At 69.3% G+C, this 57,671-nt stretch carries 46 protein-coding genes, 1 tRNA gene and 2 riboswitches (1 of these 49 running past the window's edge); of the genes, 21 read left to right on the forward strand and 26 right to left on the reverse strand.

The window, feature by feature from the left end:
- Positions 1 to 185: 185 nt before the first annotated feature.
- Entirely contained in the window at positions 186 to 2,300 is a 2,115-nt protein-coding gene (locus OMP43_RS20780; protein ID WP_280281460.1) for a TonB-dependent receptor, read from the reverse strand.
- Between the two features lie 238 nt (positions 2,301 to 2,538).
- Between OMP43_RS20780 and OMP43_RS20785 the strand changes: the two genes are divergently transcribed.
- The 7 genes from OMP43_RS20785 (at position 2,539) to OMP43_RS20815 (ending at position 10,587) form a co-directional block, all read left to right on the forward strand.
- Positions 2,539 to 3,069 (forward strand): hypothetical protein, encoded by a 531-nt coding sequence (locus tag OMP43_RS20785; protein WP_280281461.1) that lies wholly within the window; start codon positions 2,539 to 2,541, stop codon positions 3,067 to 3,069.
- Between the two features lie 126 nt (positions 3,070 to 3,195).
- A complete protein-coding gene (locus tag OMP43_RS20790; protein WP_280281462.1) occupies positions 3,196 to 4,575 on the forward strand; it encodes a polysaccharide lyase 6 family protein in 1,380 nt (459 codons plus the stop codon).
- On the forward strand, positions 4,575 to 6,770 hold the full coding sequence (locus tag OMP43_RS20795) for an alginate lyase family protein (RefSeq protein WP_280281463.1): 2,196 nt from the start codon (positions 4,575 to 4,577) through the stop codon (positions 6,768 to 6,770). The genes OMP43_RS20790 and OMP43_RS20795 overlap by 1 nt, the downstream gene beginning before the upstream one ends.
- Before the next feature lie 4 nt (positions 6,771 to 6,774).
- Positions 6,775 to 8,067, forward strand: a complete 1,293-nt coding sequence (locus OMP43_RS20800) for an MFS transporter (protein WP_280281464.1) — start codon at positions 6,775 to 6,777, stop codon at positions 8,065 to 8,067.
- On the forward strand, positions 8,064 to 8,816 hold the full coding sequence (locus OMP43_RS20805) for a 3-oxoacyl-ACP reductase family protein (RefSeq protein ID WP_280281465.1): 753 nt from the start codon (positions 8,064 to 8,066) through the stop codon (positions 8,814 to 8,816). The genes OMP43_RS20800 and OMP43_RS20805 overlap by 4 nt, the downstream gene beginning before the upstream one ends.
- Positions 8,817 to 8,850: 34 nt before the next feature.
- On the forward strand, positions 8,851 to 9,729 hold the full coding sequence (locus tag OMP43_RS20810) for a rhamnogalacturonan acetylesterase (protein WP_280281466.1): 879 nt from the start codon (positions 8,851 to 8,853) through the stop codon (positions 9,727 to 9,729).
- A gap of 84 nt (positions 9,730 to 9,813) precedes the next feature.
- Positions 9,814 to 10,587 carry a TSUP family transporter gene (locus tag OMP43_RS20815; RefSeq protein ID WP_280281468.1) on the forward strand — a complete coding sequence of 258 codons (774 nt, stop codon included), beginning with the start codon at positions 9,814 to 9,816 and terminating at the stop codon, positions 10,585 to 10,587.
- A 14-nt stretch (positions 10,588 to 10,601) separates the two neighbouring features.
- Here OMP43_RS20815 and OMP43_RS20820 read toward each other — a convergent pair whose 3' ends face one another.
- A complete protein-coding gene (locus OMP43_RS20820; protein WP_280281469.1) occupies positions 10,602 to 11,636 on the reverse strand; it encodes a sugar kinase in 1,035 nt (344 codons plus the stop codon).
- A gap of 129 nt (positions 11,637 to 11,765) precedes the next feature.
- Between OMP43_RS20820 and OMP43_RS20825 the strand changes: the two genes are divergently transcribed.
- The 4 genes from OMP43_RS20825 (at position 11,766) to OMP43_RS20840 (ending at position 22,660) form a co-directional block, all read left to right on the forward strand.
- Entirely contained in the window at positions 11,766 to 14,639 is a 2,874-nt protein-coding gene (locus OMP43_RS20825) for a TonB-dependent receptor (protein ID WP_280281470.1), read from the forward strand.
- Between the two features lie 97 nt (positions 14,640 to 14,736).
- The gene (locus tag OMP43_RS20830) at positions 14,737 to 15,483 is read left to right on the forward strand and encodes a FadR/GntR family transcriptional regulator (protein WP_280281471.1); all 747 of its coding nucleotides are present in this window, start codon (positions 14,737 to 14,739) and stop codon (positions 15,481 to 15,483) included.
- Between the two features lie 734 nt (positions 15,484 to 16,217).
- Positions 16,218 to 22,265, forward strand: a complete 6,048-nt coding sequence (locus tag OMP43_RS20835; protein ID WP_280281472.1) for an autotransporter-associated beta strand repeat-containing protein — start codon at positions 16,218 to 16,220, stop codon at positions 22,263 to 22,265.
- A gap of 32 nt (positions 22,266 to 22,297) precedes the next feature.
- Positions 22,298 to 22,660: an EF-hand domain-containing protein gene (locus OMP43_RS20840; protein WP_280281473.1), complete on the forward strand. Its 363-nt coding sequence runs from the start codon at positions 22,298 to 22,300 to the stop codon at positions 22,658 to 22,660.
- 45 nt (positions 22,661 to 22,705) lie between these two features.
- On the opposite strand, the gene OMP43_RS20845 is transcribed toward OMP43_RS20840, so the two are convergent.
- Positions 22,706 to 23,782 carry a serine hydrolase domain-containing protein gene (locus tag OMP43_RS20845; RefSeq protein WP_280281474.1) on the reverse strand — a complete coding sequence of 359 codons (1,077 nt, stop codon included), beginning with the start codon at positions 23,780 to 23,782 and terminating at the stop codon, positions 22,706 to 22,708.
- 124 nt (positions 23,783 to 23,906) lie between these two features.
- Between OMP43_RS20845 and OMP43_RS20850 the strand changes: the two genes are divergently transcribed.
- Positions 23,907 to 25,295: a LytTR family DNA-binding domain-containing protein gene (locus OMP43_RS20850; protein ID WP_280281475.1), complete on the forward strand. Its 1,389-nt coding sequence runs from the start codon at positions 23,907 to 23,909 to the stop codon at positions 25,293 to 25,295.
- Here OMP43_RS20850 and OMP43_RS20855 read toward each other — a convergent pair.
- From OMP43_RS20855 to OMP43_RS20945, 19 genes are all read right to left on the reverse strand, one after another.
- Positions 25,289 to 26,257, reverse strand: coding sequence for a hypothetical protein (locus OMP43_RS20855; protein WP_280281476.1), 969 nt, complete (start codon positions 26,255 to 26,257; stop codon positions 25,289 to 25,291). The two genes, OMP43_RS20850 and OMP43_RS20855, sit on opposite strands and share 7 nt — an antisense overlap.
- Before the next feature lie 67 nt (positions 26,258 to 26,324).
- The gene (gene cobU, locus OMP43_RS20860; RefSeq protein WP_280281477.1) at positions 26,325 to 26,831 is read right to left on the reverse strand and encodes a bifunctional adenosylcobinamide kinase/adenosylcobinamide-phosphate guanylyltransferase; all 507 of its coding nucleotides are present in this window, start codon (positions 26,829 to 26,831) and stop codon (positions 26,325 to 26,327) included.
- 1 nt (position 26,832) lies between these two features.
- Positions 26,833 to 28,290 (reverse strand): cobyric acid synthase, encoded by a 1,458-nt coding sequence (locus OMP43_RS20865; protein ID WP_280281478.1) that lies wholly within the window; start codon positions 28,288 to 28,290, stop codon positions 26,833 to 26,835.
- On the reverse strand, positions 28,278 to 29,216 hold the full coding sequence (gene cbiB, locus OMP43_RS20870) for an adenosylcobinamide-phosphate synthase CbiB (protein WP_280281479.1): 939 nt from the start codon (positions 29,214 to 29,216) through the stop codon (positions 28,278 to 28,280). The genes OMP43_RS20865 and cbiB overlap by 13 nt, the downstream gene beginning before the upstream one ends.
- Positions 29,209 to 30,174, reverse strand: coding sequence for an aminotransferase class I/II-fold pyridoxal phosphate-dependent enzyme (locus tag OMP43_RS20875; RefSeq protein ID WP_280281480.1), 966 nt, complete (start codon positions 30,172 to 30,174; stop codon positions 29,209 to 29,211). Before OMP43_RS20875 ends, cbiB begins: the two co-directional genes overlap by 8 nt.
- Positions 30,171 to 30,890 carry an adenosylcobinamide-GDP ribazoletransferase gene (locus OMP43_RS20880; RefSeq protein ID WP_280281481.1) on the reverse strand — a complete coding sequence of 240 codons (720 nt, stop codon included), beginning with the start codon at positions 30,888 to 30,890 and terminating at the stop codon, positions 30,171 to 30,173. The genes OMP43_RS20875 and OMP43_RS20880 overlap by 4 nt, the downstream gene beginning before the upstream one ends.
- Complete coding sequence (locus OMP43_RS20885) at positions 30,887 to 31,441, reverse strand: histidine phosphatase family protein (RefSeq protein ID WP_280281482.1); 555 nt, start codon at positions 31,439 to 31,441, stop codon at positions 30,887 to 30,889. Before OMP43_RS20885 ends, OMP43_RS20880 begins: the two co-directional genes overlap by 4 nt.
- Entirely contained in the window at positions 31,438 to 32,451 is a 1,014-nt protein-coding gene (gene cobT / locus OMP43_RS20890) for a nicotinate-nucleotide--dimethylbenzimidazole phosphoribosyltransferase (protein ID WP_280281483.1), read from the reverse strand. The genes OMP43_RS20885 and cobT overlap by 4 nt, the downstream gene beginning before the upstream one ends.
- Positions 32,448 to 32,855 (reverse strand): DUF1636 domain-containing protein, encoded by a 408-nt coding sequence (locus OMP43_RS20895; RefSeq protein ID WP_280281484.1) that lies wholly within the window; start codon positions 32,853 to 32,855, stop codon positions 32,448 to 32,450. The genes cobT and OMP43_RS20895 overlap by 4 nt, the downstream gene beginning before the upstream one ends.
- Positions 32,855 to 33,391 carry a hypothetical protein gene (locus OMP43_RS20900; protein WP_280281485.1) on the reverse strand — a complete coding sequence of 179 codons (537 nt, stop codon included), beginning with the start codon at positions 33,389 to 33,391 and terminating at the stop codon, positions 32,855 to 32,857. Before OMP43_RS20900 ends, OMP43_RS20895 begins: the two co-directional genes overlap by 1 nt.
- 14 nt (positions 33,392 to 33,405) lie before the next feature.
- Entirely contained in the window at positions 33,406 to 35,361 is a 1,956-nt protein-coding gene (locus tag OMP43_RS20905; protein WP_280281486.1) for a TonB-dependent receptor, read from the reverse strand.
- A 143-nt stretch (positions 35,362 to 35,504) separates the two neighbouring features.
- Positions 35,505 to 35,689, reverse strand: a riboswitch (cobalamin riboswitch).
- Positions 35,688 to 36,380 carry a phytanoyl-CoA dioxygenase family protein gene (locus OMP43_RS20910; RefSeq protein ID WP_280281487.1) on the reverse strand — a complete coding sequence of 231 codons (693 nt, stop codon included), beginning with the start codon at positions 36,378 to 36,380 and terminating at the stop codon, positions 35,688 to 35,690. It overlaps the preceding riboswitch by 2 nt.
- Entirely contained in the window at positions 36,377 to 37,150 is a 774-nt protein-coding gene (locus tag OMP43_RS20915) for an ABC transporter ATP-binding protein (protein WP_280281488.1), read from the reverse strand. The genes OMP43_RS20910 and OMP43_RS20915 overlap by 4 nt, the downstream gene beginning before the upstream one ends.
- Complete coding sequence (locus OMP43_RS20920) at positions 37,144 to 38,136, reverse strand: iron ABC transporter permease (protein WP_280281489.1); 993 nt, start codon at positions 38,134 to 38,136, stop codon at positions 37,144 to 37,146. The genes OMP43_RS20915 and OMP43_RS20920 overlap by 7 nt, the downstream gene beginning before the upstream one ends.
- Positions 38,133 to 38,990 carry an ABC transporter substrate-binding protein gene (locus OMP43_RS20925; protein ID WP_280281490.1) on the reverse strand — a complete coding sequence of 286 codons (858 nt, stop codon included), beginning with the start codon at positions 38,988 to 38,990 and terminating at the stop codon, positions 38,133 to 38,135. Before OMP43_RS20925 ends, OMP43_RS20920 begins: the two co-directional genes overlap by 4 nt.
- Positions 38,990 to 39,598: a cob(I)yrinic acid a,c-diamide adenosyltransferase gene (cobO, locus tag OMP43_RS20930; protein WP_280281491.1), complete on the reverse strand. Its 609-nt coding sequence runs from the start codon at positions 39,596 to 39,598 to the stop codon at positions 38,990 to 38,992. Before cobO ends, OMP43_RS20925 begins: the two co-directional genes overlap by 1 nt.
- Positions 39,599 to 39,618: 20 nt before the next feature.
- Positions 39,619 to 41,559, reverse strand: coding sequence for a TonB-dependent receptor (locus OMP43_RS20935; RefSeq protein ID WP_280281492.1), 1,941 nt, complete (start codon positions 41,557 to 41,559; stop codon positions 39,619 to 39,621).
- Positions 41,560 to 41,726: 167 nt separating this feature from the next.
- Positions 41,727 to 41,950, reverse strand: a riboswitch (cobalamin riboswitch).
- A 324-nt stretch (positions 41,951 to 42,274) separates the two neighbouring features.
- Positions 42,275 to 43,609 (reverse strand): ATP-binding protein, encoded by a 1,335-nt coding sequence (locus OMP43_RS20940; RefSeq protein ID WP_280281493.1) that lies wholly within the window; start codon positions 43,607 to 43,609, stop codon positions 42,275 to 42,277.
- Positions 43,610 to 43,613: 4 nt separating this feature from the next.
- Positions 43,614 to 44,288, reverse strand: a complete 675-nt coding sequence (locus tag OMP43_RS20945) for a response regulator transcription factor (protein WP_280281494.1) — start codon at positions 44,286 to 44,288, stop codon at positions 43,614 to 43,616.
- A gap of 215 nt (positions 44,289 to 44,503) precedes the next feature.
- On the opposite strand from OMP43_RS20945, the gene OMP43_RS20950 reads away from it, so the two are divergent.
- Together OMP43_RS20950 and OMP43_RS20955 are read left to right on the forward strand one after the other, a co-directional pair.
- On the forward strand, positions 44,504 to 47,293 hold the full coding sequence (locus OMP43_RS20950) for a TonB-dependent receptor (RefSeq protein ID WP_280281495.1): 2,790 nt from the start codon (positions 44,504 to 44,506) through the stop codon (positions 47,291 to 47,293).
- 84 nt (positions 47,294 to 47,377) lie between these two features.
- Complete coding sequence (locus OMP43_RS20955; RefSeq protein WP_280281496.1) at positions 47,378 to 48,793, forward strand: metallophosphoesterase family protein; 1,416 nt, start codon at positions 47,378 to 47,380, stop codon at positions 48,791 to 48,793.
- 198 nt (positions 48,794 to 48,991) lie between these two features.
- Here OMP43_RS20955 and OMP43_RS20960 read toward each other — a convergent pair.
- The 3 genes from OMP43_RS20960 to folK form a co-directional block, all read right to left on the reverse strand.
- Positions 48,992 to 49,067: transfer RNA gene (locus tag OMP43_RS20960), tRNA-Lys, on the reverse strand.
- 37 nt (positions 49,068 to 49,104) lie between these two features.
- The gene (locus OMP43_RS20965) at positions 49,105 to 49,509 is read right to left on the reverse strand and encodes a nuclear transport factor 2 family protein (protein WP_280281497.1); all 405 of its coding nucleotides are present in this window, start codon (positions 49,507 to 49,509) and stop codon (positions 49,105 to 49,107) included.
- A complete protein-coding gene (gene folK, locus OMP43_RS20970) occupies positions 49,509 to 49,973 on the reverse strand; it encodes a 2-amino-4-hydroxy-6-hydroxymethyldihydropteridine diphosphokinase (protein ID WP_280281498.1) in 465 nt (154 codons plus the stop codon). Before folK ends, OMP43_RS20965 begins: the two co-directional genes overlap by 1 nt.
- 23 nt (positions 49,974 to 49,996) lie before the next feature.
- Here folK and OMP43_RS20975 point away from each other — a divergent pair, with 23 nt between their 5' ends.
- Both OMP43_RS20975 and OMP43_RS20980 read left to right on the forward strand, forming a co-directional pair.
- Positions 49,997 to 50,599, forward strand: coding sequence for a uracil-DNA glycosylase (locus OMP43_RS20975; protein ID WP_280281499.1), 603 nt, complete (start codon positions 49,997 to 49,999; stop codon positions 50,597 to 50,599).
- Between the two features lie 2 nt (positions 50,600 to 50,601).
- A complete protein-coding gene (locus tag OMP43_RS20980; protein ID WP_348538621.1) occupies positions 50,602 to 51,297 on the forward strand; it encodes an aspartate/glutamate racemase family protein in 696 nt (231 codons plus the stop codon).
- A 288-nt stretch (positions 51,298 to 51,585) separates the two neighbouring features.
- Here OMP43_RS20980 and aguB read toward each other — a convergent pair whose 3' ends face one another.
- Positions 51,586 to 52,437 carry an N-carbamoylputrescine amidase gene (aguB, locus tag OMP43_RS20985; RefSeq protein WP_280281500.1) on the reverse strand — a complete coding sequence of 284 codons (852 nt, stop codon included), beginning with the start codon at positions 52,435 to 52,437 and terminating at the stop codon, positions 51,586 to 51,588.
- Between the two features lie 119 nt (positions 52,438 to 52,556).
- Between aguB and lnt the strand changes: the two genes are divergently transcribed.
- The 5 genes from lnt to OMP43_RS21010 form a co-directional block, all read left to right on the forward strand.
- Positions 52,557 to 54,095, forward strand: a complete 1,539-nt coding sequence (gene lnt, locus OMP43_RS20990; RefSeq protein ID WP_280281501.1) for an apolipoprotein N-acyltransferase — start codon at positions 52,557 to 52,559, stop codon at positions 54,093 to 54,095.
- A 72-nt stretch (positions 54,096 to 54,167) separates the two neighbouring features.
- Positions 54,168 to 55,382: a methionine adenosyltransferase gene (gene metK / locus OMP43_RS20995; RefSeq protein ID WP_280281502.1), complete on the forward strand. Its 1,215-nt coding sequence runs from the start codon at positions 54,168 to 54,170 to the stop codon at positions 55,380 to 55,382.
- Positions 55,383 to 55,560: 178 nt separating this feature from the next.
- Positions 55,561 to 56,304: an EAL domain-containing protein gene (locus OMP43_RS21000; protein ID WP_280281503.1), complete on the forward strand. Its 744-nt coding sequence runs from the start codon at positions 55,561 to 55,563 to the stop codon at positions 56,302 to 56,304.
- A gap of 255 nt (positions 56,305 to 56,559) precedes the next feature.
- Positions 56,560 to 57,390: an EAL domain-containing protein gene (locus tag OMP43_RS21005; RefSeq protein ID WP_280281504.1), complete on the forward strand. Its 831-nt coding sequence runs from the start codon at positions 56,560 to 56,562 to the stop codon at positions 57,388 to 57,390.
- A 38-nt stretch (positions 57,391 to 57,428) separates the two neighbouring features.
- Positions 57,429 to 57,671, forward strand: partial view of a tRNA (guanine(46)-N(7))-methyltransferase TrmB gene (locus tag OMP43_RS21010; RefSeq protein ID WP_280281505.1) — the 5' portion only. It continues 438 nt past the right edge of the window; 243 of the gene's 681 nt are visible here — the first part of the coding sequence; its start codon is at positions 57,429 to 57,431; the stop codon falls past the right edge of the window.

Below are 57,671 nucleotides of genomic sequence, written 5' to 3' on the forward strand. Positions count from 1 at the left end.
GGGCTTCGGGGGCGGGGTGCATCGGCATTGGATCGCGTAACGAGAGGCGCGATGCAATGATCCGGCCCAACCTCAATTCCGTCATCCCCGCAAAGGCGGGGACCCAGGGCAACAAAGCAATGCCCTTCGCGACTCTGGATCTCCGCCTGGGCGGGGATGACGATCATGGGTAGATGGGTGCCGGACTAGATCTGGATGCGCGCGGTCACGCGGATGTCGCGGCCGGGCAGCGGCGCATAGTCCTTCAGCACGCTCGCGGCCCGCCGGGCCTCGACGTTGAAGATGTTGTTGGCCGATAGCTGCAGGCTGGTGTTCGAGCCGGCGCCCCAGGGCTTCCACGAAATCGAGGCGTTGACCAGGGTGAAGCCGTCGGTCGGCGTCTCGAAGGCCGAGATGCGCGTCTGGTCGAATACATGCTCGACTTCGCCGCGGATCGAGAAGCGGTCCGAAGTCGCCTCGAGCCCGCCATTGACGCGCAGCGGCGGGATGCGCGGCGCCGGGCCGGTGCCGACGATCTCGGCATGGACATAATCGGCCAGCGCGGTGGCGTTGATCGAGAAGTCCTTTACCGTCGCGATGCGGAACGAGCCCTCGGCCTCGAACCCGTAATAACGGGCATTCGCCTGATTGTACTGGAACACCGGCAGATCGTCCCGCGTCGCGCCGGTCGGCGTGTCGTAGATATAGCCGGTGAACCAGTTGTAATAGGCCGCGGTCGAGAAGGCGAAGCCGTCGCCGGAGCCCTTGAAGGTCGCCTCGACGCCCCAGCTCTTCTCGGTGCCGAAGTTCGGATTGCCGATCTCGAACGCCTGGGTGCCGGCGTGTGGGCCGTTGGCGAACAGCTCTTCCGGGGTCGGTGCCCGCTCGGCGCGCGAGACGTTGACGCCGAAGCGCATGCCCTGGGCCACCGCATAGCTGGCACCGAGCGATGCGGAGAAGCTGTTGAAGGTGCGATTATAGGCCGGGTTGCCGATATCGGCATCGGCCTGGGCATCGACGATATTATGCTCGAAGCGCGCCGCGGCCTCCGCCTTGAACGCGCCCAGGTCGAGCGACTGGAGCGTGAACAGGCCGAATTGCTGCGCCGAGTTCTTGGGCAGGAACTTCTCGTCGCCCACCACATGCATGTCGCGCAGCGAGAACTGGCCGCCGACCATGCCTTCCCAGCCGCCGCGCGCGGCCTGGACCAGCTCGAGCCGGCCTTCATAGCCCTGATTGTAGAAGGTGGTGCCGACGGTGCCGTCTTCCGCGATCTCCGAATGCTTGTAGTCGGCCGCGGCCAGCCGGGTGCGGATCTGCTTGAAGATGCCGCCGCCGGTATCGACTTCGCCGCGAATATCGACGCGGGTCTGCTGCGCATGGAGGCGCACCTGCTCGGCCTCGATCGACGGATCGAGCGAATAGCGGATGGGCACGCCGTAGAAGGTGTCGAAATGGCTCACCGAGAAGCCGAGATTGTTGTTGCCGTCGATGATCGCGGCGCCGCCGGCGACGTCCCAGGTCTTGGCGGCAGTGTTGGGCACCCGGCCCTTGAGGTCGGCCAGGTCCTGGATCGCCGGATCGGCGCTCGCCGCCGCCTGGGCCCGGAGCGCGGGCGACAGGACATAGCCGCCGGTGCGCTGGTTGCCGGTCTGGGTGAAGCTGCCATCAGCGTGGAGGACGATCTTGCTTGTCACCGGCACGTCCGCCGCGCCCGAGGCCGAGCGCTCGTCGGCGGCGCTGCCATAGCTGGCGATGCCGTCGAAATGCACCGCCTCCTGGGGCATGTGACGCGGGATGCGGCTGTCGATGACGTTGACCACGCCGCCGATCGCCGAGGGGCCGAAGATCAGCGCGGTCGGCCCGCGCAGCACTTCGATGCGATCGGCGGTGAGCGGGTTGATGATCGGCGCGTGATCGGCCGAGGTGTTCGACACGTCGATGCTGCCGATGCCGTCGGTGAGCAGCGGCGCGCGGGCGCCGATGAAGCCGCGCAGCACCGGGCGCGAGGCATTGGGGCCGAAGGACGAGGCCGAGACACCGGGCTGCTGGGCCAGGGTCTCGCCGATCGTCGGGCGCAGGTCGCGCGTGAGTTCTTCCTTGGCGAGGACGGTAGTGCCGCCCAGCACGTCGGCGGTGTTGCGGGCGCGGGTGCCGGTGACGACGATCTGTGCGCCCGGCTGGTCATGGTCCTGCGGTGCCGCCGCCGGGCTGCCGCCGTCGCTCGCCGGCGCGGCGGCGACCGTGCCGTCCGCATCCGTCTGGGCATGGGCAGGCAGGGCGAGCAGGGCGGCGGAACCAAGCAGCAGCGAACGCAACATCGACGAATCTTTCCCGAACCATGAAACTTGCTGCATCGCGGTAATCGCGATGATATAAGGTATCAAGTTCTTTTGTCCCGCTTCCGGACCGACTGGGCGTCGCCGGGGCCTGCGGGCCGTGCGCCTCCGCTCCGTCCCGGGATCGTCGCATTTGCGGAAACCTTGCGATGCCGCGCGCGCGGCTAATCCCGGGCGGGCGCCGCACCTAGATAGCGCTCCGTCGAACAGGAGGATTGCAATGGCATATCTCGATAGCCGGGTCGCGATGCTGGAGGGCATGGCCGGCGCCGTGCCGGCCGAGGCCGTGCTGAGCCCGCTCGAGCTGCGCACGCTCCAGCTTTCCCAGGCGGATGGCCGTGCTTCGTTGCGCGCGCCGCGCCGGATCGAACGACTGGGGGCGATGCTGTTCGGCTCGCGCCGGGTATCCGGCCTCGCCAACCCACGGCTCGAGGCGCTTCGCCGCTTCGCCATCCAGTACCGGCTCGAAGGCGCGGCGATCGATGCGGGCGAGGCCATGCGTGCCGAGGCCGCGGGCTTTTCCGCCGCCGCGCTCGACCGGGTTCGCCGGATCGTCGACGGCTGGCCGCGCCGTGCCGGCCCGCTGCTGCGCGCGGCGTCGTTGCTGGCGGCCGCTGCCATTGTCGCAGCGGCGAGTGCGGTGGCCTATTTCTGGCTCGCCGACGAACTGGAGCCGGCAGTCGCCGCGATCCTGATCGGCGCCGGCGCGGTGACGCTCGCGCCGCTCTTCGCCGGCCGCCCCCGGGGCTGATCATCATGGTATAGAACCACTGTGCCAGTTTTGGTCCAGTAAATTGGTATTCAAATTGGCTTGCGCATAGCGATCCCAACTGATAGTCCACTCACATCGGCCATCAGAGCCGATGGGGAGGATCCGTTGCGACCCTGGGCGCTGTCGATGATGATGGTTGCGGTTTCCGCGCTTCCGGCGGCCGCGCGGGACATGCTTGTCCATGACCAGCAGGAGTATGCCGTCGCGGCGAAGATGCTGGCGCCGGGCGACCGCATCGTGCTCGCCAATGGCGAATGGCGCGATTTCGCGGTGCGCTTCTCGGCCATGGGCCAGGCGGACAAGCCGATCACGCTGACCGCGGAGACGCCGGGCAAGGTGATCCTCACTGGCAAGTCGAGCCTGCGCATGGCGGGGCGCTGGCTCATCGTGTCGAACCTCGTCTTCAAGGATGGGCATGGCGGCGACGAGGAGCTGATCGCGTTTCGCGACGGGACGAAGCGATGGGCGGAGAATTCGCGGCTCACCGGGGTGGTGGTGGACGGCTATGGCCCGCCCGATACGGCCAGGACCGATCACTGGGTCTCGCTCTACGGGCGCAACAACCGCGTCGATCACTCGCACTTTGTCGGCAAGATGCATGGCGGGGCGATGCTGGTCGTGGTGCGCGCCGCGAACCTGCCGCTCGATAACCATCACCGCATCGACCATAATTATTTCGGCCCGCGGCCTCCCCTCGGGGAAAATGGCGGCGAGACCATCCGCATCGGCACCAGCCAGGAATCGCAGAGCGACTCGTTCACGATCGTCGAGGACAATTATTTCGAGCGCTGCGACGGCGAAGCGGAGATCGTCTCGATCAAGTCGGGCGCGAACATCCTGCGGCGCAATGTCGTGGTCGAGAGCCAGGGCGCGTTCGTGATGCGCCACGGGCACGGCAATGTGATCGAGGACAATATGTTCTTCGGCAATGGCGTGAAGCGGACCGGCGGCATCCGCGTGATCAACCGCCGCCAGGTCGTGCGGAACAACTATCTGGAGGGGCTGGCGGGCGAGAGGCCGTACAGCGCGATCTCGCTGATGAACGGCGTGCCCAATTCGCCGCTCAACCGCTATGTCCAGGTCGCGGACGCACTGATCGCGCGCAACAGCGTGATCGACGCCGCGACGGTGACGCTGGGCAATGGCGCGAGCGCGGAACTGTCGCTGCCGCCGGTCTCGACCCGGTTCGAGGGCAATCTGTTCGTCAATGCGAAGCGCGGCGATCCCTTCGTCGCCAGGGCGGACATCGCCGGTATCGGCTTTGCCGGCAACGTCCTGTCCGCGCCCGGCCCCGCCGCCCTGCCCATTGCGATGGACCGTCGCCAGGTAGTGCTCGCGCGTGCCGCCAACGGCCTGCTCTATCCGACCGATCCGACCCTGGCGGAGACGGGTGCCGATCCTTCGCTCAAGCCCATCGCGCGCGAGGAGACGGGTGTCTCCTGGTACGCCAAGCCCGCGGCATCGCCGCTTCCGGGAAGCCATTGATGACTCGTTTCGCGTTTCTCCTCGCCGGTGCCGCCCTGCTCGCCACGCCTGCCATGGCGCAGACCGCGCCGGGCGATGAGCCGACCCTTTTCCGCGCGCCCGAAATGGCGGCGACGGCGAAGGAAGCCACGGCCTATCCGCTGTTCGCCGCCGAGCTGAAGCGGGCCCGCCGCGAAGTCGACAAGGCGATCAAGACGGGGGTGGTGGTGCCCCAGCCCAAGGATCCGGGCGGCGGCTACACCCATGAGCAGCACAAAAGGAACTACACCGCCATCTACGGCGCCGGGCTCCTGTTCCGCATCACCGGCGAGCAGCGTTATGCCGATTTCGCCAGGGCGGAACTGCTCGAATATGCCAGGCTCTACCCGACGCTCGGCAACCATCCGGCGGCGAGCGACCAGCGGCCGGGGCGCCTGTTCTGGCAGAGCCTCAACGACGCGGTGTGGGCGGTCTATGCCGTGCAGGGCTATGACGCGATCCGGGAGTCGCTGAGCGCCGCCGATCGCGCGACGATCGACGACAAGCTGTTCCGCCCGATGGCGAATTTCCTGTCGGCCGGCCAGGCCGAGGAGTTCGACCAGATCCACAACCATGCCACCTGGGCCTGCGCCGCGGTGGGCATGATCGGCTATACGCTTCGCGATCAGGGCTTTGTCGAAGTGGCGTTGAAGGGCCTCAAGCGCGACGGCAAGTTCGGCTTCCTGGCGCAGATCGACCAGCTCTTCTCGCCCGACGGCTATTATGTCGAAGGGCCCTATTACCAGCGCTACGCGATGCTGCCCTTCGTGCTGTTCGCGCGCTTCATCGCGGCGAACCAGCCCGGGCAGAAGATCTTCCAGCACCGCGACGGCGTGCTGCTGAAGGCGATCCGCACTTCGATCCAGACGACCTATGACGGCTATTTCTTCCCGTTCAACGACGCGATGCCGGACAAGAGCCTGAAGACCGACGAGCTCTATCAGTCGGTGGCGATCGGCTATGAAGCGACCAGGGATCCGGCGCTTCTCTCGATCGCCAAGTGGCAGGGCCGCACCGTGCTGACCCCGGATGGGCTGATGGTCGCGAAGGACCTGGCGGCGGGCAAGGCCCAGCCTTTCCCCTTCGCCGCGCAGTTCCTGCGCGACGGGCCGAACGGCGAGATGGGCGGGCTGGCCATCATGCGCTCGGGCCCGGGCGACAGCGACCAGGTGCTCGTCGCCAAGAATGCCGCGATGGGCATGGGGCACGGCCATTTCGACAAGCTGTCGTACATTCTCTACGACAATGGCCATGCCATCGTGACCGATTACGGCGCGGCGCGCTTCCTCAATGTCGAGAGCAAGGACGGCGGGCGCTACCTCAAGGAAAATGAGAGCTGGGCGAAGCAGACCGTCGCCCACAACACGCTGGTCGTGAACGAGACCAGCAATTTCGGCGGCAAGTGGAAGGTGGGCGACAAGCTGGCGCCCAAGCAGCTCTTCTGGGCGAGCACGCCGCAGGCGACGATCAGCACCGCCGAGATGACCGGCGCCTATCCGGGGGTGCGCTATCGCCGCACTTTGATCCAGCTGCCGGTCGATGGCGTCGAGAGCCCGATGATCGTCGACCTGCTCGACGCGACCGGCGACAAGCCCGCGACCTATGACCTGCCGCTCCATTATGCCGGGCAGATCACCGCGATCGGCTTCCCGCTCCAGTCGAACACCGCCGAGCGGCCGGTGCTCGGCAAGGCGAACGGCTATCAGCACATCTGGGTCGATGCGACGGGCATGCCGGGCGCGGACAATGGCGCGGTCACCTGGATCAACGACAATCGCTTCTACACCTACCGCATGATCGCGCCGGCGGGCGCCAGCGTGATCCTGGGCGAGAGCGGCGCGAACGATCCCCGCTTCAACCTGCGCCGCGAGCCGCTGCTGATCGAGCGTGTGACGGGGGCGACCAGCGCCCAGTTCGTCAACCTGCTCGAGCCGCACGGCAATTACGACGCCGGCGAGGAGAAGACCACCGCGAGCAACAGCCGGGTCAAGGGCTTCACGCATGTCCGCACCGGCGATGCCGATGTGGTGACGATCAAGCTCGCCGACGGCCGCGGCATCATGCTCGCCATCGCTTTCTCCGCCGATGCCGGGGCGGCGCACAGCGCCACGGTCGATGGCAGGAAGATCGACTGGAAGGGCCATTTCGCCCGGTTCGACACCGGCAGGGGAAACTGAGCCGATGACCAGGGTCAAGGGCCTGCGCTGGCTTGTCATCGGCCTGATCGGGCTGGTGACGGTGATCAACTATATCGACCGCAACGCGCTCGCGGTGATGTGGCCGGCGGTCTCCAGGGATATCGGCGCCGACAAGGCGGACTATGCGCTGCTGGTGACCATGTTCATGGTCGCCTATGCGGTCGGCCAGTCGCTGTTCGGCAAGCTGCTCGACCGGATCGGCACGCGGATCGGCTTCGTCATCGCCATTGCGGTCTGGTCGGTCTCGATCGGCGCGCATGCGCTGGTCCGCTCGCTGGGGGCGCTGCTCTGCCTGCGCGTCACGCTGGGCGTGTCGGAAGCGGGCAACTGGCCGGGCGCGGTCAAGGCCAATGCGCTGTGGTTCCCGCCGCAGGAGCGCGCCTTCGCCCAGGGCATCTTCAATGCCGGCGCCGCGATCGGGGCAATCATCGCGGCGCCTGCCGTCGCCGCGCTCTATGCCGGGTTCGGCTGGCGGATGACCTTCGTGCTGGTCGGTGTGCTCGGCCTTGTCTGGCTGATCCCCTGGCTGCTCGTCTACCGCGCCGATCCCGATCGCCATCCCTGGCTGAGCGACGAGGAGCGCGCGCATATCGCCGCGCGCGCCGCCATCGCCGATGCGCCCGGGAGCGAGGCGCCGGCGCCCGGCATGCTCGCGCTGCTGCGCTACCGCCAGAGCTGGGCGATCCTGCTCGGCCGCTTCTTCCTCGATCCGGTCTGGTGGCTGTTCGTCTCCTGGCTGCCCATCTACCTGGCCGAGACCTTCGGCTTCGACGTGAAGCAGATCGGCATGTTCGGCTGGGTGCCGTTCGTCGGCGCGATGCTGGGCAGCCTGCTTGGCGGCTGGTTCTCCGGCGTGCTGATCGCCCGGGGCTGGAGCGCGCTGGCGGCGCGCAAGCTCGCCATCGCGATCGGATGCGGGATCATGCTGCCGGCGCTGCTGCTCACCGCCGGCGCATCGACTCCGCTGGCGGCCGTGCTGCTGATCGCGGTGATCCTGTTCGGCTTCCAGGTGGCGATCAACAATATCCAGACCATGCCGGGCGACTATTTCGCCGGCGGCGCGGTGGGCAGCCTTGCCGGGATCAGCGGCACCGCCGCGGTGGCCGGCACGCTGATCACCACCTGGCTCGTGCCGGTGATGACCGCCCAAGGCTATGCCCCGATATTCGCGCTGGCCGCGGCGATCGTGCCGCTCGCGCTTCTCGCCATCCTCATTCTCGGCCGCGGAGTCCCGCGCGTCGAAACCCCTCCCCAGACCAAGCAGGACCCAGCATGAAATTGAAGGACAAGGTCGCCATCGTAACCGGCGGCGGGCGTGACATCGGCAAGTCGGTTTCGCTGCAGCTGGCGGCGGAAGGCGCCAGGGTCGCGGTGAACTATCGCAGCGACGCGGGCGCGGCGCGAGCGACCGTGGCCGAGATCGAGGCCGCGGGCGGCACCGCGATCCTGGTCCAGGCCGATGTGACCAGGCCCGAGCAGGTGTCGAGGCTGGTCGACGAGACGACCGCCGCATTCGGCCAGCGCGTCGATGTGCTGGTCAACGTCGCCGGCGGCATGGTCGCCCGCAAGTCCCTGGCCGAAATGGACGAGGCGTTCTTCGACCAGGTGATGGAACTCAACCTGAAATCGGCCTTCCTCGTCACCAAGGCGGTGCTGCCGCATCTGGGCGAGGGCAGCACGATCGTGAATCTCTCGTCGCTCGCTGGCCGCGACGGCGGCGGGCCGGGCGCTTCGATCTACGCCACCGCCAAGGGCGCGCTGATGACCTTTACCCGCAGCCTGGCCAAGGAGCTGGGCCCCCGGGGAATCCGCGTCAACGCGCTGTGCCCGGGGCTGATCGGCACCAGCTTCCACGACACCTTCTCCAAGCCGGAGGGGCGCAAGGCCGTGGCCGGCAATACGCCGCTGCGGCGCGAGGGCCATCCGGACGAAGTGGCGTCGGCGGTGGTCTTCCTCGCCTCGGGCGACTCGTCGTTCCTGACGGGCGTCAACATGGACATCAATGGCGGCCTGGCCTTCTCGTGATCGAGGGAGGCAGCCGTGACCGGGAGGGCATGACATGTTGAAGACGGCGATCACGCTGGCCGCCCTGGCGGCGCTGCCGGGGGCGGCCTTCGCCCAGGCCCTGGAGGCCCAGCCTCCGCTCGAGAAGCGGGAGAAGCGCGTCGATGCGCCGCCGATCACCGCCTACAAGATCATCCTGGTCGGCGATTCCACCATGGCGCCCGGCAGCGGCTGGGCGTCGGTGTTCTGCGCCTATCACGTCAAGTCGAGCGTCGCCTGCCTCAACCTGGGGCGCGGCGGCCGCTCGACCCGCAGCTACCGGGCCGAGGGCTCGTGGGGCATCGCGATGGGCGAGGCTCGGGCACCGGGCTATGCGAAGACATATGTCCTGATCCAGTTCGGCCATAACGACCAGTCGACCAAGGCCGAGCGCTGGACCGACCTGAATACCGACTTCCCGGCGAATCTCCGGCAGATGGTGCTCGACGTGCGCGCGGCAGGGGCGGTGCCGGTGCTGGTGACTCCGCTTTCGCGCCGGGAGTTCCGGAACGGCCGGCTCGACAACACGCTGGCCGCCTGGGCCGATGCGATCCGCAAGGTCGCGCTCGAGAACAAGGTGCCGGTGGTCGAGCTCAACCGCGACAGCGCCAGGGCGGTCGAGCAGCTCGGGCCGGTCGAGGCGATGCAGCTGGCGATGGCCGATCCGCTGCCCGAGGAAGTGGCGGCGGCCCGGGCCGGCACCACGCTGCGCCCGCGCCCGGCGCCCGATGCCCCGCCCTCCGCGACGCTGCCCAAGGCCGGTCCGCGCGGCCGGATCGTCGCCAAGTTCGACTATACCCATGTCGGCGAGGCCGGCGCCAAGGTCTTCGCCAGGATCGTCGCGCGCGACCTGGCCGCTGCGGTTCCCGAATTGAGCAGCCAGCTGCTGCCCTGACCGGCTCCGTCCCTGGGGCGCGGTCCGACTCCCTCGGCCGCGCCCCTCTTTTTCGCCGGCCGCGCCTGCCCTATCGGGCTGGCCATGCACCTCACGCCCGACATCCTCGCCTTCCTCGTCACCATGGCGCTGCTCGCCGGCACGATCGACGCGATGGCGGGCGGCGGCGGGCTGATCTCGCTGCCCGCGCTGATGGCGGCGGGCATCCCGCCCGTCTCGGCGATCGCCACCAACAAGCTCGCCAGCGCCTGCGGCACCGGATCGGCGCTGCTCACCTATGCCCGGGCCGGCCATGTCGACTTCCGCCGCTTCGCCTTGCCCGCCTGCGGCGCCTTTGCCGGCGCGGCGGCGGGGGCGACGACGCTGCAGTTCATGAACCCCTCGTTCCTCACCGCCTTCGTGCCGGTGCTGCTGATCCTGATGGGGCTTTATTTCCTGCTGGCGCCGCGGATGAGCGAAGCCGATCGCCACGCCCGGATCGGGCCGGTGGGGCTCACGCTGATCGTCACCGGCATCGGCTTCTATGACGGGTTCTTCGGGCCGGGCACGGGCTCGTTCTTCACCACCGTGCTGGTCGCGTTGGCGGGGCTGGGGCTGGTCCGCGCGATCGGCAACACCAAGTTTCTCAACCTCTCGACCAATCTCGCCGGGCTGCTCGCGATGATCGCGGGCGGCAAGCTGCTCTGGGGGCTAGGCATCGCGATGGCGCTGGCGAACATGGCCGGCAACCAGATCGGCGCGCGGCTGGCGATCCGCTATGGCGGGCGCGGGGTGCGGCCGCTGCTCGTGCTGCTCTCGGCGGCACTGACCGTGAAGCTGCTCGCGGACCCGGCGAACCCGATCTGGGGGTGGTTCTAGCTTCCGAAGCGCGATCAGCGCCTCACATCGGCGCCTTTGCCCGAAAAGCCCTCCACCTCGGCGCGGGGGAACAGCGCCATGTCGCCCGGCACGCTGTGCTTCAGGCAGGCCAGTGCGAGGCCCAGCTCGGCGGCCCGGGGCGCGGGCGCGCCTTCGATCAGCCCGTGCAGCACGCCCGCCGCGAACGCGTCGCCGCCGCCGATCCGGTCGACGATGCCAGGCATCGCTACTTCTCCCGTCTGGAAGCCGGCATCGGGCGTGTCGATGCGCGCGGCGAGGTGGTGGCAGTCGCTGGTCTCGACCCGGCGGGCGGTGGAAGCGATCCACCGCAGGTTCGCAAAGGCGGCGAACCCGGCCAGCGCGGCCTCGCGCCGGCGCGCCGCGCCATCGCCCGAAAAGGGATGGTCGAGCAGCAGCGCCATGTCGCGGTGATTGGCGAAGAACAGGTCGGCCCGGCGGACCAGGCCGGTCAGGATGGCGCGCGGATCGCCGTCCCAGCGCTCCCACAGGCTGGCGCGGTAGTTGCCGTCGAACGACACGCGCATGCCGGCGGCCCGTGCTGCGGCCATCGCCGCGCCGGTGGCGGCGGCGAGATCGGGGCCGAGCGCCGGAGTGATGCCCGAGACATGGAGCCATTCGGCGCCCGCGAACGCCGCAGGCCAGTCGAACGCGGACCAGTCATGCGCCGCGAAGGCGCTGCCGGCGCGATCGTAGAGGATCTCGGAGGGGCGCAGCGATCCGCCGGGGCTGAGAAAATACAGGCCCTGGCGGCCGGGCGCGCGGAAGCTGGGAGCCAGGTCCACGCCCGCGGCCGCAAGCGCGCGCCAGGCGCCGTCGCCCAGGCCGCCGGACGGGATCGCCGAGACCAGTGCCGCGCGGTGCCCGAGCGCGGCCAGCGCGGCGACGACATTGGCTTCCGCCCCGCCGATATGGAGGTCGAGCGCGTGCGCCTGGGGCAGCTGGACCCGCCCCCGCGTCGCGAGCCGGGTGAGCACTTCGCCGAAGCCGATAAGCCGCGCCGGGCCATTGCTGGCCGATCCGGTTGCCATCCAATCCTCCTGTCCCGTTTCGTGAGGTGGCACTAAGCGGATTGGATAATTGGTATCAAGGTAACATTGACATCATTTGGGATATTGGTTCATATAATTGGTATAAGAATACAATCGGGGAGGATTTGAATGGCTATGGTCTCCATCCGTGCGTGCGCGCGCGGCCGCTCGGTATTGCTGGCGGGCGCCTCGATCGCCGCGGCGCTGGCGGCGGTGCCGGCCCGGGCCCAGGATGGCGCGCCCGCGCCGGCGGACACGCCGGCGGCGGAGCAGAGCCGGGAAGACCAGATCGTCGTCACCGGCATCCGCGAGACGATCCAGACCTCGATCCAGTCGAAGCGCAATGCGGATGCGATCGTCGATGCGGTATCGTCGAAGGAGATCGGTGAGCTGCCCGGCCAGTCGGTCGGCGAAGTGATCGCGACGATCACCGGCGCCTCGATCGACCGCGCCAATTACGGCCCCACCGAAGTCTCGATCCGCGGCCTCGGCTCGGGCCTGAGCATGACGACGCTGAACCGGCGCGAGGCGACCAACGGCTCGGGCGACCGGGCAGTGAATTTCGGCCAGTTCCCCTCCGAGCTGTTCAACGCGATCAAGATCTACAAGACGCAGCAGGCGGACCTGATCGAAGGCGGCGTGGCCGGCCTGATCGAGCTGGAGACGCGCAAGCCGCTCGACCATAAGCGCCGCCAGATCCAGGCCGAGATCAAGGGCAACCTCAATCCCTATCAGGACCGGATCAGCGGCCGGAGCCCCTATGGCTACCGGGCGACGGCCAGCTATATCAACCAGTTCGATATCGGCGCGCTGGGCAGGCTCGGCGTCTCGATCGGCTATCAGCGCAACGATGTGAACGATCCTGTCGAGCGCTTCTACACCAGCACGACTTGGTTCACGTGCAACGCCGCGGTGATCTCCACCGCCAACTGCACCGAAGTGACGCGCCAGCAGGGCAATGCGGGCACGCCTTATTATCATGCGTCCAACTCGTATCTCTATCGCCAGATGATCACGTCGGACCTGCGCAATGCGGTGTTCGGCGCGGTGCAGTGGCAGCCGAGCCCGACGATCGACGTCAATCTCGACCTGCAATATTCACGGCGCCAATATAGCGAGCAGCGCAACGATTTCGGCACCGCCGAGGGGCGCTACAACCTTCACAATGTGGTGATCGGCGACAACCACCAGATGCTCTCGGCCGATGGCTCGGCGACGATGCAGACCGTTTCGGGCCTGTTCCTGCGCGACGAGAAATATCTGGGCTTTGGCGGCAATGTCGAATGGAAGCCGGCGGATCGGCTCACCGTGACGGCCGATTTCGGCTATTCGCACACCTCCCGGCTCGACATCACCCGCCAGGTCCGCCTGCGCACCGATCCGTTCGACATCTATGGCGTGCGCACGCCGATCAACAATCAGCGCATCCCCTATCATGTCGACTTCACGCAGAGCTTCCTGCCGGCCTTCGCCTATGATCCGCGCTTCGACCCCACCGACCATGACCTGTTCAGCGACGATGCCCGGCTGACCCGATCGCAGGACGGCCGCGACGACGAGATCCATTCGGCCCGGCTCGACGCGAGCTACAAGCTGGATGGCTTCCTCGAGCGGATCGACATTGGCGGGCGCTGGGCCAAGCGGAAATTCTTCGGCTACAGCAACGATGTGAACATCGACCAGAACGACCTGGCGGTGGACCGCAGAGTGAATCTGGCCTGTCGCACGTCCTTTCCCGAGCGCAACTTCTTCGCCGATGCGCCGAGCCGGGGGATCGGCGGCTACGCCACCTTCGACGTGCTCTGCCAGTTCCGCAACTATCTGGGCACCGAGGATCCGGGCAATAGCGGCGACCTGCGCGCCGTGGAGAATTCGGACGTCACCGAAGAGACTTGGGCCGGCTATGCGATGGCGACCTATTCGGGGCGGTTCGCCGGCGTCCCAGTGCGCGGCAATTTCGGCGTGCGCGGCGTGCATACCCAGGTTACCGCCCGGGGGCTGCGCTCGGGCCTCGACGTGATCAACAACAGCGACGGCACGATCTCGCTGCGCGCCAATGGCAGCTTCACCGATACCAGGATCGCCGCGGGCACGATGCGCTGGCTGCCCAGCGTCAACGCGATCTTCGATGTCGCACCCAGGATGCGGGTGCGCGCGGGCATCTATCGCGCCATGTCGCGCCCGGCGCCGAGCGCGCTGGGGGCCGGGCGGAACATCACGCTGGAAGTGGGGAACGGCTTCACTTCGGTGACCGACGCGATCAACTCGATCATCGCCACCGGCAGCCCGCGGCTGAAGCCGACCATGTCGTGGAACGGCGACCTGGCGTTCGAATATTATGCCAACAAGGACACGCTGTTCGCCGCGACCGCCTATTACAAGCGCTTCAGCGGCGGGAAGATCCCGATCACCGCCGATGAGGATTTCACCATCGGCGGCCAGGACTATGCGGTGCCCGTCACCCAGACGGCGAACAGCAACGCCAAGGCCGATCTCTACGGCCTGGAGATCACGGCCTCGAACCGGTTCAGCTGGCTGCCGCATCCGCTCGACGGGCTGGGCGTGAAGCTGAGCTACAATTACGCCTGGTCGAACTACGAGACCCAGGACATCCGCTATGGCGATGTGGTGGACGGCGTGACGGGCGCGCTGATCCCTGGGCTGATCCCGGCGGCGGGCCTGAGCGGCTATTCGAAGCACGTCTTCTCGGCCCAGGCCTTTTACGAGATCGGGCCGATCTCGCTCCAGGGCATCTATCGCTACCGCTCGCGCTATTATCAGGCGTTCACCAGCGACAATACCCAGCTGCGCTATGTCGAGGGCAACAACACGTTCGACGCGAACCTGAGCTACCGGATCAACAAGGTCGCCGATATCCGCTTCCAGGCGCTCAACCTCTTCAACGCGCCGCGCGTCGAGTATATGCCGGTCGTCGGCAGCACCCGGAACGTCGAATATTACGGGCCGCAATATTTCCTGAGCTTCCGCATTCGCCTGCGCTGACCTGGGCCGAGTGTAGCGGTGCGGACCAATTTCCTATTCCAAATGCCGGCGGTCTGGGGCATTGCTGAGGGGTAGACCAAGCTTACCGAGGATCTCCATGGCCGAACGCCGTCTCTTCCAGGATATCGCCGAGCGTATCGCGGCGATGATCGCGGAGGGCACTTTCCCTCCCGGCTCGCGCCTGCCCGGGGAGCGGGAGATGGCGGAGCGGCTGGGCGTGAGCCGCGTGACGATCCGCGAGGCGGAGATCGCGCTCCAGGCCCAGGGCCTGGTGCGGATCAAGACCGGATCAGGCGTCTATGTCTGCGATCGCGGCGAGCAGAATGCGGGTGCGCTGCCGGTGGTGAGCGCATTCGAGCTGACCGAGGCGCGCTCGCTGTTCGAATCGGAAGCGGCGGCGCTGGCGGCGCCGACGATCAGCGACGAGCAGATCCAGGTGCTGGAATCGCTGGTGGCCGCGATGGACGAGGCGGAGGAGGGCAGCGCCGCCGCCACCGAGGCGGACCGCGCCTTCCACCTCACCATCGCCAGCGCCTCGGGCAACCAGGCGATCATGTTCGTGATCAACAGCCTGTGGCGGATGCGCACCGAGATACCGGAGATCTGCGCGCTCCATGCCTCGGTCTGCGGCAAGGACGAGGACAGCCGCCACGACGAGCACGCCGCCGTGCTCGAGGCGCTGAAGAAGCGCGATTCGGCGGCGGCGCGCACGGCGATGCGCAAGCATTTCAGCCGCCTGCTCGAGGCGATGCTGAAGGCCTCGGAAGAGCGCGAGATCCTCGAGCTCCGCCGCAAGGCCGAAGCCAGCCGCAACCGCTTCCTGATCAGCGCCCAGCTGAGCTGATCCGCGCGCGCCGCGGCGCCGGTTTTCCCAGCCTCTCGATCGCGCCGCGCGAGCCGCGGCGCGATGCCGTGCGCGCCTGTCCCGAAGTTGGCCTGACCAGTCTCTTGACTCCTGCGCAAAACTACGCCCTATTGGTATGACACCGGTAACCAAAGCCATCTGACAGATAAAGGCCGGTACAGGGAGAGGTTGGGATGTTGAAACGCGCAATGGATATTCATTCGGAACCCTAGCGGGAGCCCGTCGCCTCGGGCGGCTTCGAACAAAATGCCCCGGACAATCGGAATCGGTTGGCGATAACTGGCCTGACCATGCGCGGCCGTGCGTCGGGCGGGCTGGCGCATATGGCCGCCGGGTTGCCGTTGCGTGTCGCTTGCGCGTGACCGCTCGGCTACCGCTGTGGCTGCGAACCGATTGTCTGCCGATTTGCCTGTAGATTACCTATACCTGTTTGGATTAATGGACTGGCAATTATATTGACTCCGGACTGGGGATCGGGCCTTATCCTTCATAATTCCGCAACCGGACCGTCCAGGCCGGGAAAAGCCGGAAACGAGCAGAGAGGTGCGTGATGGGAGTGCAAGCGACGATGCCGACGCCGGCCTAGCCGGCACGACGCCGCCGGGGGGCGGCGAGGGCGGGCGCCGCGGCGCGGGCCCTGACGAAATCACCAGCGGCCAGGCGACTGGCGATGACCGATGCGGCCGAAGACGCCGCGATGGGGAGGAAGACTCATGACCTTTTCGATCCGCGCCCGCAGCATGCGCACGCGCCTGCTCCTTTCGGCCTGCTTCGTGGCGCTGCCCGGCACGGCCTTTGCGCAAACCACGGTGTCGAACACGCGCACGACCAGCGTCAGTGTCAGCGGTGCCGGTACGGTGACGGTGACGTCGACCGGCACCATCACGACGCCCGCCGGCACCAGCCAGGCAGTCAACATCAACGGCGCAAGCACGGGCACCGGCGTCGTCGTCACCAACAACGGCACGATCGAATCGACCGACGCCACCGGTGCCGGCCGCGCGATCAACAGCGCGCCCGCCGGAACCCTCGATCGCACGGCGACGATCGTGAACACGGGGATCATCCGCGCCAACAACGATGCGATCCGCTTCGCCGAAGGCTCGACCGGCGACACGGGGCCCGACACCGGCGTGGTCACCATCACCAATTCCGGCACGATCATCAGCCTGTCCCAGGGCACCGCCTTCAGCGGCGCGGCGCCGCAGGGCATCGAGTTCAGCCTGGCGTCGGCCAGCCTGGTGCTGAACAACCAGGCGGGCGGTGCGATCACCGGCGCCCAGGGCATCCAGAGCAGCGGCACGACCACGATCACCAATGCCGGAACCATCACCGGCACCGGCATGCTCAACGGCGCGGCCTCCAGCCAGGGCGAAGGCGTGCGCGGCCATAATGGCGGCACCCTGATGCTGACCAACGAGGCGACGGGCGTGATCACCGGCGCGTTCGGCGTGTTCGGCACGGGCAATACCACGATCATCAACCGCGGCACGATCAGCGGCAGCGCCAATGGCGGCGTCAGCAGCGGCTCCAGCCCCCTGGGGCGCGAGGCGATCCGCATCAACCTTGGCCTGAACACGGTCAACAGCGTGACGCTGGCAGCGGGCAGCACCACCACCGGCGCCTCCACCAACGCCGTGACCTTCGGCGGCGCGCCGGCCACCAACACCAACGTCACCAACACGCTGACGGTGGAGACCGGCGCGACGATCAACGGCAACCTCGTGGGCTGGAACGGCGATCCGGTCTCCGGCACCACCGTCACCGACATCCTCAACCTCACCGGCACCGGCTCGCAGGTGCTGGTGAACGCCAGCTACTTCGAGGCGCTGAACGTGCAGGGCGGCACCTGGGGCATCATCAACAGCCAGATGCTGGCGAACGGCGCCACCATCGCCGTCGGCGCGACGCTGCGCTTCGACGATTATGACACCAGCAGCGGCGGCTCGGTGAGCGGCACGATCCTCAACAACGGCACGCTGATCTACAACCGCACGCGCAACCTGCAGACCGCCGGCGCGATCAGCGGCTCCGGCGGCCTGCAACTGGTCAACAGCGGCAACCTGACGCTGACCACTGCCAACAGCTATTCCGGCGACACGATCATCAGCGGCACCGGCATGCTGCGCACCGGCCTGCTCGCCAACAGCTTCTCGGCCAATTCGGCGGTGATCCTGGGCAGCGGCGGCACGCTCGACCTGAACGGCGTCGATGGTTCCGGCAGCAGCACCCTGATCGGCTACAACCAGACGATCGGCAATCTTTCGGGCAGCGGCACGGTGGATACCGGCCGCAACGTCGGCGCGACGCTCACCACCGGCGGGCTCGGCGGCGACACGATTTTCTCGGGCGTCGTCCGCGGGCTGAACAGCGGTGTCGCCGGCATCGGCGGCGGGCTGACCAAGGTGGGCAGCGGCACGCTGACCCTGTCGGGCCAGAACACCACCAACGGCGTGCTCGCCGTCACCGGCGGCGGCGTGGCGCTTTCCGGCCTCTGGTCGGGCGCGGTGACCATGGCGGCCGGCACCACCCTCTCCGGCGCGGGCCAGGTGAGCGGGGTGCTCGATGCCTCGGGCGCGACGATCGCCCCGGGCAATGGCGGGGTCGGCACGCTCACCACCGGCGGCCTGATCCTGTCCGCCGGCTCGGTGCTCAACTATGACCTCGCCGCCCCGGGCACGGGCGACCGCATCCAGGTGAACGGCGACCTCGTCCTCGACGGCACGCTCAACGTGCACGACGTCGGCGGCTTCGGCGAGGGCGTCTACCGGCTGATCAACTATACCGGCGCGCTCACCGACAACGGCCTGGCGATCGGCGGCGTGCCCGCCGGCGCCAATGGCGGCCTGATGACCATCCAGACCTCGGTCGCGACCCAGGTGAACCTGATCTACGGCACCCCGGCGGCGGCCACGATCCAGTTCTGGGACGGCACCGACAATTCGGGTGACGGCGTGGCCCAGGGCGGCAGCGGCAGCTGGACGAACAGCTTCCCCAACTGGACCGACGCGACCGGCACCAACAACACCGGCTGGGCCGGCGCGTTCGGCGTGTTCGGCGGCGCGGCGGGCACGGTGACGGTGGACGACGCGATCCTGTTCACCGGCGCGCAGTTCATGACGGACGGCTATGTGATCGCCGCCGGCACCGGCACGCTGACCACCAACACCGCGCTCACCAACATCCGCGTCGATCCCGGCCTGACCGCCACGATCGGCGCGGCGATCGGCGGAACCGGCGGCCTGATCAAGAACGATGCCGGCACGCTGATCCTTGCCGGCGCGAACGGCTATGCCGGGGCGACCAATGTGCAGGGCGGCACGCTGGTGGCGCTGAACGGCGGCGCGCTGCCGGCAACGAGCAACGTCTCGGTCGCCGCCGGCGCGACGCTCGACATTCGCGCGAACCAGATTGTGGGCGGCCTGAACGGCGCGGGCAGCGTGCTGCTCGGCGCCAACCTGACCACCGGCGGGCTGGGCGCGAATGACAGCTTCACCGGCGTCGCCAGCGGCAATGGCGGCCTGACCAAGACCGGCAGCGGCACGCTGACGCTCGGCGGCGCCAACACCTATCTAGGCGCGACCCAGGTGAACGCCGGCACGCTCCAGCTCGACGGCAGCGTCGCCGGCGCGGTCAACGTCGCCGGCGGCGCGACGCTTTCCGGCTCGGGCAGCGCGGCGGGCGTGGTGACGATCGCCGACGGCGCGCATCTCGCCGCCGGCGGGGCGGGCGCGGGAACGCTCACCACCGGCGGGCTGGTCCTGTCCGCGGGCTCGGTGCTCGACATGGGGCTCGGCGCGCCGAACGTGGCGGGCGCGAGCGACCACATCCAGGTCAACGGCAACCTCACGCTCGCCGGCACGCTGAACGTCACCGATCTCGGCGGCTTCGGCATCGGCGTCTATCGCCTGATCGACTATAGCGGCACGCTTACCGACAATGGCCTGACGATCGGCGCGCTGCCGGCGGGCGCGAACGCGCCGCACATCAACCTGCAGACCTCGGTGGGGCACCAGGTCAACCTAGTCTATGACAATATCGTCCCCGAGATTCAGTTCTGGGACGGCGCCGGCACCACCGCGAACGGCGCGGTCGGCGGCGGTTCGGGCAGCTGGACCAGCACACGCACCAACTGGACCAATGCGAACGGCACGGTGAACGACAGCTGGGGCGGCCGCTTCGCCGTGTTCCAGGGCGCGGCGGGCACCGTCACCGTCGATGGCGCGATCAGCGTGACCGGCATGCAGTTCATGACCGACGGCTATGTGATCGCGGCGGGCACGGGCAGCCTGAGCCTGGCCGATGCGCAGACCAATATCCGCGTCGATCCGGGCGTGAGCGCGACCATCGGCGCGGCGATCGGCGGCACCGGCGGGATCAGCAAGCTGGACGGCGGCACGCTGATCCTGGGCGGCGCCAACAGCTATGCGGGCGCCACCAGCATCGCCGGCGGCACGCTGCGCGCGGGCGTGGGCGGCGCGCTGCCCGCCGGCACCAACGTGACCATCGCGGCGGGCGCGACGCTCGATCTCGCCGCCTCGCAGACCGTCGCCAGCCTGGCGGGCGATGGCCGCGTGACGCTTTCGGGCGGCAGCCTCACCACCGGCGGCGGCAATGCCGACACGCGCTATGCCGGCGTGATCAGCGGCAGCGGTGGGCTCACCAAGGCAGGCAGCGGCACCTTCACCCTGGCCGGCGCGAACAGCTATGCCGGGGCGACGACGGTTTCGGCCGGCACGCTGCGGCTCGACGGCGGCACGATCGGCAGCGGCGCGCTCAGCGTCGCGAGCGGGGCGACGCTGGACGTCAACGGCGGCGCCGCGTCGGTCTCTGGCCTGAGCGGCGCGGGCCGCATCCTGCTCGGCAACGGCTCGCTCGCCGCGAACATCGGCACGACCAGCAGCTTCACCGGCGTGATCAGCGGCACGGGCAGCTTCGTGAAGTCGGGCAGCGGCACGCTCACGCTCGGCGGTGCGAACACCTATTCCGGCGGCACCACGGTGACCGGCGGCACGCTGACGGCGGGCGTCGCCAATGCCTTTGGCACCGGCACGCTCACCGTGACGGCGCCGGGCGCGGTCAACCTGGCGAATTTCGCGACCACGGTAGGCGGCCTGGCCGGCGACGGCGGCATCGCGCTCGGCAGCGCGGTGCTGACCGTGAACAGCACCGGGGCCTCCGCCTATTCGGGCGTGCTCTCGGGCACCGGCCGCCTGGTCAAGTCGGGCAGCGGCACGCTGACGCTGAACGGCGCCAACACCTATACCGGCACGACGACGATCAATGACGGCCTGCTGGTGGTGAACGGCTCGCTCGCCGGATCGGTGACGATCGGCGCGACCGGCCGCATCGGCGGCTCGGGCCGGGTCGGCGCGCTCACCGTTTCCGGCATCGTGGCGCCGGGCAACTCGATCGGCACGCTGAACGTGAACGGCAGCCTGACCTTCGCTGCGGGCTCGACCTATCAGGTCGAAGTGTCGCCCACCGGGATATCGGACCAGATCATCGCCACCGGGGCGGTGACGATCAACGGCGGCGCCGTCTCGGTGCTGACCGGGGGGCAGACCAACTTCCTGCCGCTCACCACCTATACCATCCTCTCCGGATCGAGCGTGACGGGAACGTTCGGCAGCGTCGTCACCGACCTTGCGTTCCTCACGCCTTCGCTGGTCTACAACGCGGCCAGCGTGCAGCTGCGCCTGTTGCGCAACGACGTCAGCCTGGGCGCGGTCGCGCAGACGCCGAACCAGGTGGCGGTCGCCGCGGCGGTCGGCGCGCAGAGCTCGGGCGGGGTGTTCGACGCGGTGATCGGCCTCAACGCCGCCGACGCGCGCGGCGCCTTCGACCAGCTTTCGGGCGAAGTGTTCGCGGCGGGCATGACGGTGGCGGCACGCGACGGGCATGACGCGGCACGCGAGTTGATCGGCCGGATCGACGGGCCGCGCGGGCAGAAGCGGACGCTGTGGATGGCGGGCGATGTCGGCCAGCTCAAGGCCGGCGCGCGCGGCGGCCTGGCCGGGATCGAGTCGAACCGCCGGGTGCTCTCGGGCGGCATCGAGATGACCGGCGATAATCTGCGCTACGGCTTCTCCTATCGCTATGCCAGCAACGACATCAGCCTGGATGCCCGTGCCAGCGACGGCAAGCTGGTGAGCAACTCGGCCTTCGCCTATTTCGGCTATACGCTGCACGGCCTGCGCTTCGCCGGCGGCCTGGGCTATTCGTCCAACACCTTCTCGACCGGCCGCCGGGTGGCCTTTGGAGGCCTGGCCAACCAGCTGAGCGGCGCCGATGACGGCCATGGCTATACTGCGTTCGGCGAGCTGGCCTATCTTGCGCCGCTGGGAAAGGACGCCCGCGTCGGCCCCTATCTGGGGGCGAGCGTGAACGCGACGACGTTCGACCGGGCGCAGGAATGGGGCGGCGCGGCGGCGCTGCTTGCCGGCAAGGCGCGGACCACCACCAGCCTGGCCAGCTACGGCCTGCGCGGCACCGCGAAGATGGGCGGCGTGACGCTGACCGGCGATGTCGGCGGCCGCTCCTATATCGACGATCCGGAGACCCGGCGGATGTTCCGGTTCATCGACACCGGCAACGGCTTCACGGCGAGCGGCGGGCAGTTCGGCAGGACCACGCTGACCGGCCGGCTGGATGCCTCGACCGATGTCGGGCGCTTCGTGCTCGGCCTGGGGGTGCGCGGCGAGACGGGCGGCGGCGGCTCGAGCGTCGGCGCCCGGGCCAGCGCCGGCTTCCGGTTCTGATCACGACAGGAGCATCAAGGAGGATGGACGTCATGAAGAATGTGAAGATCGCCGTGACCGTGGCGGCGCTGCTGGTCTCCGGCCAGGCGCTTGCCCAGAAGGCCGGCCAGACCCGCGCGGAGGCCCAGGCGGCCTCGGCCAAGAAGTTCAAGAGCCTCGACACCAATGGCGACGGCAAGGGCAGCCCGGCCGAGCTGCTCGCCTTCATGACCAAGTCGGCGGAGAAGCGCGGCGAGGCGATGGACCAGGCCAAGGTCGATCGCCGCCTGAAGCGGCTCGATACCGATGGCGACGGCTATGTCAGCCCGGCCGAGCTGGCCGCGGAGGACCTCGCCAAGTTCGACAAGGCCGATGCCAACCACAATGGCGTGATCGACGCCGACGAGGCGCCGTGATTCCGTGCCTTCCCCCGGCGGGGTGTGCCGGGGGAAGGCACCCGACTATCCGGCCTGAAGGCGGAGCGCCGCTTCGGCGACTTCGTCCATCGTCTTCTGCGAATAGCCGGTGTTGTTGAGCACCACGACCGTGCCGCCGCCGTCGAGCCGATGGCCGAGCACCGAGCGATAGCCTTCGCGATTGCCGGTATCCCAGGCACAGCGCACCTTCTTTCCCGCGATCGCCACCTCGCGGACGCGGCCGCCGAGCGCATAGTGATCGGACGCCACTTCGATCGTGGTGAGGGCGCGGCGCGAGCCCGGGGTGAGGAAGGAAGTGCCATAGACCTGATGGCCGAACCGCATCAGGTCGCGCCCGGTGCCGTAGAAGCCGCCGCCGGCTGCGAGATAGTCGGCGGTGGGGGAAGTCCACACGGTGGGCGGATCGAGCGTGCGATAGGAGGCCGAACCGCCGAGATGCTCGAGGCGGGTGGCGGGCAGGCGCAGCGGCGTGGTGACCAGCGCGCGGGCGAGATCCGGGAAACGCCTGCCGGACACCCTCTCCAGGATCGCCAGCACCAGGATCCAGTTGGTCAGGGCATAGTCGAAGCGGGTGCCGGGCGCGAACACCGGGTCGCCCGAGGCGAAGAGGGCAACCGCTTCGCTGGCGGGCATGTCCTTGCCGAAGAGCTCGGGGCGGGCGCGGACCACGGCGCCGAACTGGTTGGGGATGCCGCTGCTGTTCGAGAGCAGGTGGCGCAGCGTCACCTTGGCGCCGCTGTCCTCGCGATAGGCGGGAAGATAGCGCGCGATCGGGGCATCGAGGGCGAGTTGGCCGCGTTCGACGAGCCGCATCACCATCACCGCCGTGATCCGCTTGGAGATCGAGGCGATGGCCATCGGCACGTCGAGATCGAACGGCAGGCGCTTCTCGACATTGGCGAAGCCCTGGGCGCTGCTCGCGGTCGCATGCCCCTTGCGGCCGAGCGCGACCAGGCCCCGGAAGCCCTGCTCGTCCGCCCATTTGCGCACCAGCGCGTCGAGCCCGGCCTGCTCCGCACCGCTCCCGAGTCGCGCGGCGCGGGCGGCGACGGGCAGCAGGATCATGCCGGCCATCAGCATGCGGCGATCGATATGTTCCACTCTCGATACTCCCTTGGGCCCCCTTGCACGATCCCGGCGCGAACGTCAGGAACGCGCAATGGGGCGTTCCTTCCATTCCTGCGATCGGCCCGGCCGTATCGCCATCGCCAATCGGTGAACGTTCGTGGCGCTCGGTGAACGCGTTCCCGCATCGCTGATCGCGCCGTTCCTGCTGCTCGCGGGGCTGGCCGCGCTAGGGATCGCGGCCTGGCCCCGGCACATGCCGGCGCCGCAATCGGCCGCTCCCTTGTGGTGGATCTGCCCCTCGGATGCCGTGTGCGGCTGGGGGGATCCGACCGGCGTGTCGCTTGCCGCGCCGGTCACGGTGATGCGGCGGGTGGTACGGATCACGGATCCGCGGCGGGAGGAGGCGCTGGCGGTGGACGTGACGGCGATGGCGAGCGCCGAGGTGCGGTGGAACGGCGCGGTGATCGGCGCCAACGGCCGGGTCGGCCCGGATCGCGCGCACGAGGTGCCCGGCAGGTTCACCGCCAGCTTCCCCGTGCCCTGGGGGCGACTGCGCGCGGGGGACAATCTGGTCGAGGTGCGGCTCTCCGCGCATCATCGCTGGGTGCCGGTCGGCCGGCCGGTGCACCGGCTTGCGATCGGCCCGCCGCAGGAGCCGTTGCGCGGCGTGTTGCGGGCGTATCTGCCGACGCTGATCGCGCTCGGGCTGCTGGTGGCGATCCTGGCGCTCCACCTGCTCGCGCGGACCGGGCGCGCGCCCGCGCTGCTGGCCGGGGTCGTGCTGGTCCAGGCTATGGCCGAGGCATCGAAGCTGATGCTGACCTATGCCTATCCCTGGCAAGTGGCCCGGCTCTTCGTGGTGGCGCTGCTCGCGGGGATCGCCGCGCTGCTGCTGGCATGGATGGCGCGCGCGCTGGTGGAGCAGCGGCGGACGCGGACGGCGCTGCTGGGGATCACGGCGCTGGCGGTGGCGGCGGCGTGGCTGTTGCCGGCCTGGGATGCGAAGGCGCTATGGGCGCTGCGGGCCGGCGCGGGCGCCGCGCTGGTTGGGGCGGCCTGGGGGCAGGGGCGGATGCGCCTGGCGCTGGGCGGCTATGGCATGGCGCTGCTCTGGGCGTCGCTGGTGCCGGGGTTCCTCGATTCGGGCTATTATCTGCTGGCCGCCGCCTTCCTCGCCGTCACCGCTTTCCCGAGGCGTGCGGCTGCGGCCGAGGCGCCGCGGCCGGCCACGCCCGCGCATCTGACGCTGCCGCACGGCACCGCGCAGCATCGTCTCGCGAGCGGTGACCTGCTCCATGCCCAGGCCGAGGACGATTATTGCCGGGTCCACCTCGCCGACGGGCGCAGCCTGCTGGTCACCGTCAATCTCGGCGCGCTCGTGCGGATGGCGGTGCCGCACCTGATCCGGGTGCACCGCAGCCACGCCGTCAACGGCGCCAAGGTCGCGGTGCTGCACCGGGGCGGCCCGATCGAGTTGGTCGACGGAACCTCGATCCCGGTCGGCCGCACCTATCGCGCGGCGCTGGCGGCCTGGCGCGATCAGTAGATCGCCGGCGGGTCGCTGGCCGGGAAGGTCTCCTTCAGCGCTTCGTCCAGCTCGCGGTCGCGCCGTCGCGCCTGCGCGTCGATGGGCAGGCGGCCGGCCAGCCACAGGGCAAGGTTGCGCGCATAGTTGCGGACCGAGGCCCGTGCCTCGGGCGAAGCGGCGAGGCCGTGGCCGGGCGCTTCGGATACGAAGCTGGGGCAGCCGCTGGCGGGGTCCCAATTATAGTCGGCGAAATGGTGGAAGGTCGATTCCGCCCAGGCGGGGCCGCCCTGCTCCGAAGGTTCGAAGGCGACGGCGATGTTGAACGCGCGCCCGCTCGCCTTGCTGGTGCCCATCGCCACCACTCGCGCCGAGGGATCGTCCGCCGGCGCGCCCACCGCGCCCTCGTGCGGATGGGCGGGCAGGAAGCGAATGAGCCCGCCCGGCGCCTCCGCGTCGCGCAGCACCGGATGGACGTCGCCCAGGATCGCGATCTCCTGGTAATCGCCGTTCGCGCCCGAATGGTAATTGGGCCAGCGGATGCCGCCGGTCTCGCGATCATCGTCGACCCGGCGGTCCTCCTCGGGATCGGGATTGTGGCTGTGGAAGAAATGCGCTGCGCCCACGCCGCCCAGCGAACAGACCGAGCAGCCCAGGTCCATGTGATCGCGCGTCACCAGCAGCCCGCCGCCGCTCCGGCGGAAGCGGCCGATCGCTGCGCAATCCTCGGCGGTCAGCCCGTCGCCGGTATCGACCGCGAACAGCCAGAGCGCCGCATAGTCCGACCGGTCGAGCGTGGAGAGCACCGGATCGGGCGCGCCCGGGGCGGAGCGGTCGCGGGCGGTCACTTCGAAGACGGGAGCGCCATCGTCGCCGGCCAGCCCGGCCAGGTGATCGCGCAGCATCGAGAAGCGCGCGATGCTCCAATCGTCGGCGATTGGAGGAATGGTGGTCTGGAGCAGGATCTTGACTGGCGCGGACATGCTGCACTCCCGAACTGCGCCTTTCCGATATCACGGCGCTTCAGGCAGCTCCAACGCTCCGAAAGGGCTATTTGACGCGCATCGGCAGGCCGGCGACGACGAGCATCACTTCGTCGGCGGTCGCCGCGACCGCCTGGTTGATCCGCCCCGCCGCATCGCGGAAGCGTCGCGCCAGCGCATTGTCGGGCACGATCCCGAAGCCGGTTTCGTTGGCGACGAGGATCAGCCCCCCGTCGAAGCGCGCGATCGCCGCGCGCAGCTCGTCGGTCGCTTCCTCCATGTCGGCATCGGCGAGCAACAGGTTGCTGGCCCATAAGGTGAGGCAATCGACCAGCACCACGGCCCCGGTGCCGCTCGCGGCGTCGAGCGCCGCGGCAAGATCGCGCGGTGCGTCCACCGTCTCCCAGCGCGTGTCGCGATCGGCACGGTGCCGGGCGATGCGCTCCGCCATTTCCGCGTCCCAGGCCTCGGCGGTGGCGATGAAGACGTGGCGGCCGGCCAACGCCTCGGCGCGCTGCTGGGCGTAGCGGCTCTTGCCCGAGCGGGCGCCGCCGAGGACGAACAACCTGGTCATGTCATGGGATCTCCCGGGCCAGCTCCAGCAATCCGCCGATATCGACATGGCGCTCGAGCGCGGCGGCGATCTCGTCGAGCGCGGCGTCGACGTCCGCCGCATGGTCGCGCCCGGCCCCGGCCACGCCGATCCGGGCAAGCAGCGCGCTGCGCGCTTCGGGCGCCGCGAGCAGGCCGTGGAGATAGCTGCCCATCGCCAGGCCGTCGCGGCTGATCGCGCCTTCGGGGCCGATCCCGTCGAGCAGCGCGAAGGGACGCGCCATGTCCGGGCCGGTCGTCTCGCCCATGTGCATCTCATAGCCATGGACCGGTGCGCCAAGCGCGGTGCCCGCCACCTGGCGCAGCACCTTGGCGGGCGCGAGGCTGGTCGCGACGTCGAGCAGGCCGAGCCCTTCGACCTGCCCTGCCGGCCCTTCGATCCCCAGCGGATCGGCGATACTGCGCCCGAGCATCTGATAGCCGCCGCACAGCCCGAGCACCGCGCCGCCGCGCCGGTGATGCGCGCGGATGTCGATGTCCCAGCCCTGGGCGCGCAGAAAGGCGAGATCGGCGATCGTCGCCTTGGAACCGGGCAGCACGATCAGCGCGGCATCGCCGGGGATCGGGGTGCCGGGCGGCACCATCGCCAGCTCGACGCCGGGCTCGAGCTTCAGGGGATCGAGATCGTCGAAATTGGCGATCCGCGGCAGGATCGGGCAGGCGACCAGCCTGCGGCCGCCGCCGCGCGGCGCGGCGCGATCGAGCACCACGGCGTCCTCGCTCGGCAGGCGGACGGTGGCCGGCAGCCAGGGCACCACGCCGAAGCCCGGCCAGCCGGACCGTTCCTCGATCGCGCGATAGCCATCCTCGAACAGCGCCGGATCGCCGCGGAACTTGTTGATCAGGAAACCGCGGATCATCGCGGCATCCTCGGGATCGATCACCGTGCGGGTGCCGACGATCGCGGCGATCACGCCGCCCCGGTCGATATCGCCGACCAGCACCACGGGGACCGCGACGGCGCGGGCGAAGCCCATGTTCGCGATGTCGCCGGCGCGCAGGTTGATCTCGGCCGGCGATCCGGCGCCTTCGACCACCACCAGGTCGCATTCCGCGCGGAGCCGATGGTAGCTCGCCAGCACCTCGGCGATCAGGCCGCCGCGCGCCTCGCGGAAATTGCCCGAGCCGAGCGTGCCGCGCACCCGGCCCTGCACGATCAGCTGCGAGGTGCGATCGGCCTGGGGCTTGAGCAGCACCGGGTTCATGTCGCTGTGCGGCGCCGTCCGGCAGGCGATCGCCTGCAACGCCTGGGCGCGGCCGATCTCGCCGCCGTCCACCGTCACCGCGGCGTTGTTCGACATGTTCTGGGGCTTGAACGGGCGCACGGCGAGCCCGCGATTGGCGAAGGCGCGGCAGAGCCCGGCGACCAGCACCGACTTGCCGACGTCCGAGCCGGTGCCCTGCAGCATCAGCGCGCCCATGCCAGGCCTCCCGCGACGAGCCAGAGCAGCAGGCAGGCCCGCGCATAGACGCGCAGCGCGCGGCGGATGTCCCCGCCATCCGCGTCGCTGCGGCCGTCGCCGATCCAGGGCTTGTCGTGCATCACCCCGTCATAGGCGATCGGGCCGGCAAGGCGCAGCCCCAGCGCGCCGGCCATCGCCGCCTCAGGCCAGCCGGCATTGGGGGAGGCATGGTTGCCGGCGTCGCGCCACAATATCCGCCAGCCGCCGGGGCCGGCAAGGCAGAGCAGCAGCCCGGAAAGCCGCGCGGGTACCAGGTTGGCCAGGTCGTCGGTGCGCGCGGCCGCCCAGCCGAACGCCCGCCAGCGCGCCTCGCGATGGCCGATCATCGAGTCCGCGGTGTTGATCGCCTTATAGGCCCACACCCCGGGCAGGCCGAGCAGGAGCAGCCAGAAGGCAGGCGCGACCACGCCGTCGCAGAAGCTTTCGGCCAGGCTCTCGATCGCGGCGCGCGACACGCCGGTCTCGTCGAGCATCGCGGTGTCGCGGCCGACGATCCTGCTCACGGCTTCGCGCGCGGCGGGCAGCTCGCCCCGGGCCAGTGCCTGGGTGACCGGGCGGACATGGTCGAACAGGCTGCGCTGGGCGAGCGCCGGCCAGGCGAACGCTGCGACGGCGAGCCAGCCCCAGGGGCCGAGATGCGCAAGCAGCTGGTGCTGGACGATCCAGCCCGTGCCGCCGGCGAGCGTGACGAGCAGCGCCAGGGTGAGCAGGCCCAGCAGGCGCCGGGTGCCGAAGCTGCGCTCGGGCCGGTTCCACAGCGCTTCGCACCGGGCGATGATCCGCGCGAACAGGCCGACGGGATGGCCGATCCGGCGATAGAGCCCGTCCGGCCAGCCGAGAGCGGCGTCGAGCGCCAGCGCGGCGAGCGCGATCGGCTCAGCCATCGGCCAGCACCGCCGCAAGCCGGGCGAGGCCGGCCTCGCCGGGCGGCAGGCCGATGCGCAGCCAGTGCGGGCGATCGGCGAAGGGGCGGGTGAGGATCGCGCGGCGCGCCAGTCGCTCGAACAGGGCCATGCCGTCCGCCACTTCGATCAGGCGGAAGAGCGGGCAGGCGCCGGCCGGGGCGTGGCCCGCCTCGCGCAGCACCGCGTCGAGCGCGGCGGCCTGGGCGGGGAGCTGCGCGCGCATCCTCTCGATCCAGGCACGGTCGCGATAGGCCGCGGCGCCGATGGCGATCGCGGCGGCGGAGACCGGCCAGGCGCCGAGCGCGGCGCGGATCGCGTCGAGTAGCGGCGCGGGCCCGAGCACGAAGCCCAGCCGCACGCCGGCCAGGCCGAAGAACTTGCCGAAGGAGCGAAAGATCACCAGCCGGCGGGCATCGCCGACGCGGCCGGCCAGGCTTGGCGCCGGATCGACATCGGCAAAGGCTTCGTCCAGCAGCAGCCATGCGTCGCCGGCGCGCCGGTCGAGCAACTCCTCCAGGCGCGCCGGGGACAGGACGCGCCCGTCGGGATTGTTGGGATTGGCGAGGATCAGCGTGCCGTCCTGCGCCGCGTCGAGATCGGTCGGCGCGGCGCGCGCGATCATCTCGCCATGGGTGCGATAGCCGGGGGCGACGAACTGCGCCGCGCCGCCGAGCAGGCCGCCGACCAGCCGCAGCCCGATCTCGGTGCCCGGCACGGCGCAGACATGGCGCGGATCGAGGCCGAAATACGTGGCGGCCGCGGTTTCGAGCGCAGCGAGCTCGTGGCGCTCGGGCAGGCGCCGCCAGTCGATCGCCAGGGTGTCGGCGCCGGGCCAGGGCTGGGGATTGATGCCGGTCGACAAGTCGAGCCAGTCGTCTCCGCCGAAATGCCGCCGCGCGGCTTCGATCCCGCCGCCATGCCAGGTCCAGCGGCTCATGCGAGCCGGGCCAGGAGCAGCGCCGCGAGCAGCAGCCCGGTCTCGGTCACTTCGATTCCGCCGCCATGGCCGTCGCCCGAAATGCCGCCAAGCTTGCGCCACAGCCAGGCGGCCCAGCCGAACAGCAGCAGCGGCGTGGCGAGCAGGCTGGGCGAGAACCAGGCGGCGGCGAGCAGCGCCAATGTCCAGATCGCCAGGTCGAGCGGGTCGACCGCGTCGCGGAATCGCGCGGCGAGACCGGCATGAAGATCGGGCAGCCAGCGCGTCCAGAACAGCGGCCCGATGCGTGCGGCGAAGGGGATCAGGGCAATGGCGGCATAGGCGTTCGCGGCGACCAGCGCGTGGAGCAGCAGCAGCTTGGCGAGCAGCTGCAGCCCGATCGCCACGGCGCCGAAGCTGCCGATATGCGGATCGGCGAGCACCGCCAGGATGCGCTCGCGGTCCTTGTGCGCGGCCCCGCAGGCATCGGCGACATCGCTCAGCCCGTCGAGATGCAGCGCGCCGGTGACCGCTACCCACAGCGCCAGCCCGGCGAGCGCCGCCGTCCAGGGGTCGATCTCCGCCCCGGCCCGGCAGCCGGCCGCGACGATCGCGCCCAGGATCAGCCCCACCGCCGGGAACCAGCGCATCGCGGCGGCGAATTCCGCGGCGCTCACGGCGATTCGCGGCGTCGGCAGCCGCGTCAGGAACTGGATCGCGACGATCAGCCCCTTCATGGATAGATCCCGACGATCTGGGCGTTCGGCCGCGCGCCCGGCCAAATCCGCAGCGAGACGAGCACGCCATAAGGCAGGTCGAACGCCCAGAGCCGGGCCTGCTCGAAGCCGCAGAGCACATGCAGCGCGGCCCGGATCGCGCCGCCATGGGTGACGACCAGGGTGGGCGCCGGGGCCAGCGCATCGATCGCCGCGGCGATGCGGGCGACCAGCGCCGACCAGCGCTCGCCGCCTGGCGGCGGATTGGCATCCGGGTCCGCCCAGAAGCGGGCGAGCGCGTCGGGATCGATCTGGTCCGGCGCCAGCCCGTCCCAGGCGCCGAAGTCCAGCTCGCGCCAGCGCCGGTCGACGACCGGCGTCCCGATCGCCTCGGCCGCCGCGCGGGCGCGGTGCAGGTCCGAAGTCACGATATGCGCGGCGCCCAGGTCCGCCGCCTGTGCCGCGCATGCCGCGATGCCGTCGGCCGTCGGCGCGCAATCGGTGTGGCCCATCAGCCGCCCGGGCAGCACGGGCGCGCCGTGGCGCAGCAGATGGAGGGCGAAGCCGGTCACAGCGATCCGGATATCCGGGCCTCGGCGAAAGTCGCCATCTGGTCGTGCGCGGCCAGCGCGGCGCGGATGACGCCCACCGCCACCGCCGCGCCGCTGCCCTCGCCCAGCCGCATGCCGAGCGCCAGCAGCGGCTCCAGCCCGAGCCGGGCGAGCAGGCGGGCATGGCCGGGCTCGGCCGAGACATGGCCGGCGATGCAGTGCGCGACGATCGCGGGGTTGTCGGCGGCGAGCGGGGCGATCGCCGCGCTGCCGATAAAGCCGTCGAGCACCACCGGAATGCCCAGCTGGCGCGCGCGCAGCACGGCCCCGGCGATAGCGGCGATCTCGCGTCCTCCGACCCTGCGCAGCGTCTCGAACGCATCGGCGGGCGCTTCGGCGTGGCGGGCGCGGGCGCGCTCGACCACCGCGGCCTTGCGCGCGATTCCTTCCGCATCCACGCCGGTGCCCGGGCCGATCCAGTCCGCCGCCGTGCCGCCGAAGCTGCGCAGGCAGAGCGCGGCGGCGGCGGTGGAGTTGCCGATGCCCATCTCGCCGATGGTGAGCAGGTCGAGGTCCCCGGTCACCGCCGCGGCGCCGGCATCGAGCGCGGCGAGGCATTCGACCTCGGTCATCGCGGGGGCGATGGTGAAGTTGGCGGTCGGCGTGTCGAGATCGAGCGCGGTCACATGCAGCTCCAGCCCGGCCGCGCCCGACAGCGCGTTGATCGCCGCGCCGCCGGCCTCGAAATTGGCGACCATCTGCGCCGTCACGCTTGCCGGGAACGCACTGACGCCGTGCACGGTCACGCCGTGATTGCCGGCGAAGATCGCGGTGCGGGCGCGCGCGATCCCGGGCCTTGCGGTGCCCTGCCAGCCGGCGAGGAAGATCGCGATCTCCTCGAGCCGGCCGAGCGAGCCCGCCGGCTTGGTCAGTTCGGCCTGGCGGGCACGGGCGGCAGCGATGGCGCCCTGGTCGGGGCCGCGCAGATCGGCGAGCGCGGTGCGGAAATCGGCAGGCGAGGCAAAGGTCATTCGGCGACGAATCCAGCGGGTGGGGTGCGGGTGATGAAATGGCCCTTAATCCCCTCGGGCCAGGCGGAGTAGGGGACGCGGCCATGCTCGCTCGCCGCATGGTGCACGGCATAATCGAGAATGGCGCGCGCGCTCTCCTCGCCCGGCGTGAACCGCCCGAGGACATAGCCGACCTTGCCCGGCGCGCGCAGATGCACGGTGCAGAAATCGGTGCAGGCGAACAGGCAGGGCATTTCCTGCACGGCGATGCCGGCATAGCGCGGGTCGCTCGCCTGGACCGCGCGCAGGGCGGCGACCAGCCGGGCGCCGCCGCGCACGCCTTCGCCATCCTCGCGCGCGTCCGCGGCATGGCGACAGGTGTTGCAGGCGACGACCGCCGGGCCGTCCGCGACGCGCTTCAGCATCAGGCGGCGGCGAGCTGCTGGCGCGGCGCGGGCATGCCGAGCGCGCGCAGCAGGTGGTAGAAGGCGTAGAGCCCGATCAGGATCGCGCCGTTGCGCAGGAACTGGTCGAGCGAATAGCCCGGATGAAGCGTGATCGCCACGCCGCCCAGCACCGTCGCCCAGCACAGGGTCACCAGCTTGCCCGCCACGAACGCCGCGACATAGGCGATGGCGAGCCGGACCGGAGTCGACCCCAGCCGCAGCCGGGCGAGCGCCGCATAGGCGCCGATCGCCGACCCCGCCGCCGCGGTGCCGAGCCCCAGGCCCCAGAGCAGGGTCTTCGGATCGTGCGGATAATGGAGGAACAGGAAGCCCACCGCCTGGTTCGCGCCCCAGGCGGCGAGCGCCAGCGCGATCCCGTCGCGCCGGCGCATGTGCACCGCCGCCAGCGCTGCGAGCGCCGCGACCGGGGCCGTGCAGGCAAGGGCGAAGCTCGTCGCCATGCTCGCGAGCGTGAGGAGCATGATCCAGAGCGTGGAAGCGCGTGCCTGCGTCATATTGCCTTCTCCCATCAGAAGCGCCCGCGAATGCCGGCATAGATGCTGCGGCCCAGCGTGCCGTAGCGATAGGCGGTCATGTAGGTCTCGTCGAACAGGTTCTCGGCGCGGGCGAAGACGCTGAGATTGTCGCCGGCCTTCAGCTCGGCGCGCAGGTCGACCAGCGTATAGCCGTCGAGCCGGGTGGTGTTGGCCGCATTGTCGAAGCTGTGCCCCGACCAGCGCACCGCGGCACCGGTGGTGAGGCCGAAGGGGAAAGTGTAGCTGATCGAGCCGTTGGCGCTGTTCTGCGGGCGGCGCGGCAGCCACTTGCCGAAATTGGCGGTGCCCGGCGAGCGATCCTCCGCGACGATCCAGCTGTAATTGCCGTCGAGCGTGAAGCCGCCCAGCTTGAGCGCACCCGCGGCCTCGATGCCATGCGCCTCGGCGCGCGAGACGTTCGAATAATAGCCCGAGCGGCGGGTGGTGGTGCCCGGCACGAAGCAGAGCGGCACGGTCGAGCTGGGCGTGCAGCTGTTGAAGATGATCTGGCTGGTGGTGGTGCGCTCGAACCAAGTCGCGCCGAAGGTCAGCGCGCGGCCGAACAGCTGCTGCTCGACGCCGGCTTCCCAGCCATTGGCCCGTTCGGGATCGAGCGCGGTGTTCCCATATTCGCTGAACTGCTGGTAGAGCGTCGGCGCCTTGAAGCCCTCGCCATAGCTGGCGCGCAGGATCGTGCCGGTCGACAGGCGCCACACGCCGCCCGCCGCGAACAGGGTCTGGCCGCCGAAGCGGTTGTGATCGTCATAGCGGATGCCGCCGTTGAGCGTGAGGCCGTCGATCGGCTCGACGCTCAGCTGGGCATAGGCGCTGGTGATCTCGGCATTGCCGCGCGCGAATGCCGGGAGCGGCGTGGCGAGTGAGGCCGCGGGCGAGCGGCTGCGGAACCTGGAATTCTCGTTCTCCAGCCCGAATACCGCCGAGATGCGCTTGGTGAAGGCGAAGCTGCCCTGATATTCCAGCCGCTGGTTGCGGCCGTTGGATTCGAAGCTGAGCGGGCGGGCGCGGGTGGGGCCGTAGCTGTCGCGATCGGTGTCGGTATAGGCATAGGCGAAGCGGTTGCGCAGCCGGCCGTCCAGCAGGTCGAGATTCACGCCCGCATAGCCGACGAACTCCTCGTTCAGCGAATAGTCGCTGCTGTCGCCGGTGGTCGCGTCGATCTCGGTATGGCCCCTCGAATAATAGCCGCGCACCTCGACGCTGAGGTTGCTCGCCAGCGCGAGCTCGGCGCGGCCGGTGGCGCTGCGATTGGTGTAGCCGTCGGTCTCCTTGCCGCCGAACGCCGGGGCGATCGCGGAGATGCCGGCGGTGGTGAAGCTCTGGCCGCCGAGGCGCCAGCTCAGGGGGCCGGTGCGGCCGCCGATCGCGGCGCGGGCGCTCACCGTCTCGCGCGAGCCGGCCTCGATGTCGAAGCTGCCTTCCAGCGCCTTCTCCGGCGCGGCGGTGACGATGTTGACCACGCCGCCGATCGCCTGGCTGCCCCACAGGATCGACTGGGGGCCGCGCAGCACTTCGATGCGCGATGCGTCGCCGACCAGCAGGTTGGCGAAATTATAGCCGCCGCCGGTGGCCGCGGGATCGTTGAGCTTCACCCCGTCGATCACCACCACGGTCTGATCGGCCTCGGCGCCGCGGATGCGCAGCGACGTGGCGGTGCCATAGCCGCCGTTGCGCGAGATGCTGATGCCGGGCGTGCGCAGCAGCAGCTCGGTCGCGCCGATATCCTGGCTGCGGTCGATCGCCGCCTTGTCGAGCACGGTGATCGAGGCGGGGACCTGATCGATGTTCACCGGCGCGCGGGCGGCGGTGACGGTGATCTGGTCGCTGTCCTCGGCCGCCGCCGCGTCGGGCGCGGGCGCCTGCTGGGCGAAGGCCGCGGGCGCGGCGGCCAGGGCGAGGAGCGAGGCGGAGAAACGGAAAACGGACTTCATTGCGTGCAACCCATAACGACGCCGCACGCGCACAGGGCCGATGCCGATGCCCTGTGGGGCGAGCGACATCGACCGCGCACGCACGCGGCCAAGCCTGTCGTCGCTCGGGTTCACCCCCGTCCGCCCGGCACACCCTGTCCGCACGAAAGACGACCGCGACGGGCAGGTCTCCTGGCTCGCGGGTCGTTGCCGGTCCGGCCGCCTTCTCGGGTGCAACACCCAATGGCATGAGGCCGATGGCTCGCCGCTTACAGTTGCAGGGGCAGCCGGGATTGTCCCGTTCCCTTTTCATCCCCGTCTCCGGGGAACCTGTCGCGGCGCTGCCCTTAGGCGGCCTTCATCCAGACGACAAGCGCGAAGCGCGCCTTGCCCGCGGGGAGCGTGCGGTGCGGCGTGAAGCGATCGAGGAACAGCACGGTGCCGGCCGGGCATTCCGGCTGGAGGCGCGGCATGCCGGCGATCGCTTCCTCGGTGATCCTGAGGCCGCCATCGGTCTCGCTGGCGAGCGGCGCGGGCTGGCGGCCGGGGATGATCTCCAGCCCGCCATTGCCGGGGCCGGCATCGCACAGCGGGATCCAGGCCGTGGTCCAGACCTGGCCGCAGGACGTGCCGTCGTCGCGGGCGACGTCGCTGTGCCAGGCGTGGCGGTGCTCGGGAAAGCTGGCGATGCTGGCGCGGACGCGGACGACCTTGCCGGCCAGCGCGCGCTCGCCGATCCGCTCGGCTTCGGCATGCAGGCGCGGATCGTTGGCGATCGCCTGGAGGCGGGGCCCGCGATGCGCATCGGTGCAGATCGCCACGCGCAGCAGGTTTGCCTGGCTGCGGTCGTGCGCATAGATCCGGTCGAGCCGCTCCGCGAGCGGGGCATCGGGGCAGCTTTTGTCGAAGGGCAGGTACATGGCGCGCGAGAGCCGGTCGATATGCTCGGCGATGTCGGCCTGGGCGGCCTCCACCAGGGCGCGATCGAACAGCGGCAGCGCGACATGGCCCTGCGCGCGGTAGAAGGCGGTGTCGCTCACCGGCTGCGGCCCAGCGTGGTGATCGTCGGCCAGTCGCCGGTGAGCTCGACGCGCGCATCGATGCCATAGACGGCCTTGAGATTGGCCGGAGTGAGCACCTCGGCGGGCGTGCCGTCGGCGACCAGGGTGCCCCGGTCGATCAGCACCAGCCGGTCGCAATAGCGCGCGGCCATGGTGAGGTCGTGCAGCACCGCGATCACCAGGCCGCCGGCGCGCGCCTCGCCATGGAGCAGTTCCATCACGTCGATCTGGTGGCCGGGGTCGAGGCTGGCGAGCGGCTCGTCGGCGATCAGCGCGGGCGCCTCCACCGCCAGCGCGCGGGCGAGCAGGACGCGGGCGCGCTCGCCGCCGGACAGTTCGGTGGCGACCCGGTCGCGCAGGTTCGCGACATCGGCGCGCGCCATCGCCCGTTCGATCGCGGCACCGTCGGCATCGCCGATCCGCGACATCGGGGCGAGATGCGGCAGCCGGCCGAGCTCGACCAGCCGCTCCACGGTGAGCGGCCAGTGCAGCGTCTGGCCCTGGGGCAGATAGGCGACGCGCCGGGCCAGCTCGGCGCGCGGCATCGTCGCCACCTCCGCGTCATCGACCAGGATGCGGCCCGTATGCGGCACCAGCGCCAGCATCGCGCGGGCCAGGGTCGACTTGCCGGCGCCGTTCGGACCGACGATGCCGGTCAGCGTTCCGGGCGCGAATCGGGTGCCGGCATTTTGCACCACGATACGTTTCCCGAGCGCGACGGCGACGTTCTCGAGGCTTATGCTCACCATAGCCGGCGCTCCCGCATCAGGTGGATCAGGAAGACCGGCACGCCGAGAAAGGCCGTGACGACGCCGAGCTTGAGTTCGTTCCGGGTGTCGATCAGCCGCACCGCGAGATCGGCCAGAGTGAGCAGGGCCGCGCCGCCGATCGCCGAGGGGATCAGGATCGCCGAAGGGCTGCGATCGGTGAGCGGGCGGATCAGGTGCGGCACGATCAGGCCGACAAAGCCGATCGCGCCCGACACCGCCACCGCGCCGCCCACGCCGATCGCGGTGCCGAGCAGCAGCCGGATGCGAGTGCGCCGCAGATCGACGCCGAGCGCCTGCGCGCCGTCCTCGCCCAAGGTCAGCGCGTCGAGCGCCCGCCCGTCCCACAGCAGCAGCGCCGCGCCGATCGCGATGCAGGGAAAGGCGATCCAGACATGCGCGAACGAGCGGTTCTCCAGGCTGCCCAGCAGCCAGGTCATGATCTCCATCGCCGCGAAGGGATTGGGCGAGAGGTTGAGCGCCAGGCTGACTCCGGCCGTGGCCAAGGTGGCGATCGCGATGCCGGCCAGGATCAGGGTGAGCGGACTCTCCGAGCGCCCGGCCAGCGCCGACAGGCCGGCCAGCGAGAGCAGGGCGCCCAGCACCGCCAGCGCCGGCAGCACCACCGGATGCAGCTCGGCCAGCCCGAAATAGAGCGCGGCGACCGCGCCGAGCGACGCGGCATTGGAGGTGCCCAGCACCGATGGCTCGGCGAGCGGGTTGCGCAGATAGCCCTGCAGCGCCGCACCGGCCAGGCCGAGCATCGCGCCCACGCCCAGGCCCAGCAGCATGCGCGGCAGGCGCAGCTCGAGCAGGATGGTGGTGGCGATCCGGTCGCCATGGCCGGCAAAGGCGGCGAACATCCGGGCGAGCGACAGATGGACCGGCCCGAACAGGAGCGATCCGATCGCGGCGGCCAGCGTCAGGGCCAGCAGCCCGGCGATCAGCAAGGGGCGGGAGAGTGTCATCGGGCGTGGGTCCGATCCTGAAAACGGGCCAGCTGCCGCGCCATTCCCCGCGCGGCATCGACATAGGCGGGGCTGCCGCAGACCGTCCAGGCCTGGGGGATGCTGATCCGGGGGATGCCCGCCAGCGCCGGGTGGTGGAGCATCTCGGTGCCCTGGTCGGCGACCTTGTCGGTCGCGCTCTCGACGATCAGATAGTCGGGCCGGGCCGCCACCATCTCCTCGATGCTCAGCTGCGAGAGCGGCGGCTTGCCGAGCTTCGCCGCCAGGTTCACCAGCCCCATGCGCCGCATCAGATCGTCGATCAGCGTGCCGGTGCCGGTCATGAAGCCGCGGCGCTGATAATAGGCCGCGACCTTGCCGCCGCCCGGCCGGCCGACCCCGGCAAGCTGCCCCGCCATCCGCGCGACCAGCGCCTCGCCACGCTCGGGATGGCCGACCGCCACCGCGGTCTGGCGGATCGAGGTGTAGATCTCGTCGACCGTGCTGGCGGTCTCGAGATCGAGCAGATGGTAGGAATGCCCCCTCAGCGCGCGCATCGGCGCGCTGCGGCTGGCGGGCATGCCGATGATCAGGTCGGGATCGATCGCGAGGATCTGCTCGGCCGAATTCTTCAGCACCGGCAGCCCGCGCGCCTTCGCCGCCTCGCCGGACATCTCCGCATCGGTGGCGTTGCGGGTGACCCCCGCGATCTGGCCGCGATCGGCGAGCGCCAGGACGAGCTGGTCGGCGCACAGGTTGATCGAGACGATCCGCTTCGGCTTGCCGGCGGGCGGGGCCGATGCCGGCGCGCCGGCCCATAGCGCCGCGCCGCCCAGGGCGAGCAGCGGCAGGGCCAGGAGCTTGGCCGATGCCATCAGAACTCGATCCCCGCCTGCGCCTTGACGTTCTGCTCGCGGAAGGGGTGCTTCACCTGGGCCATCTCGGTGACGAGGTCGGCGGCGTCGATCAGCGCCTGGGGCGCGTTGCGGCCGGTGATGATCACGTGCTTCATCGCCGGCTTGGCGGCCAGCGCCGCGAGCACTTCGTCCGTCGGCAGATAGTCGTAGCGCAGCACGATGTTGAGCTCGTCGGCGATCACCATCGCATAGTCCGGATCGGCGATCATCCGCTTCACCTCTTCCCAGGCTTCGCGCGCGACGGCGATGTCGCGCGCGCGGTCCTGCGTGTCCCAGGTGAAGCCCTCGCCCATCGGCTTGAACTCGATCAGCTCGGGGAAGCGGTCGAACACAGCCTTCTCGCCGGTGGCCATCGCGCCCTTCACGAACTGGACCATGCCCACCTTCATGCCGTGCCCGATCGCGCGCACCGCCATGCCGAGCGCGGCGGAGGTCTTGCCCTTGCCCGGCCCGGTATGGACGATGACCAGGCCCTTCTCCACCGTCTTGGTGGCGATCTTCCTGGCCTGGGCGGCCTGGACCTTCTTCATCTTCGCATTGTGTTCTGCGTCGGTACGTTGCTTCACGGCCGCTTCCCCCCTGCGCTTCAGAAGGCGACGCGCACGCCGCCATAGGCGGCCGCGCCCGGCGTCGCGAAGCTGAACACTTCCTCATATTTCACGTCGAACAGGTTCTCGACGCGCCCGAACACCGAGAAGCGGTCGCTCAGCCGGTACTGGGCATTGAGGTTCACCAGCGTGAACGGCTTGAGCGAGACGCGCACCGGCACATAGCTGGGATCGATATAGGCCAGGTCGTCCATGCGGCCATTGTAGCGCACCGTCAGCGTGGTCGAGAAACGCTCGTCCCTGCTGAACAGCGTGGCATTGACGCTGGCCATGTCGCCGGGGCGGCGAACCTCGGTGACGCCGGCCTCGGTCGCCTTCAGATGGGTATAGGCCGCGTCGATGCGGAGCTGGCGGATCGGACGCAGGCTGGCGGTCACCTCGACGCCGTGCTGCTTCGAATCGGTGGTGCGGTTGCCGGGCGTCGCGGTGTAGCTCGGCGCCGGATAGGTGATGTAGATCTCGTCGGTGAGCTTGGAATCGAAATAGGTCGCGCCGATCGTCGCCTTGTCGTTCCAGAAGCTCTGCTCGATGCCCGCTTCCCAGCCCTTGGACTTTTCCGGCCTGAGGTTCGGATTGCCGATATAGGTGCCGCTCGAATAGCCGAAGAGCTCGTAATAGCCGGGGTTCTTCACGCCGGTGCCATAGGCGGCATGGACGCGCGTGTCGGTGGGCAGGCGATAGCCGGCCTGGACGCGCCAGGTGGTCGCGTTCGCGAAGCGGTTATTGTCGTCGTGCCGCACCGAGGCGCCGCCGGTGAAAGCGCCCGCGGTCAGCTCATATTGGCCGACCAGGCCGAGATTGTCGGTGCTGCGCCGGCCGCGAAACGCGTCGAAGGGCGAGCCTGTCGACGGGGTCGTGTTGCGGAACTGCTCGCGCTCCCAGTCGAGCGCGGCGGTCAGGCGGTGGGTGATCGCATCGGTGCCGAAGCGGAAGCTCGAGACGAACGATCCCTTGTAGCGCTGGCCCTTGTCGCCATAATCGACTCCGCCCGGCTTGTAGCCGGTGCGGGTGGTGTCGGCGAACTGGCCCGAAAGCGTGTTGGTCCAGCGGCCGTCGAGCGCGGTCAGCTCGGCGCTGAGCAGGCCGTAGAACGCTTCGTTGGTGAAGCGCACGCCGGGGCTGTCGACCGTGTAGCCGAAGCGCGGGCTGGCGGGATTGCTCTCGCTGTTGTTGGTCTCCGCATCGGTATTGCTGTAGCGCAGCACGCCGGTGACCTTCAGGTTGGTCATGGGCGTCCAGCCCAGCTTGGCGCTGGCGCCGACGCTGTCCGAGCCGATGTCGCGCGTGCCGCCCCGCGCCGTCGGATAGCCCCTGGTGTGATACCAGCTGCCCGAGACCGCATAGTCCAGCGTGCCCGAGGCGCCGGCCGCGCGCGCGGCGCCGCTGAAGGTGCCGAACGAGCCGCCCTCGGCGCGGGCGCTGTATCCCGGCGCCTCGCGGCCCGAGAGCGTGATATAGTTGACCACGCCGCCGATCGCGTCCGATCCGTAGAGCGACGATTGCTGGCCGCGCAGCACTTCGATCCGGGCGGCCGGATCGGCGATCAGCGTGCCGAGATCATATTCGCCATAATAGGGGTCCGCCGCCTCGATCCCGTCGATCAGGACGAGGACGTGATTGGCCTCGCTGCCGCGGATCCGCAGCTGGGTCTGGCCGCCGATCGCGCCGATGCGGCTGACCGCGACGCCGGGCACGTCGCGCAGCACGTCGGAGACGATGCGCGTCTGGCGCTGGTCGAGCGCTTCCGCGTCGATCACCGTGGCCGAGGCGGGCAGGTTCCTGAGCTCGACGCCCTCGCCCGAGCGCGAGGCGGTGACGATGATCGCGTCCTGCGGGTCGGCCGCCTGGTCGGCATTCTGCGCATGCGCCGGCATGGCGGCGGCGATCGCGATCAGCGAGACGAAACTGGTCTTCAACATGGGTAGTCCCCCCTGCGCCCGTGCAACGAGGGCGGGGCCTGCCGCGAACGGCCGATGCGGGCGACGGGCGGGCACTTGCCCGTCGCACGGCACCGAAGCGGCCCCGGCCGCTTGGTCGTCGCTCAGACGGAGAGATACCGTGCCTTGGCCATCCCCTGGACCAGGGCAAGAGCGACCGTTGCGCCGGCAGGTCTCCTGGCTCGCGGGTCAGGGCGCGATGCACGGCCTTCCCGGATCGGCGATCCAGTGGCCGCCCCCTCGAATCGGGGGGCAAGTGCATCGCGCTCGCCGCTTACAGTTGCAGGGACAGCCGCGGAATTGGACGGAAGGCCCGTCCGCACCGCATTCCCGTTTAAGCCCCTTTCGGGGCACCGGCGCGATCATGTCGTGGAGGGCGGAGCCGCCCCACGGCGCGGCGCATAGGGCAAATGACCGGCCGCGCCAAGATCGGTCGCGCGGCCCGGCCGACCGTGCCGATGATCTGGCCGCCGCCGCCGATCAGGCGCCGCACGGCTTCTGCCGGGATCTCGCTGCTTCCCGCGCTGTCGAGATGGCGGGCCCCCCGGCGCAAGGCCGGGGTGACGAAGCAAGAATATGAGTCCCCGAGCCAGGGGCACGCCCCAACCAGCAAACCCCGTCTCAATCAGCAAACCCCGTCATCCCCGCCTTCGCGGGGATGACGAAAATAAATCAAAGCCTTGATCGGGTTTCGACCCTAGGCCGGCCCCGCGCCCCGGATCCTTATCGTCGCGCGCAATCCCGGCCCCGCATCCCCGAGCTCGAGCTCGCCCTGATGCAGGCGGGCGATCGCCTGGACGAGCGGCAGGCCAAGCCCGTGGCGCGGGGAGTTCCGCCTCGCCCCCAGGCGCCCGAAACGGCGCAGCGCCAGCGGAAAATCGGCCTCGGGGATGCCCCGTCCATCGTCGCTTACCGACAGCGACACCCGATCCGCGCGCCGCGCGACCGCGAGGGTCACCGTCGTGCCCGGTCCGTTGTGGTTGACGGCATTCTCGATCAGATTGATCATCGCCTGCGAGAGAAGCTCCAGGTCTCCCTCGACGAGAATCCCCGGCTCGATATCCGACAGCAGCTGACAGCCCTTGTCTTCCGCCACCGCGGAATAGCTTTCGACGACCATGGCGGACTGATCGCTGAGGTCGAAAGTCCTGAAATACCGGCGCACCGTGCCGGATTCGACTTCCGAGATCCGCAGCAGCGCCGAGAACAGCGACAGGATGCGCTCGCTGTCCTCGATCGCGGCGTCGACGGTTTCCAGCCCCGGCGTGCCCTCCGGTATCTCCTCGAGCGCCCGTTCCAGCCGGTTCTGCAGATGCGTGATCGGGGTGCGGAGCTCATGCGCGACGTCGCTCGAAACCTGGCGGAGGTTGCCGATCAATGCCTCGATACGGCCGAACATCGAGTTGAACGTATCGGCCAGCCGATCGAATTCGTCGCCATATCCGCTGGGCGTGATCCGGGAATGGAGATGGCCGGCGATGATCGCGACCGCCGTCTGGTTCATCCGGTCGAGCCGGCGGCGGATCGCGCGCTCGAACAGCAGGCCGCACCCGATCGCCAGGGCGATCAGCACCAGCGAGGCCAGCGCGAAGAGGAGGATCGTCGCGCGCAGCAACGCGGTCGCGGGCGCCATGTCCGCGGCAACCGTCAGGCGGAGCCCGTCGCCCAGATGGGCGGTGAGCGCGCGGACGGGAATGCCGGCGCCGGCATCGTCGTGAAACACGGTATCCTGCCAGCCGGGGGCGAGCAGGGGATAGCGGCGTTCGCCCGACAGGCGACGGCCTGCGGCGTTCACCAGGACATAGTCGAAGCCGCCGCCGCGCTCGTCGATCTTGTCGAGCGCCTCGAGCAGGGCCGGGTTGCCGCCCTGTTTCCGAAGATGGCGCAGGCTGCCCATTTCCGCCTCGATCCGCGCATCGATCTGGCCCCGGATCGCGTCATGTCCGACGACATAGGCGATGCCCCCCAGCAGCGCCGCGGACACGATCAGCCCGATGACGAAGAGCAGCGTGATCTGCCGGGTCCCGCGCACGCGCCTAGCAATCATCCCGCAGCCTGTAGCCGACGCGGCGCGCCGTCTGGATCGCATCCGTCGCGAAGCCGGTGTTGAGCTTCTGGCGCAGCCGGCTCATATGGGTCTCGACGATGTTGGTGTCCGGATGGAAATGGAAATTCCATACATTCTCCAGCATCATCGCCTTGGAGACATATCTCCCTTCATGCAGGACCAGCTGCTCCAGCAGCTCGAACTCGCGGGGCTGCAGCAGGATCCGCTGGCCCGCGCGCCACGCTTCGCGGCGCCGGCGATTGATCGTGATCGATGCATATTCATAGACGTCCTGAAACGCGCCCTTCGATCGGCGGAACAGCGCGTCGATGCGGGCCAGCAGCTCCGCCTGGGCGAACGGCTTCACCAGATAGTCGTCCGCGCCGTGCCGGAGCCCTTCCACCCGATCCTCGATGGAGCCGAGCGCCGTCAGCATCAGCACCGGATTGGTGAAGCCCGATTTCCGCAGGCTGTCGACAATGAACACCCCGTCGCCGTCGGGCAGGACGCGATCGACGATCAGCAGGTCGAAATGCCCGTTCTTGGTCTCCACCAGCCCGGCCTGCCCCTCCGGCACATGGCGCACCTCGTGCCCGGCACCGGACAGGCAGGCGCCGATATAGTCCGCGATCGCGATATCGTCTTCGATCAGAAGCAAGCGCATCCATCGGCTCTGCCGCCACAACATTACAGTTTTCGGACGGCCGGTCGCCCGGCCGGTCCCGCGCGGCGCGCATCGATCGCGAAGATAAAATTGCCCCAAGGTTGGATGCCCGGCCCGCTATTGTAACCGGTCCGTCACAAGCCATTCCTAGCCGCCGCCCCGATAACGGCGGCCCGCTCCCCGTTATTCCGCTCACCAGGGTTTCGGGGGTCATAATGAACGCCATTCGTCGTCGCCGCAGTTCCTTCGCGCTCGCCGCATCCGCCATGACGATCGCCCTTGCCGGCATCGTCCCGTCCGCGCTGGCCCAGGATGCCGCGGCATCCGGTCGCGCGCAGGCGAATGCGGGCATCCTGTCCGGCCGCGTGCATGACGAGAACGGCTCGCCCCTGCCGGGCGCGCGCGTCGTGGTGCCGGAACTGGGCAGCGAGACCACCACCGATCTCCAGGGCGAGTTCGTGATGCCGGTGCCGGCGCAGGGCGAGGTGACGGTCCGCGTCGAATATCTCGGCCGCCCGAACGCGAGCACTTCGGTGGCGCTGGCGGATCGCCGGACCGTCGTCGACATCACCGTGCCCCGCGACGCTGCCAGTGACATCGTCGTGACCGGCGCCTCGATCGTCGACAACACTGCGCGGGCGCTCAACCAGCAGCGACAGGCCGACAATACCGTCAGCATCGTCTCGGCCGACGCCATCGGCCGCTTCCCCGATCCGAACATCGCGGAGGCGCTGCAGCGCGTTTCCGGCATCGGCATCGAGCGCGATCAGGGCGAGGGCCGCTACATCAACATCCGCGGCGCGCCGATGGAGTTCAGCACCGTTTCCGTCGATGGCGCGACGGTTGCCGCGGCCAGCCCGACGACCCGGGCGATCGACCTCGACACCATCCCTTCCGATATCGTCGCGAATCTCGAGGTGACCAAGAGCCTGCTGCCCAGCCAGGATGCCGACGCGATCGCGGGCTCGGTGAACATTTCCACCCGCTCGGCCTTTGACAGCAAGGGCTTCCGCCTCAGCGCGTCGGCCGGCGCCAGCTACAACGACTATGGCGGCACGAGCGACAGGCGCGCCTCGCTTTCGGTGAGCAACCGCTTCGGCGCCGACCGGCAGTTCGGCGTCCTTCTCGCGGGCAGCTATTCCAAGACGGATCGCCAGCTCGACAATGTCGAGAATGGCTGGGCGGTCAACGCCGCCGGGCAGGTCCGCCTCGTCGAAACCCTGTTCAAGGACTATGACACGAAGCGCGAGCGCCTTTCGCTCAACGGCGCGCTCGAATGGCGTCCTTCGCCGGGCAACCGGCTCTATGCCCGCGGTTCCTTCTCCCAGTTCACCGACGATGAATATCGCAACCGCCTGAGCATCCTGTGGAGCGAAGGCACGATGGCCGCGGGATCCACGGATACCCGCGCCACCTTCACCAACACGCGCATCGAGAAGCAGATCCGCCACCGCGTTCAGCGCAACCAGATCTACACGGGCACGGTGGGCGGCGAGAATCTGATCGGCCGCGGCCGGATCGAATATTCCGCGACCTATTCGGAATCGAAGCAGACCTATCCGCGTCGCGACGAGCTGCTGTTCCGCTCGTCGCTGCGCCCGACGCTCAGCTATGATTTCGCCAATCCGGACAATCCCAGCTATTCGCTGTTCACCACGAACGAGCATCTCCAGTCCGATCGCTACGCGTTCCGCGAGAACGCCTATCGCTCGAACAACACGCTCAACAAGGAATGGGGTTTCTCGACCAAGGTCGAGCTGCCGGTCGATCTTGGCGGCCAGCAGGTGCTGTTCAGCCTCGGCGGCCGCTATCGCGACCGCGACGTCGTTTCGGACGAGGAGCGCTTCCGCGACCGGCGTGCGTCCACCGCTCCGAGCGGCTCGCTGACGAGCTTCCTGAACGACGAGCGCTCGGCGAACTTCAACTATGATCTCGGCTACAAGATCGATCCGGGCAAGGCGGACGCCTATTTCGACGCGACCAAGGGTTCGTCGGAACGCCGCATCCCGCAATCGATCACGGCCGATTATCGCGCGAGCGAAAAGATCCTCGGCATGTTCGGCATGGCCAAGGCGGAATTCGGCCACACCACGGTGATCGCCGGCGTCCGCTACGAAAGGACCGACTTCCAGGGTTCCGCTCCCACGGTCGCGCTCAACGGAACGGTCGGCAAGGCGAATGTCGATACGGACTATGGCAAATGGTTCCCGAACCTGACCGTGCGGCAGGCGTTCACGCCGGAGCTGATCGGCCGCTTCGCGCTCAGCCGCGGGATCAACCGGCCGAATTTCGTCGACCTGGTGCCGCGTCAGCTCGATGAGACCGACAGCAGCATGACGCGCATCACGGAGGGCAATCCCAATCTGCGGCCGACGCTTTCCAACAATGTGGACGCGGGCCTGGAATATTATATCCGGCCGGTCGGCCTGATCTCGGTCAACGCCTTCTACAAGGACCTGACGGACTATCGCTACACGCTGAGCCGCACCGCCGGGAACATCATCTATGTGCGCCCGGAAAACGCGCCCGACGGGCATCTGGTCGGGATCGAGGTGAACTGGCAGCAGCAATTCACCTTCCTGCCCGGCCTGCTCAGCGGCTTCGGCGTATTCGCCAACTATACCTGGACGGATGCGGAGATCAGGCTGTCCCAGACGTTTGCCGGCCGCCGGGTGATGCCGTTGCCGGGCCAGTCCAAGTCGAGCTGGAACGCCGCGCTGTTCTATGAGAAGGGGCCGTTCAACGCGCGCCTCTCCTATACCAAGCGCAGCGACTATCTGAACGCGGTGGACGCCAACGACCCGCGGCTCGACCTGTATTGGGAAGGGCGCGGCCAGCTCGACGCGACGGCCAGCTATCAGGTCGTGAAGCAGGCCACCGTGTTCGTGGAAGCCAAGAACCTGACCAATTCGCCGGGCGTGCGCTATTATGGCGTGCGTGAGCGCGTCTACGAATATGAGAAGTTCGGCTATTCGATCTTCGGCGGCGTCCGCATCAAGCTCTAGGCGTATCGTTTCCGGGCTCGGCACGCTCGAGCCCGGAAACGCCCGCGGCCGCCGCGCCGCCACTCAGATGCAAGAAAGTGTGCCATGCGCGTTCCGGGTGCCTCGCTCGTCCTCTCCGTCCTGCTGATCGCGGCCGCGCCAACGCCCGAGGCGCGCGCGCAGGCCGCGCTCCCCCGGTCCGCCGGCACGCCCTATGCCGCGCGCAACCTGCCCGATCGCATCGTCCTGACGCCGGGGGCGGATCCCACGCGGGAGATGGCCGTCGCCTTCCGCACCGATCTCGCCCAGCGCACCAGCGAGGCGGAGATCGCCGTCTCGGTCGACGGCCCGACGCTGCCCGAGCGCGCCGTCAAGGTGATCGGCGCCGCGGCGCCGCGCGAGAAGGCGAGCGCCAACGGCCCGGCCCTGTACCATCAGGTTCGATTTGCGGGGCTCAGGCCGGACACCGTCTATGCCTATCGCCTGAAAGGCAGCGCGGGCTGGAGCGAATGGCTGCAGTTCCGCACCGCGGCCGCCGAGGCGAAGCCCTTTCGCTTCCTCTATCTCGGCGATGTCCAGAACGGCATCCTCACTTATGCGAGCCGTGTGATCCGGCAGGCATTCCATGCCAATGGCGGCATCGAGCTCGTCCTGCACGCCGGCGATCTCGCGGCGCAACGCGACGATCTCGACCATGACGACGAATGGGGCGAATGGAACCAGGCGGCGGGATATAATTATGCGATCGTCCCGCAGGTTCCGGCGACCGGCAACCACGAATATGTCGATATCCGCCTGCCGGACGGCACGGAGAGCCGGACGCTCGGGCCCTATTGGCCGCTGCAGTTCGCGCTGCCGGCGAACGGCGCGGAAGCGGCGAAGGCGACCACCTATCATGTCGATTACCAGGGGGTCCGCTTCATCGTGCTCGACGGCACTTCCGCGATGGACCTCGGCACCATGGAGGCCCAGACGCGCTGGCTCGATGCGACGCTCGCCGCGAGCAAGGCGAAATGGAATGTGGTCCTGTTCCACCAGCCCGTCTTCACCTGTGCCCGTCCGAACGACATCGCGGAGATCAAGGCGGCATGGAAACCCGTGTTCGACAGGCGCAAGGTGGATCTCGTGCTCCAGGGGCATGACCATTGCTACAGCCGCCTGACCGCCGAGGCGGGGCGCGAAGCATCGGCGGCGGCGCGCGGGAAGGGCGCGATCCAGGGGCCGGTCTATCTGGTCTCGGTGACGGGTTCGAAAATGTACGCGCTGAACGACCGCGCCGGCATCCAGCCCGACAAGGTCGCGGAGGCGACGGAACTCTATCAGGTCGTCGATGTCGCCGGCGATCGCCTTCAGTTCCGGACTTATACGGCATCCGGGAAGCTCTATGACGGGTTCGTGCTGGCGCGCGGGGCGGATGGCCGCAATCGCCTGATCGAATTGCAGGAGCCGATGATCGCGGTTCGGACCTGCACCGGCGCGACCGGCCCCGATGGGGGACCCTGCGTCGCGCGGGGGAAGTAGCGAGAGCGGCCGGGGCGGCACGCGGCCATGGCCGGCGCTTCGGGGCTTCGGCAATTCCCGGCAATGAAGCGACCAGCGAGGACGGACGGAACCGCGGCGCGCCCGGCGCGGCGTCGTTCCCGATGGCTCGGAGAATCGCGCCCGAAGGACCCGGCGCTCCGCAAGGGCGCCGGCCGGGAAGCCGCCAGGCGGGGATGGTGGTGGGTCCGCCGGGATTCGAACCCGGGACCTCTCGATTAAAAGTCGCTTGCTCTACCGACTGAGCTACGGACCCACACCAGCGTCGCCCCTAGGCGGCCCGGCCGGGCGGGTCAACGCCGGGCTTCGATCCGCGTCACCTGGACATGCGCGACCTGCCAGCGGCCGTTCGTCCTGCGGAACGTGTCCGCGAAGCGGAAATGGCTGGAGAAGCGCCGCCCGCCCGAGATGCCGCCCAGCACCGTCTCCGCATTGGCCACGCCCGCATCGGGCCCGAGCGACAGGATCACCCGATCGGTCAGCACGAGCGGATCATAGCGGTCGCCCGGCGTCATCCAGCCGTCGATGAACGCCTGCTTGCCCTGCCGCCTTCCCGAGCCGTCGATATAGACCAGGTCGTCCGCGATCATCGCCTCCATCGCCGCGCGGTCCTGGCGCAGCTGCGCCCGGTCGAACGCATCGGCAAAGGCGACCAGGCCGGGATCGGGATCGGCCAGCGCCAGCAATGCCCAGATCATCATTTCCTCCGCAATCGCGCCGCGAGCTGGCGCACGCTAAGCCCGGTCACCGGATCGCGCCAGCCCGCCGCGACCCGCGCGAGCGGCGCGAGCACGAATGCGCGGTCGCGGAACAGGCGGTGCGGCACGACGAGCGCCGGCTCGCCCCAGCTGCCGCCCGACCACAGCACGATGTCGAGATCGATCACCCGCGCCCCCCAGGTCCGTCCGCGCCGCCGGCCGAATTCGCGCTCGATCGCCTTCAGCCGCCGGAGCAGGGCCGGGGGCGTCTCGTCGGTCTCGATCAGCGCGACGGCATTGGCGAAGCGGCGTTTCGAGGGGCCGAGCGGCGGGGTGTGAAGGATCGGGGAGGTGGCGGTGACGCCACCCAGCGCATCGATCGCCGCCGCGACTTCGCGCGCCGGGCTGCCATGGCGGCCCCACCGGTTGGATCCGATCGCGATGGCATAGCTTGTCCTCGCCATGCCGGGCGGCCTATCGCGCGGGGATGCTCCAGCCAAGCCGCGATTGCCCGCTCTGCCCGCGCCTCGCCACGCTGCGCGAACAATTGCGCGCCGAACATCCCGACTGGTGGAACGCGCCCGTGCCGGCGCTGGGCGATCCCGACGCGCCGATCGCGATCGTCGGCCTCGCCCCCGGCAGGCATGGCGCCAACCGCACCGGCCGCGCCTTTACCGGCGATGCCTCGGGCGAATTGCTGTTCGCGACGCTCGAGAAGTTCGGCCTGGCCGAGAAGGGGGAGCCCAGGGGCGTGGTGATCCTCAACGCGGTGCGCTGCCTGCCGCCGGGTAACAAGCCCGAGCCCGCCGAGATCCATGCCTGCCGGCCGTTCCTGGCGGCGGAGCTCCGGGCGCCGGTGGTGCTCGCGCTCGGGCAGGTCGCGCACCAGTCGGCGGTCAAGGCGATGGGCGGCAAGCTGCCCAAGGTGCGTTTCGCGCACGGCGCCGAGCATCGCCTGCATCGCGGCCAGTGGCTGGTCGATAGCTATCACTGCTCGCGCTACAACCAGAATACCGGCCGGCTGACGCCCGCGATGCTCGAGGCGGTGGTGGAACGGGCCGTGGCGCTGGCGCGGCCCGGGAGATTTTGACGATGATGAAGACGATCGGCCTGCTCGGGGGCATGAGCTGGGAGAGCTCGGCCCAATATTATGCGCTGCTCAATCGCGAGGCGCGTGCGCGGCTGGGGCATCCGCATTCGGCGCGCAGCGTGATGCTGTCGGTCGATTTCGGGGAGATCGAGCGGCTCCAGCATGCCGGCGCCTGGGATGCGCTGGCCGAGCGGCTGGCGGGCGAGGCCCGGGCGATCGAGGCGGCGGGCGCCGATTGCCTGGTGCTGTGCACCAACACCATGCATCTGGTGGCGGACCGGATCGCGGCCGCGATCGGCATTCCGATGCTCCACATCGCCGATCCCACCGGCGCGGCGATCCGCGCGGCGGGGATCACGCGCATCGGCCTGCTCGGCACGGCCTTCACCATGGAGCAGCCCTTCTATCGCGAGCGGCTGGAACAGCGCTTCGGGCTGGAGGTGCTGCTGCCCGGGGCGGAGGCGCGCGCCGCGGTGCACCGCATCATCTATGAAGAGCTGGTCGGCGGCGTGATCCGCGAGGAATCGCGCGCGCGCTATCGCACGGTGATCGCCGAACTGGCCGCCGCCGGGGCGCAAGGCGTGATCCTCGGCTGCACCGAGATCGGGCTGCTCGTCGGCGACGGGGACAGTGAGGTGCCGCTGCTCGACACCACGCGGCTGCACGCGCTCGCCGCGCTGGAGTTCGCGCTGGGCTAGGGCGAAGCGACATTCAGGCCAGGGGCGTGGCTTGGCGGGCCGGAACATTTCGAGCCAACCTCCTGCGTCACCCTGAACTTGTTTGGCGCTTATCCCCTCGGGACAAGGAATGGGGCGTACTTGTCTTTACGGGACAAGTGCCAGCTTGCTTCAGGGCCCAAGGTGCCGCCGGCGATATCGCCGGTGGAGAATTGGATGCTGAAACAAGGTCAGCATGACGGAGGGGAGAGGGCTGGATCTCGATCCCGACCAGGCCGAGAATCAGGCGACAACACGGCCCGTCCGGGCTCAGATGTCCTGCACCAGCCGCCCGTAGAGATCCGGCCGGCGATCGCGGAAGAAGCCGAAGGCGGCGCGGTGGCGCCTGGCCAGCGCCAGGTCGAGCGTCACGGTGATCACGCCTTCCTCCTCGCGGTCCAGCTCGGCCAGGATGTCGCCGCGCTCGTTGGTGATGAAGCTGGTGCCGTAGAAGGTCTGACCATGTTCGGTGCCGACGCGGTTGGCGGCGACCACGGGGACCACGTTGGACACGGCATGCCCCACCATCGCCCGGCGCCACAGCCGCGCGGTGTCGAGGCTCTCGTCATGCGGCTCGCTGCCGATCGCGGTGGGATAGAAGAGGATGTCCGCGCCCATCAGCATCATCGCGCGGGCGGTTTCCGGATACCATTGGTCCCAGCACACGCCCACGCCGAGCGTCGCCTTCCCGGGCCCGTTCCACACCTTGAACCCGGTGTTGCCGGGGCGGAAATAGAATTTCTCCTCATAGCCGGGGCCGTCCGGAATGTGGCTCTTGCGATAGACGCCGGCGATCCGGCCGTCCGGCCCGATCATCGCGAGGCTGTTGTAATGGTGCGGCCCGTCCGCCTCGAAGAAGCTGGTCGGGATGTGGATCTTCAGCTCGGCGGCCAGGGCCTGCATCGCCAGCACCGCCTTGTGCTCGGCGGTCGGCTTCGCATTGGCGAACAGGCCCTCGTCCTCGACCCGGCAGAAATACTCGCCTTCGAACAGCTCGGGCGGCAGCACCACCTGCGCGCCCCGCGCCGCCGCCTCGCGCACATGGGCGGAGACCTTCGCGATGTTCGCGTCGATGTCGTTGGAAAAGGCGAGCTGCAGGGCGGCGACGGTGATCTCGGTCATGGCGCGCCATTTAATGTGGTCGCCGGGGATTCGCCACCCGGTCCGTTCCATGGTTCCAACCGTCGCCCCCGCCTTCGCGGGGATGACGAAAAGGGGATGGATCGGTTAAGCACCTCGCGATGCTGTCCCGCCCCCTGCTCGCCGCGCTGCTCGCCGGCTTTCTCTCCGCCACCGGATTCGCCCCGCTCGACTGGTGGCCGGTCACGCTGGCCTGCCTCGCGGTGCTGCTGCACCTGACCTGGCACGCGCCGAGCGCCAGGGCGGCGCTGCTGCGCGGCTGGGTGTTCGGCGTCGGCCATTTCACCCTGGGCAACAACTGGATCCAGCACGCCTTCGATTTCCAGGACAAGATGCCGCCGGTGCTCGGCTATTTCGCCGTGCTGCTGCTGGCCCTCTATCTGGCGGTCTATCCGGCGGTGGCGATGGGCCTGGCCTGGCGCTTCGCCCGCATCGTGAAGGCGCGCTGGAACGAGCCGGACCTCGCCTTCGTCCTGGCCGCCGCCTCGGCCTGGATCGTCACCGAATATCTGCGCGGCACGCTGTTCACCGGCTATCCCTGGAACCCGATGGCGGCGATCTGGGTGCCGACGCCGATCGCGCAGCTCGCCGCCTTCACCGGCACCTATGCGCTGTCGGGCATCACCCTGATCGCCGCGGGCGCGCTCTATCTCGCCACCCAGCACCAGTATCGCGTGCCGCTGGCCACCGCCGCGCTGCTGATCGTCGCCGGGTTCGCGCTCCATCCCGGCCGCCCGGCCGCGGACCCGGCGCGCCCGCTTGTGCGCGTCGTCCAGCCCAATATCGGCCAGGAGGGCGTGGATCGGCCGGACTATGCCCCGCGCGTCCTCGCCAAGCTGGCCGAATGGAGCGGCCAGCCCGGCAGCGTGCCGCGGCTGGTCGTGTGGCCCGAAGGCATGGTCAACTATTATGTCGAGGACGGCTATCCGCCGCGCTTCTACCAGCAGGGCGATCCGCGCTGGGTGCGCGGGCGGATCGGCGGGCTGCTCGGCCCCCGGGACCGCGCGATGGTGGGGGGCAATGCGCTCTTCTTCGACGGAGACCGGCTGACCGGCGCGGGCAATTCGGTGTGGACGGTGGATCCCGCCGGCATGCTGGGCGGGCGCTACGACAAGGCGCACCTGGTTCCCTATGGCGAATATCTGCCGATGCGCACATTGCTCGCGCCGCTCGGCCTCGCCCGGCTGGTGATGGGCGAGATCGACTTCATCCCGGGGCCCGGGCCGCGCACCCTCGCCGTCGACGGCTTCGGCAGGGCCGGCGTCGCGGTCTGCTACGAGATCATCTTCTCCGGCCAGATCATCGACCAGCGCCATCGCCCCGACTTCCTGTTCAACCCGTCGAACGATGCCTGGTTCGGCAGCTGGGGCCCGGTGCAGCATCTCGCCCAGGCGCGGCTGCGGGCGATCGAGGAGGGGCTGCCGATCCTGCGCGCCACGCCGACCGGCGTTTCCGCGGTGATCGACGCCCGTGGCCGCCTGCTCGGCACGGTAGCCGCGGGGCAGGAAGGCGCGGTGGAAGTGCCGCTCCCCGCGCCCCTGCCGCCCACGCTCTTCGCGCGGCTCGGCAATTGGCTGGCGCTGCTCGCCGCGCTGGCCCTGATGGTGTTCGCGATTGCGTTTCGGCGCTTCGCCCGCTAGGGGCGTGATATAAGGAAAGCTTTATATGGGCATGGCAACGGCCCGGCTTTCCTCCCCACAAGAGGAATTTCCATGCGTTCCAACTATCTCTTCACGTCCGAATCGGTTTCCGAAGGCCATCCCGACAAGGTCGCGGACCAGATTTCCGACGCCATCGTCGACCTGTTCCTGTCGAAGGATCCCGAGGCCCGCATCGCCTGCGAGACGCTGACCACCACCCAGCTGGTCGTCCTTGCCGGCGAGATCCGCGGCAAGGGCATCATGGACACCGAGGGCAACTGGGCTCCGGGCGTGCAGGAAGAGGTCGAGAAGACCGTCCGCGATACCGTGAAGCGCATCGGCTATGAGCAGGAGGGCTTCCACTGGGAGACGCTCCGCTTCGAGAACAATCTGCACCCGCAATCGGCGCACATCGCGCAGGGCGTGGACGCCTCGGGCAACAAGGACGAAGGCGCCGGCGACCAGGGCATCATGTTCGGCTTCGCCTGCGACGAGACGCCGGACCTGATGCCGGCGACGCTCGACTACAGCCACAAGATCCTCGAGCGCATGGCCGCCGATCGCCATTCGGGCGCCGCGCCGTTCCTCGAGCCGGACGCCAAGAGCCAGGTCACGCTGCGCTTCGAGAACGGCAAGCCGGTCGCCGCGACCGCGATCGTCGTCTCGACCCAGCATGGCAAGGGCTATGACGAGGGCGACAAGGAAGCCGAGCTCAAGGCCTATGTGAAGAAGGTCGTCGCCGACCTGCTTCCGGCCGAGCTGCTCTCGGGCGAGACCGAATATCACATCAACCCGACCGGTTCGTTCGAGATCGGCGGACCGGACGGCGATGCCGGCCTCACCGGCCGCAAGATCATCGTCGACACCTATGGCGGCGCTTCGCCGCACGGCGGCGGCGCCTTTTCGGGCAAGGACCCGACCAAGGTCGATCGCTCGGCGGCGTATATCACCCGCTATCTCGCGAAGAACATCGTCGCCGCCGGCCTCGCCAAGCGCGTGACGATCCAGCTGGCCTATGCGATCGGCGTGTCCAAGCCGCTGTCGCTCTATGTCGACACGCACGGCACCGGCACGGTCTCGGACGACAAGATCGAGGCAGCGATCGCGGGCATCGAGAAGCTGGGCGGCCTCACCCCGCGCGGCATCCGCACGCACCTGCAGCTCAACAAGCCGATCTACAGCAAGACCGCGGCTTATGGCCATTTCGGCCGCAAGCCCGAGGGCGATTTCTTCCCCTGGGAGAAGACCGACCTGGTCGAGGATCTGAAGGCCGCGCTCGCCGCCTGATCCTTCTCCGCTTCGGCCCGCCGAAACCGAAAGCCCCGCGCCGCATCGCCGGCGCGGGGCTTTTCGTTGTGCCGCTTCGTTCCGTATTTTCCCGGGTCATCCTATAAAGCACTGAGCAACCGTAATTCTTCATCAGGAAGGAATGGAAAGGAGCGAATCGGTGGAGTCGGAGAATTCGATGATGGTTCCGGAAGGCGGAGCGCCCAGCGGCGCCGGCACCGGGCTCGCGATCGCCTTCCAGCCCATCGCCGAGATCGCTGGCGGGCGCATCCACGCCTATGAGGCGCAAGCGCTGCGCGACGGCCTGCCCGCCGCCGGGGATTTCGACCAGCTCTCGGCCGAGCAGCGCCGCGACGTCGATCGCCGCTGCGCGGTCGCCGCGGTGCGCTGGGCCGCGACCGCGGGCTTCGCCAGCTCGGGCGGGCGGCTGGCCATTCCGCTGAGCGCGCCGGCGATCGGCGATCCGGCGGAGCATATCCAGCCGGCGCTGCTCACCGCGCGCCAATATGGCATCGTCGCGGAGCGGCTGGTGTTCACGCTCCATCACTATCAGGCGATCACCAGCTCCGAGCTTGCCGACGTCATGCACGTCTTCAACAAGCTGGGCCCGGTTGTCGCCTTTCACGGTGTCGGCCCCAATGAATCGGGGCTCGCCTATTGCGGCAAGTTCGCGCCCCATGCGGTGACGATCGAGCCCGAGCTGGTCAGCACCATCGCCTCCAGCTGGTCGCGCCGCATCGCCATCGAGGACCTTGTCCGCCGCATGCAGAGCCTGGGCCTGCGCATCGTCGCGGCGGGCGTGGACAGCGAGCCGGTCTATGAGCGAATCCGCAGCTTCGGCGTGCCGCTGGTCCAGGGCGCCCATGTCGGCGCGCCGGCGACGGGCAGCCTGCCGCGACCGGCGCTGCGCAACGCCGCCTGATTCGCGCGCGCCTTGCCGCCCGCGATTCCCGCGCCGGCGGCGAGAGAAGCAACCATTATGGTGGTAAATCATGCTCGGGTCGTTGCGATGGCGACTCTCGCATATCGGCGCGACTCGCGGATTCGCGCGGGGCAAGCAAAATCCGCCGCTTTCCGTCCATGGTAGAATCCCCATGGGGAAAATCCCCCTTCGGCGACGCACGGAATGGAGCGAACGGCGTTAACCATTTTTAACGAAGGGCAGAAAGGAAGCATCATGCAAACCGAACCTGCTCCAGCCGCTCTTCAGTCCGGTCTCGCCATTGCCTTCCAGCCGATGATCGCCGCCGCCTCGGGCCAGCCCTTCGCCTGGGCCGCGATCGCCACCGTCCATGGCCGCGACTTTGCCCAGGCCGCCGCGGCGCTCGTCCCCGCCGCAAGGCTGCGGCTCGAAATGGCGCGGATCGGTGCCGCGATCGCCGGCGCGGCTGATGCCGGGCTGCTCGACGGCGAGGCGTTGCTCGCGGTCCCCGTCGGCGCCGCCGACGGTGCGCCGGACGCGCTGCTCGCCCATCTCTTCCGCGCCGCGATCGAGCATCGCGTGCCGCTGGATCGCATCGTCGTCGAGATCGATGCCGATGAGCGCGGCGAGCTGGCCCGCGTCGCGGCGCTGGCCCAGGCATGCGTCGATCGCGGCATCGCCATCGCGTTCGACAGTTTCGCGGTCGGCCCGCTCGCCGTCCGCCTGCTCGGCCGTTTCACGCCGCGCTTCGTCAAGCTCGATGCCGGCCTGGTCCGCACCATCGCCGACAGCAGCTCGCGCCGGGTGATCGTCGAGGGCGTGGTGCGGCTCGCGCGCAACATGGACGTGATCCTGATCGCCAACGGCGTCGCGCGGCGCGAGGACCTGGTCCTGCTGTGCACCATGGGCATCCGCCACATGCAGGGCGACTGGATCGCGCCGGCGCGCGGCCGCCCGCTGCCGCGCGCGCACATCGCCCGCCGCGAGCCGCGCGCGGCCATGCCCCAGCATCGCCGCCTCGCCGCGCACCAGCGCATCGCCACGCCGCGCCCGACGGCGCCCGTCGCGCTCGCCCAGGCGCTCTAACGCTTGTCCTCCGCGTCCGGGACGCTAACAGGCGGCCCGTGTCCGATCCCGTTTCCATCCGCCGTCTCTATGGCCGCCGCCAGGGCCACAAGCTCCGCCAGGGCCAGTCCGCCCTTGTCGAGGAGCTGCTCCCGCAGGTGAGCCTGCCCGAATCGGGTCCGCTCGATTCGGCCATCCTCTTCGGCGACGACCGCCCGCTCGAGTTCGAGATCGGCTTCGGCGCGGGCGAGCATCTCGCCGGCCAGGCCGCGATGCGCCCCGATCACGGCTTTATCGGCTGC

The organism is Sphingomonas sp. CBMAI 2297 (assembly GCF_029870595.1).
Lineage (GTDB): Bacteria > Pseudomonadota > Alphaproteobacteria > Sphingomonadales > Sphingomonadaceae > Sphingomonas.

Bases quoted from the DNA above. Each gene is read 5' to 3' on its own strand.
- folK (WP_280281498.1), bottom strand. From the start codon at position 49,973: ATGGCGAGGACAAGCTATGCCATCGCGATCGGATCCAACCGGTGGGGC.
- OMP43_RS20895 (WP_280281484.1), bottom strand. From the start codon at position 32,855: ATGCTGAAGCGCGTCGCGGACGGCCCGGCGGTCGTCGCCTGCAACACC.
- OMP43_RS20900 (WP_280281485.1), bottom strand. From the start codon at position 33,391: ATGACGCAGGCACGCGCTTCCACGCTCTGGATCATGCTCCTCACGCTC.
- OMP43_RS20805 (WP_280281465.1), top strand. From the start codon at position 8,064: ATGAAATTGAAGGACAAGGTCGCCATCGTAACCGGCGGCGGGCGTGAC.
- OMP43_RS20935 (WP_280281492.1), bottom strand. From the start codon at position 41,559: ATGTTGAAGACCAGTTTCGTCTCGCTGATCGCGATCGCCGCCGCCATG.
- aguB (WP_280281500.1), bottom strand. From the start codon at position 52,437: ATGACCGAGATCACCGTCGCCGCCCTGCAGCTCGCCTTTTCCAACGAC.
- OMP43_RS20950 (WP_280281495.1), top strand. From the start codon at position 44,504: ATGAACGCCATTCGTCGTCGCCGCAGTTCCTTCGCGCTCGCCGCATCC.
- OMP43_RS20975 (WP_280281499.1), top strand. From the start codon at position 49,997: ATGCTCCAGCCAAGCCGCGATTGCCCGCTCTGCCCGCGCCTCGCCACG.
- OMP43_RS20945 (WP_280281494.1), bottom strand. From the start codon at position 44,288: ATGCGCTTGCTTCTGATCGAAGACGATATCGCGATCGCGGACTATATC.
- OMP43_RS20920 (WP_280281489.1), bottom strand. From the start codon at position 38,136: ATGACACTCTCCCGCCCCTTGCTGATCGCCGGGCTGCTGGCCCTGACG.
- OMP43_RS20795 (WP_280281463.1), top strand. From the start codon at position 4,575: ATGACTCGTTTCGCGTTTCTCCTCGCCGGTGCCGCCCTGCTCGCCACG.
- OMP43_RS20925 (WP_280281490.1), bottom strand. From the start codon at position 38,990: ATGGCATCGGCCAAGCTCCTGGCCCTGCCGCTGCTCGCCCTGGGCGGC.
- OMP43_RS20780 (WP_280281460.1), bottom strand. From the start codon at position 2,300: ATGTTGCGTTCGCTGCTGCTTGGTTCCGCCGCCCTGCTCGCCCTGCCT.
- OMP43_RS20905 (WP_280281486.1), bottom strand. From the start codon at position 35,361: ATGAAGTCCGTTTTCCGTTTCTCCGCCTCGCTCCTCGCCCTGGCCGCC.
- OMP43_RS20955 (WP_280281496.1), top strand. From the start codon at position 47,378: ATGCGCGTTCCGGGTGCCTCGCTCGTCCTCTCCGTCCTGCTGATCGCG.
- OMP43_RS20865 (WP_280281478.1), bottom strand. From the start codon at position 28,290: ATGGGCGCGCTGATGCTGCAGGGCACCGGCTCGGACGTCGGCAAGTCG.
- OMP43_RS21000 (WP_280281503.1), top strand. From the start codon at position 55,561: ATGATGGTTCCGGAAGGCGGAGCGCCCAGCGGCGCCGGCACCGGGCTC.
- OMP43_RS20875 (WP_280281480.1), bottom strand. From the start codon at position 30,174: ATGAGCCGCTGGACCTGGCATGGCGGCGGGATCGAAGCCGCGCGGCGG.
- OMP43_RS20980 (WP_348538621.1), top strand. From the start codon at position 50,602: ATGATGAAGACGATCGGCCTGCTCGGGGGCATGAGCTGGGAGAGCTCG.
- OMP43_RS20825 (WP_280281470.1), top strand. From the start codon at position 11,766: ATGGCTATGGTCTCCATCCGTGCGTGCGCGCGCGGCCGCTCGGTATTG.
- cbiB (WP_280281479.1), bottom strand. From the start codon at position 29,216: ATGGCTGAGCCGATCGCGCTCGCCGCGCTGGCGCTCGACGCCGCTCTC.
- OMP43_RS20800 (WP_280281464.1), top strand. From the start codon at position 6,775: ATGACCAGGGTCAAGGGCCTGCGCTGGCTTGTCATCGGCCTGATCGGG.
- OMP43_RS20840 (WP_280281473.1), top strand. From the start codon at position 22,298: ATGAAGAATGTGAAGATCGCCGTGACCGTGGCGGCGCTGCTGGTCTCC.
- OMP43_RS20880 (WP_280281481.1), bottom strand. From the start codon at position 30,890: ATGAAGGGGCTGATCGTCGCGATCCAGTTCCTGACGCGGCTGCCGACG.
- OMP43_RS20915 (WP_280281488.1), bottom strand. From the start codon at position 37,150: ATGGTGAGCATAAGCCTCGAGAACGTCGCCGTCGCGCTCGGGAAACGT.
- OMP43_RS20855 (WP_280281476.1), bottom strand. From the start codon at position 26,257: ATGTCCGCGCCAGTCAAGATCCTGCTCCAGACCACCATTCCTCCAATC.
- OMP43_RS20820 (WP_280281469.1), bottom strand. From the start codon at position 11,636: ATGGCAACCGGATCGGCCAGCAATGGCCCGGCGCGGCTTATCGGCTTC.
- OMP43_RS20830 (WP_280281471.1), top strand. From the start codon at position 14,737: ATGGCCGAACGCCGTCTCTTCCAGGATATCGCCGAGCGTATCGCGGCG.
- metK (WP_280281502.1), top strand. From the start codon at position 54,168: ATGCGTTCCAACTATCTCTTCACGTCCGAATCGGTTTCCGAAGGCCAT.
- lnt (WP_280281501.1), top strand. From the start codon at position 52,557: ATGCTGTCCCGCCCCCTGCTCGCCGCGCTGCTCGCCGGCTTTCTCTCC.
- cobU (WP_280281477.1), bottom strand. From the start codon at position 26,831: ATGACCAGGTTGTTCGTCCTCGGCGGCGCCCGCTCGGGCAAGAGCCGC.
- OMP43_RS20815 (WP_280281468.1), top strand. From the start codon at position 9,814: ATGCACCTCACGCCCGACATCCTCGCCTTCCTCGTCACCATGGCGCTG.
- OMP43_RS21005 (WP_280281504.1), top strand. From the start codon at position 56,560: ATGCAAACCGAACCTGCTCCAGCCGCTCTTCAGTCCGGTCTCGCCATT.
- OMP43_RS20835 (WP_280281472.1), top strand. From the start codon at position 16,218: ATGACCTTTTCGATCCGCGCCCGCAGCATGCGCACGCGCCTGCTCCTT.
- OMP43_RS20785 (WP_280281461.1), top strand. From the start codon at position 2,539: ATGGCATATCTCGATAGCCGGGTCGCGATGCTGGAGGGCATGGCCGGC.
- cobT (WP_280281483.1), bottom strand. From the start codon at position 32,451: ATGACCTTTGCCTCGCCTGCCGATTTCCGCACCGCGCTCGCCGATCTG.
- OMP43_RS20810 (WP_280281466.1), top strand. From the start codon at position 8,851: ATGTTGAAGACGGCGATCACGCTGGCCGCCCTGGCGGCGCTGCCGGGG.
- OMP43_RS20965 (WP_280281497.1), bottom strand. From the start codon at position 49,509: ATGATCTGGGCATTGCTGGCGCTGGCCGATCCCGATCCCGGCCTGGTC.